Below are 57,671 nucleotides of genomic sequence, written 5' to 3' on the forward strand. Positions count from 1 at the left end.
CGGTCACGTGCCCTCGTCGTTCATGCCCCGGCAGACGCCGCAGCCGGTCGTCGTCGTGGAGGAGGGTCTGCCCGCCGGGACGGCAGCCGCCCTGGAGGGGCGGGGACATCAGCTCCAGCAGGTGGCGGCCTGCTCGCTGGGCAAGGTGTGCGCCACCGGGAACGCCGGCGACGGCCAGGTCTTCGCGGCGGCGAGCCAGCGCGGTCAGCAGGCGTACGGGGTCGTCCGCTGACCGCGGCGGTTCAGGCCGCCCGGGAGACGGGCCGGCCGGCGCCCGCGCTGTCCGCGGCGCCCGTCACCTGCCACGCGGTGAGCGCCGCCTTCAACAGGCAGAGGTCGCCGGCGTTGGCCAGCGACAGCCCGGTGAGCTCGGACACCCGCCGGAGGCGATGGTTGAGCGTGTTCGGGTGGATGTACAGCTGCCGTGCCAGCTCGCGCCGGTCGCCGTCGTTGTCGAGGAAGGCCGCCAGCGTGTCCAGCAGGTACGGCTGGCACCGGGTCACCGGCCGCAGCCGCCCCGCCATCCGGGCGGCCAGCTCGGGCGAGCGGCAGAGCATCGCCTCCAGCAGAACGTCGTCGAGCGGGAACAGGCCCGGTTCGTGCCGGCCGAGCCGGCGCAGCGTCGTGACCGCCTCCCAGGCGTCGGACACCGCCGCCGGGATGCCCTCGACATCGGCGGGCAGGCCGAGGCCGACCGGGTGTGGCGGGCCCAGGGTGTGGAAGGCGTGCCGGGCGCGGGCGCGGCCGTCGGCACGGCGGACGGGCACCAGCACGGTGACGGCCCCGGGCTGCTCGGCGCTGAGCCAGTCGTGCCGCGCCGCGACGCCGGCGATCTCGGCGGGCCGGTGGGTGGGGACGGCCAGCACCGCGTACGTGTCGGCCGGTCCGCCCTCGGTCACCAGGGACGCGGGCAGCCGTTCCCCGTTGAGCAGCCGGTCGGCCATCTCGCGCCGGCGGGCCCGGGACCCGGTCGCGGCGTCCGGCCCGGTGAGCACGTGCTCGGCGAGTTCGGTACCGGCCGCGAGGTAGTGTGCCGATCGTTCCAGCAGCAGCAGGCCCTCCTCCGCCGTCGCCTCCGCCACGAGGGCCTGCCAGGTGCGCCGGCACATGTCGTTGCAGGCCTGGCTCACCACCGCGGCGGTGAGGGCGGGGTGGGCGCGGTTCAGCAGGCCGGCTTCGCCGATGCCCACCGGATGGGTACGGTCGTCGACCGCGCCGAGCACCCAGAGCGCCGCGTCGTGGACGATCCGGTGCAGTGCCCGGTCGGCGGCCGGCGCCGTCGGGGCGGTGTCGTGGTGGCGCATGTCCTGCACCGTGGCGGCGGCCAGTGACGGCAGGCGGCGGCGGATGCGGTCGAGTGCGGCGTGCAGGAGCCCCGGCCGCTGATGGTTCTCACCGGACAACGGTCATCACCCTCGGAATAGTCGAAGCGGCCCGGCCCGGCGGCGGGCTTTTCGGGCGCCTGCCGCCGGGCCGGGTGCCGGCCGGTCAGCCCCGGCGGAAGATGCCCGGGCCGGAGGTGAGCACTCCGGCGGGGTCGTAGCGGCGTTTCGCGGCCTTGAAAGCCGGCCAGGCGCTGCCGTAGTGGTCGCGCCAGTCCTGTTCGGTGAGCGGTACCGAGCCGATCGGGTACAGCACGGCGCCGTAGGAGCGCCGGGCCCGCGCGTACAGCCGCTTGTTGCGCTCCAGCATCTCCGCGCTGAACGCCGGGTCCGGTCCGGGGGCGCTGGAGACCGTGTTGACGTCCACCACGTACACGAACGATCTGCCGTCCGGGGCCGGGCGCCGGGGCGCCGGCCGGGTGGTGAGCTCGCGGCGCTGCGGGTAGATGAGACCCGCGCCGTACGGCCCGATGTCGCGGGGCGCCAGGGACGGCACCAGCTCCGCCAGGTACTGCTCGATGGTGGAGTCGGGAAGCCAGACGTCGTACCAGGGCTTGACCAGCCGGTCCCAGTTCTCGGTCTCCCGCAGGAAGTCGATCAGCCGGTCGATGGTGAGCACGTAGTCGAGGTACGCGGTGTCCTCGACGACGGGATCGGCGCTCACTCCGCCCAGGATCGCCGCGTCGTCCGGCGTCCCCGGCGCGTCGTAGAAGGCCGTGGCGTGGATCTTGTAGACCGGCGCCGGGTCCGGCGCCGTGAACTCGGCGTAGACGTGGTCGACCTGCGGCCGGTCGATGAGCAGGCGCAGATCCCGGAAGAACGCGGCGTTGTCCGCGTACTGCAGCACGAAGTTCCGCGCCCGCTGCCGGGCCGGGACGAGCTGGATCACCGCCTTGGTGATCACCGCGCACTGGCCCAGGCCGCCGAGGACCGCGTCGAACAGGTCCGGCTTGCGCTGCCGGGAGCAGCGCTCGACGACGCCCGCGCCGGTGACCACCTCCAGCTCCTGGACGTGGTCCACCTGCAGACCGGTGCGCAGGCCGCCGACGATGCCGCCGACCCCGCCCACCGACAGCGTGCCGCCCACGCTGAGACCGGTGTACCCGGTGAGCACCGGCGGGGTCAGCGCCGGCGACCGCCCGTACGCGGCGGTCGCCAGGTCCTTCCAGAGGATGCCGGCGCCCACCTCGGCGAACCGGTCGTTGATCCGGTGGATGCGGTTCAGATGCCGCATCTCGATCACCAGACCGGCGGACAGGCCCTGCCCGTACGTGGTGTGTGCCTGACCCCGCGCCGAGACCGGGATGTCGTGGGCCGAGCAGAACCGGATCATCGCGGCGATGTCGTCGGCCGACGCCGGCCGGAGCACCGCGGCCGGGCGGCGGTGGACGATGTTGCCGAGGTCGGTCTCGACGGCCTCCCGCGCCGTCGTGTCGACAAGCAGCTCCCCGCGCAGCGGCGGCGCCTTCGCGAACGAGGGCGCTTCCGCGGCCTCGGCAGCGGTGACCCAGCGGTGCCCGAAGAGGTCGAAGCCCACGACGGCGACGGCGGACGCGCCGAGGAATCCGCGGCGGCTGATCATATGCCCTCCCTGATGAACTGTCGCATAGCCATTCGCATCGAACCTAACGGATTCCCGAACGGGTGGACGTCACAGCTTTTCCAATTCAATGTGAGGGAATCTTCAAGTCCACAGCGAACTCTCAGGAACCTTTGTATCCGCTGTGTGGGACCTCTGATGCGCACGGAAACCGCTCCTATTGACGCTCGTCTGACCCCGAAGATACGTTCTGGCAGTCTCGCCATTTCCGTCTCCGCGCGCGATCGGCGGAGCGTTCGCCGGCTCCTCTCGCCGGCCCTCAGAGGAGGCAGGAACATGTCGACAGTGGCATTGCCGCTCCGCGCCCATCACGTGGGCGTCCAGACAGCGGACCTGGACAACAGCATCCGCTGGTACACCGAGTTCTTCGGCGCCCGGGTCGCCTGGGAGCTCGACCGCTTCTCCGACCTGACGGTCAGCCGCCTTCCCGGCATCCGCAAGCTCGTCGAGATGGCCATGGACGGCCTGTGCGTGCACCTGATCGACCGGGACGGGCACACCGGGCAGCTGCCGCCCGAGGACGGCTTTCAGTTCCAGCACGTCTGCCTGCAGGTGGGCGAGGCGGATCAGCTCCCGGTCCTCCGCGACCACTGGATCGAGCTGTACGAGTCCGGCCGGTTCTCGTTCGCCCGCACCGACCCGCCGACCGACATCGTCGTCGACGCAGACGGCGTGAGCAGCCTCTACCTGTTCGATCCCAACGGCCTGGAGTACGAGCTGACGCACGTGCCGGACGGACCGCGATGACCGGGGCCGCAGTCCTCGACACCCGGGTGCAGGCCTGGGACTTCGGCGACTTCCCGTACGGCCTGGAGCCGCTGACGATGCCGCCGGCGGGCAAGGCACGCGTGCTCGCCGGCGTGGTGGCGCCGGAGGTGCCGCCGTGCGACGTGGACCAGGTCGGCGCCGAGCTGCGCCTGCTCGACGGGGCCGCCCGCGACGCCGGCCGTTTCGACCTGGCCTCCCCCGCCTCGCACGAGCAGCTGTTCTGGTTCCGCTGGATCACCGGCCACCAGGTGACGTTCGCCTTCTGGCGGATGATGGGCGCCCTGCTCGAGGAGCATCCCACCGACGGCGCCGTCCCCGGACCGGAGGTGCTGGAGCGCCTGGAGACCTACGTGCACGGGTACGGCGCGATGCTGCTGTACAGCGGCTCGTGCCCGCGCGACCTGTACGCCGCGCTGATCCGCCCGGCGATGTTCCGGCAGCATCAGGGGTTCAGCGGCACCTGGGCGCCGGACTTCCACCAGGTCCGCTCACTGCTGCGCGGGCGGACCCGGGGCTGGCTCCGGGAGCGGGGCGCGGCCGGGGTCCGGGCGGCGGTGGAGGCCCATTGCGCCATCCATGAGGAGGTGGCCGCCCGGCTGGTTCCCGAGGGCCGTTCCCTGCTGCAGGAGAGCGTCGGCGCGGCCCCGGTACGGCCGTCGCAGCGGACCGCGGTGCTCTACGACAACTTCTTCATGACGCTCCGGGCGCCGATCCCCGACGGGACGGTCGCCGTTCAGTTGCTGCGGCGGCTCCGGGCGGTCGCCCTGGACCTGGCCGCGAACGGGCTCTACCCGCTGGGCCGCGACGAGTGCGCGGCGGACACGCCGGCCGCCGCGGCCATGGTCGCCCACGGCGAGCGGCGGCTGGGGCGGGTGGTGACGGCCACCGCCTCGTACGCCGCGGAGGTGGCCTGGCGGCAGGTGACCTGATGCGGCACGGGGTCCTGATCCTTCCGGAGCACTCCTGGCCCCGGGCCCGGGAGCGGTGGACGCTCGCCGAGCGGCTCGGGTTCGCCCACGCCTGGACCTACGACCACCTGATGTGGCGCTGGTTCGCGGAGAAACCGTGGTTCTCCGCCGTCCCCACGCTCGCCGCCGCCGCCGCGGTGACCGACCGGATCGGGCTGGGAACCCTGGTGGCCAGCCCGCACTTCCGGCACCCGGTCACCTTCGCCAAGGAACTCGTCACCCTCGACGACATCGCACCCGGCCGGATGATCTGCGGCATCGGCGCCGGCGCGCCCGGCTTCGACGAGACGCTGCTGGGCGACCCGGTGTTGCGGCCCCGTGCCCGCGCCGACCGGTTCGACGAGTTCGTGAGCCTGCTCCACCGGCTGCTGCACGAGGAACGGACCACGTACACCGGCCGGTGGCTCTCCGTCCGCGAGGCCGTCGTGCTGCCGCAGCCCCGGTCCCTGCCGCTGGCCGTGGCCGCCGCCGGCCCGCGGGGCATGGCCCTGGCCGCCCGGTACGCCGACATCTGGGTGACCAGCGGCCCGCCCAACGTCTTCGAACAGGACCGCTTCGACCGGGTGGCCCCCCTGCTCAAGGAGCAGATGGCCGCGCTGGACGAGGCGTGCGACGCCCAGGGACGGGACCCGGCGGGCCTGCGCCGGCTGCTGCTCACCGACGGCGCGGTCGGTGGGGTGCTGGAATCCACCGGCAGCTACGCCGACGCGTCCGGCCTCTTCGCCGACCTGGGATTCACCGACCTCGTGGTGCACTGGCCGCGTCCCGCCCCGCCGTTCGAGGGCGACGAGCGGGTGCTCCTCGACTTCGCGTCCACCCACTTGAAGGGGGATCGATGACCGTCCCGTTCGAGATCGTCGGCATCTTCGGGGCCGAGCCCGGCGGCGGAAGCCCGCTGGCGGTGATCCACGACGCCGGCGGCCTGAGCACCGAGCGGATGCGGTGGATCGCCGGCCGGCTGCGCGCCGACGAGACCGTGTTCGTCCTGCCGCCGGCCACCTCCGGCGCCACCTACCGGGTCCGGGTGTTCACCACGGCGGGCGAGTCGCCGTACGGCGGCCATTCCGCGGTGGGCACCGCGGTGTCCCTGCTCCGCCGGGGCGACATCCGGCCCGGCACGGTGGTGCAGGAGTGCGGCGGCAGGCTGCTGACCGTGCACGCCGGGGACGGCCGGGCCGAGTTCGCCGTGACCGGGACACCGCGGACCGAGCCGCTGCCGGCCGCGCCGGTGCTCGAGGCGGCCGGGCTGACCGCGGACGACCTGGCCGGCGAGCCGGTCCTGGCCGGCTTCGGGCCGTTGTTCCGGCTGGTTCCGGTACGTCCGGAGGCACTCGGCCGGGCCCGTCCCGACTTCCTCGCGATGACCCGTCACGAGCTGCCGGAGATCTTCCTGTTCAGCTGGGACGACAGCGCGGCGACCGCCGAGGCCCGCCTGTTCGCTCCGGGCTGGGCCATTCCGGAGGATCCGGCGTGCGCCTCGGTGGCCCTCGCGTTCGGCGCCTGGCTCACCGCACGGCAGGGGCGGCCGGACGTGCCGCTCCCCTTCCGCATCCGGCAGGGCGCCGAGCTGGGGCGCCCGGCGCTGTTGTCCGGCACCCTGCGGGCCGCGAACGACGATCCGGAGATCACCGTGACGGTCGGCGGGCCGGCGCCCGGGGAACTGGCCGGGCAGATCACGGCCGGTCCCCTTCCGGGCGCCGGTCAGCCCAACGAGCGGCGTACGTCGTCGGCCGCATAGTGGGTACGCCCGTCGCGCCGGCGCCGCCGCCACCCGTTCTCGCTGGCCAGGCGGTACACGCTGCCCCGGGAGACGCCCCACAGCGCGGTGATGCCGTTCGCGTCGAGCCAGACGGCCTCCGCCCGCGCGGACGTCCCGGCGCGCATCATCAGCACCTCCGGCCCGGCCCAGCGGTGTGCGGCGTCGGCGTCGCACGTGACCTGTACGTTCTCCGGCCGCGTGCCGCCCGTCAGCTGACCGTCGCAGCCGGGTACGACGCAGTCGCCGAGGTGCCTGCCACGCTCCCGGTACAGGACCCGCTCGGCGTCGGCGACCAGGTCCGCGACCTCCGCCACCAGGTCGCCGGCCGCCGGATGCCGCGCCAGCAGGCCGAACCTGGCCAGTAGGAAGCGCGTCAGGTCCGCCACGACACGCCGGGGCGGCGCCGCGCCGGTCGCCTGGGCGACCATCCCGGCCCAGGACGCCAGCACGGTCTCGATGGCGTGCCGCGCGTCGGTGGCCCCCGCGTGCAGCGGAACGGCCGGGCCGGGCCGGCCGGCGCGCGGCGGCGCCTGCCACGCGGGCGCGGGGCTGCGCAGGTGGCGCTCGCCGCACTGCTGATACAGCGCGGGCAGCCGCCGCAGGTCCCGGCCGAGCCGGGCGGCGCAGGACGGGCAGAGCGGGGAGCCGGCGGTGACGGTGACCGGGCAACCGGGCGCGGCGCATCGGGCCACCATTTCGATTGTCGTCATCGGTTCATTCTCGGCACGGGTCTCCCCGCTGGCCATGCCCCTGCATTCCTCCTGTACGAGTTCAAGGTTCTTTGAATGTCTTTGAAGTGCTCTGAGTTGTGCTCCGAACACCGGCGAAGATATATCTGTTTATCGTGAGCGCTCATTGTGCCTGATCTTGCATCGCGACCCGGGAAAGGGTGGAGTTCTCGTGGAATTGACCCGCGAATGGGCCGAGAAGGAAACCGCGGCGGATCCGCTCGCGGTATTCGCGAAGGACTTCCTCGTCCCGGAGGGAACGCTCGCGCTGAACGGCAACTCGCTCGGCCCACCGGCCGCCGCGGTGCCGATCGCGCTGGCGGACACGGTCCGCCGGTGGAGCGAGCATCTGATCCGCGGATGGTGGGACGACGGCTGGTGGGACGCGCCGGAACGGGTCGGCGACCGCATCGGCCGCCTGATCGGCGCCGGCCCGGGCCAGGTGGTGGTGGGCGAGTCCACCTCGGTGCAACTGTTCAACGCCCTGATCGCCGCGGCCCGGCTGACGCCGGGACGCGGTGTCCTGATCGCCGACGCCGCCAACTTCCCGACCGACCGCTATCTCGCCGCCTCGGTCGCCCGGCTGCTGGGACTGCGGCTGGTCGAGACCCCGATCGCCGGCCTGCCCGCCGCTCTCGATCGGCACGCCGGCGAGGTCGGCGCGGTGCTGTGCGGCGCCGTCGACTTCCGCACCGGCGAGCTGTGGGACATCGCCGGGCTCACCGCTGACGTCCACCGGGCCGGCGGCGTCGTGGTGTGGGACCTCAGCCACGCGGCCGGGGCGGTCCGGGTGGAGGCCGACGCCGCCGCCGTGGACCTGGCCGTCGGCTGCGGCTACAAGTACCTGTCCGGCGGGCCGGGCGCTCCGGCCTTCCTCTACGCGGCCCGCCGCCACCATCCCGCCCTGGATTTCGCGGTCACCGGCTGGCACGGGCACATCGAGCCGTTCGCGATGAGCGCCTCGTTCGTGCCGGCCGACGGCATCACCCGGGCCCGGACCGGCACCCCGCAGATCCTGTCCCTGCTGGCGCTGGAGGCGGCCCTGGAACCGCTGGAGGCCGCCGGCCTGGCCGCCGTCCGGGCCAAGAGCCTCCGGCTCGCGGACTACCTGTTCGCGCTCGTCGACGACCTCGACAGCGTCGAGGTCGTCACCCCCCGTGATCCCGGCCGGCGCGGGAACCACGTCACCCTGCGCCTGCCGGACGCGGTCGCCGTGGCCGAGGGCCTGGCGCGGCGCGGCGTGGTCGTCGACGAGCGGCCCCCGGACCTGCTGCGGATCTGCCTGAACGGGCTCTACGTCTCCTGGACCGATGTGTACGACACGGTGACGCACCTGCGGGAGGTTCTGCGGTGAACGACGCGAACCCGTACGTCGACTACGCCCGCATGGACGCGCTGCACGCCCTGCAACTGCCGGTCACCGACTCGCCGTTCGAGATGCAGTTCATCCTGCTGAGCCAGGTCAAGGAACTGCTGTTCCGGATGGTCCACCTGGAACTCGATCAGGCCCGGGCCCGGATCCGTGAGGACCACCCGGAGGCCGCCTGTCGCGCCCTGTCGCGCGCCGTCCGCCACCAGCGCACCCTGATCGGCTGCTGGGAGAGCATGAACGCGATGCCGGTGGACGAGTTCCTGCCGTTCCGCGACACGCTGGGCGAGGCGTCCGGAACCCAGTCCTACATGTACCGGCTGCTCGAGTTCACCCTCGGCAACCGGGTGACCGCGATGGTCCGGCGTACCGATTTCACGCGTTTCCCGCAGCTGGACGCCGAGCTGCGACGGCCCAGCCTGTACGACGAGGTGCTGCGCCACCTGGCCCGCACCGGGCTGCCCGTGCCGGAGCACGTGCTCACCCGCGACGTCGCCGGCCCGTACGTGGCCGACGAGGGCGTCGAGGACGTGTGGATGACGGTGTACCGCGGCCCCGACAAGTACCGACCCGCCTACGACCTGGCCGAACAGCTGCTCGAGGTGGCGTATCAGTTCTCGCGCTGGCGGGCCACCCATCTGCTGGTGGTCGAGCGCATGATCGGCGCGAAACGCGGCCTCGGCGGCACGGACGGCGCCGCCTGGCTGCGAAAGATCAACGAGCATCGATTCTTCATCGAGCTGTGGACAGCGCGTTCCGCCCTGTGACAGCACATCCCGTTCCTTCGAGAGGGGATCAGCATGAACCGACTCGGCCTCACCATGGGCGAGGAAGCCTACGAGCACGCCCTGCGCAGTGACGACACCCGGGAATTCGAGCTGCTGGACCGGACCTGGACCCAGCTGAGCGGGGTCGTCGGCGGCGAGTACAACTACGCCACCGGACTGTTCGCCTCGTCCCTGCCGTACGACGGCGTCCGTTCGATGCTCGAGATGGGCTGCGGGTGCGGGGTCGCCGCCGTCACCGGCGCGCTCGCCGGCGTGCCCCACGTGACCGCCCTCGACATCAACCCGGCCGCTGTGGAGACCGCCCGGCTCAACGCCGAACGGCACGGCGTCGCGGACCGGGTAACCGCCCTGACCAGTGACCTGTTCGCGGCGGCGCCCGTGGGCGCCACGTACGACCTGATCTTCTGGAACTCGCCGTTCATCCAGGTCCCGGCCGCCGACACGCTCGACTCCGACCTCGCCTACCACTTCTTCGACCCCGGGTACGCGATGCACGAGCGGTTCCTCCGCGAGGCCCGCCACCGGCTGACCCCGTCCGGCCGGCTGTTCCTCGGGTTCAGCTTCGCGATGGGCAGCGGCGACCGGCTCCGCGAGGTCGCGGCCGCCGCCGGGCTCAGCGTCGGCGTCCACGTCCAGGAGTCGTTCGCGGCGGCGCCCGAGGAGCTCGGCTCCTCACCGGTGTACCGCGAGCACGCCGGCGCCGACGCCCGGGTGCACATCGACTTCACGCTGCTGGAGCTGACCCGGTGACCGCCGCGCCCACCGTCCCGTTCCACGTCCCGCACACCGCCCGGCGCCAGGCCGAGTACATGAGCTCGGCGCTGGTCTCCGGTGACCTGGACGGCAACGGCGACTACAGCGCCCGCGCCTCCGAGGTGATCCGGCGGATCACCGGCGCCGGGCAGGTGCTGCTCACCCCGTCGTGCACCGCCGCCCTCGAGATCGCCGCGCTGCTGCTGGACCTCGCGCCCGGCGACGAGGTGGTGATGCCGTCGTTCACCTTCGCGCCGACGGCCAGCGCCTTCGCGCTGCGGGGAGCCGTCCCGGTGTTCGTGGACTGCCACCCCGACACCCTCAACCTGGACGAGAAGGCCCTCGAGGAGGCGATCACCCCACGTACCCGGGCCATCATCGCCGTCCACTACGCCGGCGTGGCCTGCGAGATGGACGAGATCCTGCGGATCGCGGATCGCCACGGCATCCCCGTGATCGAGGACAACGCGCACGGCCTCGGCGCCTCGTACCGGGACCGGCCGCTCGGCAGCCTGGGCCGGCTGGCGGCGCAGAGCTTCCACGCCACCAAGAACGTGCACAGCGCCAAGGGCGGCGCGCTGCTGGTCAACGACGACAGCCTGGCCGACCGGGCGACCATCATCCGCGACCGCGGCACCAACCGGCACCAGTACTTCCTCGGCCAGGTGGACAAGTACCGCTGGGTCGACCTGGGCTCCTCGTACATCCTGCCGGAGCTGCTGGCCGCCCTGCTCGCGGCTCAACTCGAGGAACACGACGCCGTGCAGCGACAGCGCCTGAACGTCTGGTACCGCTATCACGAGGGACTCGCCGGATGGGCCGGCGACCAGCGGGTCCAGCTGCCCGCGGTGCCCGCCGACCGCACCCACTCCGCGCACCTCTACCACCTCGTCCTGCCCGAGCCCGCCGACCGGGCCGCGTTCCTGCAGCACCTGAAGGCCCGCGGCGTGACCGCCACGATCCACTTCGTCCCGCTGCACAGCTCGCCCGCGGGGCAGCGGTACGGCCGTACCGTGCCCGGCGGCTGCCCGATCACCGAACACGTCGCCGACCGGCTGGTCCGGCTGCCGCTGCACACCGGTCTCACCCCCGTGCAGGTGGAGCAGGTCGTGGACGCCGTCGTCTCGTTCCGTACCTCCGAGTCCCGAGGGAGCCAGCCGTGACCACGGAAATCGCCAAGCCCGTCACCACCTGCCGCGTGTGCGGCGCCGACGACTGGCAGGACGTCATCTCGTTCGGCTCGGTGCCGCTGGCCAACGCGTACCTCGACACGCCCGGGCCGGAGGAGGCGTACCCGCTGGAGCTGATCTCCTGCCGGGACTGCCGCCTGCTCAGCCTGACCGCCGTGGTGGACCCGCAGGCCCTGTACCGCGACTACGCGTACGTCACCTCGGAGTCCGAGACGATGACGCAGCACATGCGCGAGGTCGTCCGCCTGTGCGCCCAGCGGATCGACCCGGGCGGCCTCGTGGTCGAGCTCGGCAGCAACACCGGCAACCAGCTCCAGCTGTTCCAGGAGGCCGGGCACCCGGTCGTGGGCGTCGACCCGGCCGAGAACCTCGCCGCCATCGCCGAGCAGCGCGGCGTCCCGACCGTGGCCGACTACTTCAACGAGCAGGTCGCCACCGCGATCAGCGGCGAGCACGGCAGGGCGTCGCTCATCCTCGGCCGGCACGTCTTCGCCCACATCGACGACCTGGCCGACGTCGTCCGGGGTGTGAAGGCGCTGCTCACCGACGACGGCCTGTTCGCCATCGAGGTGCCGTACGCCTGCGACCTGCTCGACCGGGTCGCCTTCGACACCATCTACCACGAGCACCTCTCCTACTTCCTGATCAGCACTCTGGACCGGCTGTTCACCCGGCACGGCCTGCGCACCGTCGACGTACGCCGGCTGCCCGTGCACGGCGGCTCCGTGCTGGTCACCGCCGCCCGGGCGGACAGCCGGTGGGAGACCGGCGCGCAGGTCGGCGAGCTGATCGCGTACGAGAAGAGCGAGGGCCTGCACACCGACGCCCGCTACGAGCAGTTCGCCGACCGCGTCCACACCCTGCGCCGGGACCTCACCGAGCTGGTCCGCAAGGAAGCCGCCAACGGCAAGCGGGTCGCCGGGTACGGCGCCTCCGCGAAAGGCACCACGCTGTTGAACATCTGCGACCTGACCAGCGACGAGGTCCGGTTCTGCACCGACACCACACCGCAGAAGCAGGGCCGGTACGTGCCGGGGACGCGGATCCCGATCGTGGCGCCCGGCGACGTGCCCGAACAACCCGACCTGTACCTGCTCCTGGCCTGGAACTACGCGGCGGAGATCCTGCACCGGGAAGCCGACTACCTGGACGCCGGCGGCGCCTTCATCATCCCGGTGCCGGAACCGGCGGTGTACGCCCGGCAGAAGGTCCAGCAGTGAGCTCGGAACTGTCCGCCCTCGTTCCCGTCCTGTTCGGGCACGCCGCCTTCCAGCAGCTCAACGCGGGCTGCCGGCTGGGCCTGTTCGAGCTGCTGAACGACCGCGGGCCGCTGTCCGCCGACGAGGTGGCCGACGCGCTCGAGCTGCCCCGGCGCTCCGCCGACATCCTGCTGCTGGGCACCACCGCGCTCGGCCTGAGCACCCTGGCCGATGGCCGGTACCGCAACGGGGCGCCGATCGCTGCCGTCTTCCGGGACCGCCTGTGGCCGGTGCTGCGCGACATCGTCCAGTACCAGGACCAGATCGCCTACCAGCCGGCGGCGGACTACGCCGAGTCGCTGCGCACCGGGCAGAACGCCGGCATCCGCCACTTCCCCGGCGCCACCCGTGACCTGTACTCCCGGCTGGCCGCGGTGCCGGGCCTCGAGGAGCTGTTCTACCGGGGGATGCACGCCTGGTCGCAGCTGTCCAACCCGGTGCTGCTCGGGCAGCCCGACTTCACCCGGGTGCGCCGGGTGCTCGACGTCGGCGGCGGTGACGCGGTCAACGCCGTCGCCCTCGCCCGCGCCCACCCGTCGTTGCGGGTCACCGTGCTGGACCGGCCGGGCGCACTGGAGGTGGCGCGCAAGACCATCGCCGACGCGGGGCTCCAGGAGCGGGTGACGACCCACGCGGCGGACATCTTCGCCGACCCGTACCCGGCCGGGCACGACTGCGTCCTGTTCGCCCACCAACTGGTGATCTGGTCGCCGGAGCAGAACCTGACACTGCTGCGCAAGGCGTACGACGCGGTCGAGCCGGGCGGCCGCGTCCTGGTGTTCAACGCCTTCACCGACGACGACCGGACCGGCCCGCTCTACGCCGCCCTCGACAACGTGTACTTCACCACGCTGCCGTTCCGGCACTCCACGATCCACCGGTGGGCGGACTGCGAGTCCTGGCTGCGCGAGGCCGGGTTCACCGAGGTCGGGCGGACCGTGTCGCCCGGCTGGACCCCGCACGGCGTGGTGTCCGGGAGCCGGCCGCGATGACCGCCGTCCGTACCGAGCGGGACCGGCAACTGTCGCCGAGTTCCGTGGCCCGCGACGCGCCGGGCACGCTGACGCGGTACCGCCTGCGCAGCCGGGAGGCGCGCCGCGACCTCGAGCACCACGCCGATCTGCGGTACGGGCCCCACCCCGCCGAGGTGCTGCACCACTTCCCGCCGCGCCGGCCCGGCTCCCCGCTGCTGGTCTTCGTCCACGGCGGCCACTGGCAGGAGTCCAGCAAGGAGGATGCCTGCTTCCCCGCGCCCGGCCTGATCGCCGCCGGGTTCGGGTACGTGGCGCTGGGCTACGGCCTGGCGCCCGAACGGAACCTGCCGGAGATGACCGGGTCGGTCCGGCGGGGCCTCACCTGGGTCCGGGACCACGCCCGGCGGCTCGGCGGCCGGGAGGACGCGGTCTTCGCGGCGGGCAGCTCCGCGGGGGCACATCTGGCGGCGATGGCGGCCGATCTGCCGCTGGCCGGCCTGTTCCTGCTCAGCGGCCTGTACGACCTCACCCCGGTGATCGGCAGCTACGTCAACGAGGCGCTCGGGCTCACCCCGGGCGAGGTGGCGCGGCTGAGCCCGCTGCTGCGCCCGCCGCCCGCCGTGCCGGTCGTGCTGGCGGTCGGCGAACACGAGACGGGCGAGTACCACGGCCAGCAGCGCCGGTACGCCGCCGCCCTGCGCCGTGGCGCGACACCGGTGACCGAGCTCGTGGTCGCCGGCCGGGACCACTTCGATCTGCCGTTCGACCTCGGTGACCCGGCGACCGTGCTGGGCGCCGCCGTGGCTCGTGCCGCACAGCCGGAGGAGGAGAGATGAAGACACGCGAACTCACCGTGGAGGGCGCGCTGGAGCTGACCCTCCAGGTGTTCCCGGACGAGCGGGGGAGGTTCTGCCCGATCTACCAGGACGGCGCGCTGAGCGAGCCGTTCCCGATCCGGCGCAGCGCGCTGAGCGTCAACCGGGCCGGGGCCGCGCGGGGCATCCACTACGGACCGGGCGATCACGGCCCCACCAAGATCGTGCACTGTGTCGCCGGCAGCGCGATCGACTTCGTCGTGGACGTACGGGTGGGGTCGCCGACCTTCGGTCACTGGGACAGCATCCTGCTCGACGCCGAGTTGCCGCGGGCCGTGTACCTGCCCGCCGGCCTGGGCCACGGCTTCGTCGCGCTGACCGGCGGCACGGTGATCAGCTATCTGATGACCACCGCCTACCAGGCCGGCGACGAGCGGCCGGTGTCGCTGTTCGACCCGGCCCTCGGCCTGCCGCTGCCGGCGGCGGCGGAACTGGTCATGTCCCCGGCCGACCGCGACGCCCCCACGCTGGCCGAGGCGCTCGACAGCGGGCTGCTGCCGCCCTACCGGACCGGGTCCACGAAGGAGGACGTGACGTGAAGGGCATCATCATGGCCGGTGGCTCCGGGTCCCGGCTCAAACCGCTGACCGGCGCGCTCTCCAAGCAGCTGCTGCCCGTCTACAACAAGCCGATGATCTACTACCCGCTCTCGGTGCTGATGCTGGCCGGCGTCACCGAGGTGCTGATCATCTCGTCGCCGGAGCATCTGCCGCTGTTCCGCGCGATGCTGGGTGACGGGGCCCGGCTCGGCATGCGGCTCACGTACGCCGAACAGCACCGGCCCGCCGGCATCGCCGAGGCGTTCCTGATCGGGGCCGATCACATCGGTGACGACAGCGTCTCGCTCGTGCTCGGCGACAACATCTTCCACGGCCCCGGCTTCTCCGCGCTGCTGCGCGACCAGGCCCGCCGGGTCGACGGGTGCACGCTGTTCGGGTATCCGGTACGGGATCCGCACCGGTACGGCGTCGCCGTCGTCGACGCCGGCGGCCACCTGACCGACATCGAGGAGAAACCGGCCCGGCCGCGTTCCGAGCTCGCCGTCACCGGCCTGTACATGTACGACAACGACGTCGTCGCCATCGCCCGCGGCCTGCGCCCGTCCGGCCGCGGCGAACTCGAGGTGACCGACATCAACCGCGCCTACCTGGAGCGCGGCAAGGCACGCCTGGTCCAGCTCGGCCGCGGCTTCGTCTGGCTGGACACCGGAACCCACGAGGCGCTGCTGGAGGCCGGGCAGTACGTGCACATCCTGGAGCAACGGCAGAGCGTACGCATCGCCTGCCTCGAGGAGATCGCCTTCCGGATGGGGTTCATCGACCGCGCCGCGCTCCAGCGGCTCGGCCGGGAGCACGCCGACACCGACTACGGCGCCTACCTGACCGAGATCGCGGACCGGCCGCCGGCCACCTGGCGCCTGCCGGACGGCACGCCGGCCTCGCCGCTGGCCGACCCCGCCGGGCTGCCCGCCCCGCTGGTTCCCGCCCCCGCCGGAAGGAGCTGACCATGCGCTATCTGTTCACCGCCATGCCCGTCGCGTCGCACTTCATGCCGCTGGTGCCGCTGGCCCACGCCGCCCTGGCCAGCGGCCACGAGGTGCTCGTGGCGACGTCGGGGCCGGCCACCCGTACCGCGGTCGCCGCCGGCCTGGTCACCGCCGACGCCGGTGGCAGCCGGCAGGCCCGGCAGCCCTACGACGACCTGCTGGACATGCTCGCCCGCGGGGAGGCCGGCACGGCCCCCGACGGCCCGACGTCGCTGGCCGTGCACGGCAGGCAGTTCGGCGAGGTCGGCGCCCGCCAGCTCGACGACATCGTCACCATCGCCCGGGAGTGGCGGGCCGACGCCGTCGTGTACCTCGGGATCCACGCCGCCGCCCTGGTGGCCGCCCGGGCCGCCGGCATCCCGGCCGTGCTGCACGGCTACGGCACGCCGCTGCCCACCTTCGGGCCGTCCCTGGAACACCTCGCCCCGCACGCCGCCCGGTTCGGTGTCGACACGATCACCGAGGCGGAGATCGAGATCGACGTGCTGCCCCCGTCGCTGACCGACTTCACCGACGTGCCGCCCGCCTTCGGCAAACCGGAGCACACGCTGGCCATGCGGTACGGCTGCTTCAACAACGGCGGTACGCTCCCGCACTGGGCGCTGCGCCGCGGCGACGTCCCGCGGGTGGTCGCCACCTGCGGATCCGCCCCCGCGATGACCCTCGACGGGCGCCTCTACCGCGACATCGTCACCGCCACCGAGCGGCTGGGCGCCGAGCTGATCCTGCTCACCGCGGACGCGGACCTGCCCGAGCTGCCGGCCGAGCTGCCGCCGCACGTCCGCGCGGAGCGCTGGCTGCCGCTGCGGGCGCTGCTGAACACCACCGACGCGGTCGTCCACCATGGCGGATCGGGCACCTTCCTCAGCACGCTCGCCGCCGGGGTCCCGCAGGTGACCCTGCCGATGCCGGGCACCGTGAACATGACCAACGCGCAAACGCTGACCGCCCGCGGCACCGGCCCGACGGTGGACCTCGCCGAGGTCAGCCCGGACACGATCACCTCGGCGCTGGAGGCGGTCCTGCGCGATCCGGGGCCGCGCCGGGCGGCGGAGGAGGTGGCCGCCGAGATGGCCGGCATGCCGGCCGCCGCATCGGTGATCGACCGGATCAGCGGGCTGATCCGGGACAGCCGATGAGGATCCTGGTCAACGGTGGCGGACCGGCCGGGACGGCGTTCGCCATGTTCGCCGCCCGGTCCGGCCGGGGCGACGAGATCACCGTCCGGGACTGGACCGGCCCCGAGGACACCTACGGCTTCGGGGTGATCCTGCCGCCGGCGGCGATCGAGGTGTTCCGCGACACCGACCCGGACCTCGCCGACGAGCTGAACGGCCACGTCATGGCCTGGGACCGGCTCAGCGTGCACCGGCACGGGCGGACGGCCGCCATCCCGGCGCCCCGGCTGGGAGCGATGGACCGGCGTACCCTGCTGGGGGTGCTGCGGCGTCGATGCACCGAGCTGGGCGTCCGGTTCGAGCACGCCGCCGTGGATCCCGCCGCCGGCGGCCACGACCTGGTCGTGGCCGCGGACGGGGCCCGGTCGGTGACCCGCCGGCACCGGGCGGCGGCCTTCGGCACCACCACCCGCGAGATCGGCCCGGCGTACATCTGGCTCGGCGCCGACAGGTCGCTCGAGCATCTGCGGTTCCTGGTGGCCGAGACACCGCCCGGCCCGGCTGTCGCGCACGCCTACCCGTACTCCCCCGAACGCAGCACGTTCCTGGTCGAGGCGGACGGCGATCCCTCGCCCGCCGCCCTGGCCGAGTGGTTCGCCGGCCCGCTGGGCGGGGCCCGCCTGCTGGAGAACCGATCCCGGTGGAGCCGGTTCCCGGAGGTCCACAACCGCACCTGGTCGGCCGGCGGCGTGGTCCTGATCGGGGACGCGGCGCACACCGCGCACTACTCGATCGGCTCGGGAACCCGGCTCGCGCTGGACGACGCGCGGGCGCTGGCGGACGCCCTGTGCACCCATTCGCGACTCGCCGACGCCCTGGCGGGGTACGAGGCGGTACGACGCCCCATTGTGGAACACACACAACGTATCGGCAGGCTGAGCGCCGAGTGGTTCACCCGGCTGCCGGATGTGCCGATGGAGAGGCTGCTGGACCAACTGGCCACCCGTGGTGGCCAGATCTCCTGGAAGGACCTGGCCACCGAGGGCAGCGGAGCGGTACCCGCCGCCCGGTGAGCCGATCGAACAGCGACATGATTGGGAGGACCCGGACGCTATGGCAGCGGACAGGCAGCACATCGTGGTGACCGGTGCACGCACCAACAACCTCAAAGGCATCGACCTGCGGATACCGCTGGGGAAGCTGACGGTGGTCACCGGTGTGTCCGGCTCGGGCAAGTCGTCCCTGGTGTTCGGCACCATCGCCGTCGAGTCCCAGCGGCAGCTCAACGAGGTGTTCCCGGCGTTCATCCGGAACCGGCTGCCCCGCTACGAACGGCCCGAGTTCGAGCTGATCGAGAACCTGAGCCCGGCCATCGTGGTCGACCAGAAGGCGGTGGGCGGCGGGAACCGCTCGACCGTGGGCACGATGACCGAGGTCAACCCGATCCTGCGGGTGATGTTCTCCCGCTACGGCGAGCCCAGCGCCGGCCCGTCGAACCTCTACTCGTTCAACGACCCGCAGGGCATGTGCCCCGAGTGCGAGGGCCTCGGCACGACCCTGCAACTGGACGTGGAACGGCTGCTCGACAAGAACCTGTCCCTCAACGAGGGCGCGATCCAGCATCCCAACTTCGCCGTCGGCACCAACTACTGGAAGCGCTACGCCCAGGTCGCCCGGTACGAGGAGGGCAAGGCCCGGGGCGCCGACCTGGAGCCGCTGTTCGACGCGAACAAGCCGCTGGCCCGCTACACCAAGGCCGAGATGGACCTGCTGCTGCACGGCGAGGGCTTCCAGACGACCCGGCCGGACGAGTTCAACAACGTGGCCGTCAACGACTACGAGGGCCTGGTCCCGCGGTTCACCCGCCGGTTCGTCAAGCCGGGTCTCGACGCGCTGAAGGACAAGGAGCGCAAGGCCACCGAGAAGGTCGTCACCGAGCAGGTCTGCCCCGCCTGTGAAGGGGCCCGGCTGGCTCCGGCCGCCGTGGCGTCGCGGATCGACGGGCACAACATCGCCGACTTCTGCGCCATGGAGATCGGCGACCTGGTGAAGGAGCTGGAGCGCCTGGAGAAGCGCTGGCCCGGCCCGGTGGTGCCGGCCGCGCTCGCATCCCTGCGCCGCATCGCGTCGGTCGGCCTGGGGTACCTGACCCTGAGCCGGCCCACCCGGACCCTCTCCGGTGGTGAGGGCCAGCGCCTGAAGACGGTCCGGCATCTCGGCTCCTCGCTGGCCGGGATGACGTACATCTTCGACGAGCCCAGCGTCGGCCTGCACGCCCACGACGTGGACCGGCTCACCCAGCTGCTGACCGCGTTGCGCGACAAGGGCAACACGGTGCTGATCGTCGAGCACAACCGGGACGTCATCGAGATCGCCGACCACGTCATCGACGTCGGCCCCGGCCCGGGCGCCGCCGGTGGCGAGATCGTCTTCACCGGCACCGTCAAGCAGCTCGCCGCCAGCGGCACGCTGACCGGCCGGTCGTTCAAGGCCCTGCCGGGGCTCAAGCCCGAGCCGCGGACGCCGACCGGCAACCTGCCGATCCGCAAGGCCACCCTGCACAACCTGCGCGGCGTCGACGTGGACTTCCCGACCGGGGTGCTGACCGTGGTCACCGGCGTGGCGGGCTCCGGCAAGTCGACGCTGGCCTCCAAGGTCTTCGCCGCCGAGTACCCGTACGCCATCGTGCTGGACCAGTCCGCGGTCGGGATCAACCCGCGGTCCACGCCGGCCACGTACACCGGGGTGTGGGATCTCGTCCGCAAGCAGTTCGCGGCGGCCCACGGCATGGATGTCAGCCTGTTCAGCTTCAACGCCAAGGGCGCCTGCCCGGAGTGCAAGGGCCGCGGCACGATCACCACGGACCTGGCGTTCATGGATCCCGTCACCGTCGTCTGCGAGGTCTGCGGCGGCACCCGCTACCGCCAGGACGTGCTGGAGCACCGCATCGACGGCCGCAACATCGCCGAGGTCCTGGATCTCACGATCGAGGAGGGCCACGACTGGTTCGACGAGCGCGCCATCGTCAAGCGCCTGGAACCGCTGCGTGAGGTCGGGCTCGGCTATCTCACGCTGGGCCGCCCGCTGTCCATGCTGTCCGGCGGCGAGCGCCAGCGGCTCAAACTCGCCGACCGCCTGCACGAGAGCGGCAGCGTGTACCTGTTCGACGAGCCCACCACCGGGCTGCACATGGCCGACGTGCAGAACCTGCTCGCCCTGCTGGACCGCCTGGTCGACGCCGGCAACACGGTCATCGCTATCGAGCACGACCTGGACGTCGTCAAGCACAGCGACTGGGTGATCGACATCGGTCCCGGCGCGGGCGAACACGGCGGCCAGGTCGTCTTCACCGGCACCCCCGCCGAGATGGCCGAGAAGGGCCGCACCCGCACGGCCGAGTACCTGCGGGCAGCGCTGCCCCGCTAGACCACCGCCTCATCACCGACTCCAGGCTGCCGCAGCTCCCGCTGCCGCGGCCATCCGATGCTGCGCAGGAGGAATTCGTGTCCGCCCTTCCCACTCTCCGAGTCCCCACCCTTCCGGTGGCCTTCGAGACGGCCGCCCGTGCCGCCGGCGACCGGATCGCCCTGGAGTACGGCTCGTCGTCGATCACCTATCGCGAGCTGGACGCCGCCGCGAACCGCTTCGCCCGCCAGCTGCAGCGCGAGGGCGTCACCCCGGGCAGCCGGGTCGGCCTGCACATGACCCGGTGCCTGGAGCTCTACATCGCGATGATCGGGCTGCTCAAGGCCGGCGCCGTCGTGGTTCCGCTGAACCCCGCCCACCCGGTGACCGTGCGCCGCTCGGTCGTCCGCGAGGCGGAGCTGCCGTTGACGCTGCGCGACGTGCCGGCCGGCCTCAGCTCGGTGACCGTCGAACGGGACGTGCACGAGCTGCTCGCCGCCGCGGCGGACCTGGACGACACCAGCCCCGGCCTGTGCACCGACCCGGAGAGCACCGCCTTCATCCTGTTCACCTCCGGCTCCACCGGCCGGCCCCGCGGCGTGCGGGTCGCCCACCGCGGCATCGCCCGGGTCGCCTCGTACCACGGCGAGGTGGAGGTCCGGCCGGACGACTGTTTCCTGCAGCTGGCGCCGTACTCGTTCGCCGCGTCGACGACGGACATCTGGCTGAGCCTGCTGCACGGCGCCCGTGTCGTGGCGCTGCCCTCGCAGCTGCCGTCCCTGCCGAAGCTCGCCGACACCATCCAGCGGCACGGCGTCACCTTCCTGAACCTGCCGGGCGGTCTGATGAACCTGCTGGTCGACGCCCACCCGGAGGCGTTCGCCCGGGTCCGTACCGTGATCGTCAGCGGGGACTTCCCGTCCGCCTCGCACCTCGAGCGGCTGATGAAGGCGGTGCCGGGCACCGTCTACAACGCCTTCGGCTGCACCGAGAACTCGGCGCTGACGGCGGTGCACCCGATGGCTCCGGAGGATCTCCGGTTCGGTGTCGTCCCGATCGGCCGGCCGTTGCCCGGGGTGGGCCTGCACGTCCTGCGCGAGGACCTGGCCCCGTGCGCGCCCGGCGAGGTCGGCGAGATGTACATCAGCGGCGCCGGCCTGGCCCAGGGCTATCTGGCGCTGCCGGAGGAGACCGCGGCGAAGTTCCCCACCGTCGCCGGCGTACGGATGCTGCGCACCGGGGACTGGGCCCGCACCACCCCCGCCGGCGAGGTGGTCCTCGTCGGGCGGACCGACCAGATGGTCAAGATCAGAGGCTTCCGGGTGGAGCTGCGCGAGGTGGAGCTGGCCGCCGAGGAGGGCGGACTGATCAAGAAGGCGGTGGTACGGGCCGTCGACGCCACCGACGGCCAGAAGGAGCTCGTCCTGTTCTGCACCACCGCCACCGGCGAGGCGCCCAGCACCGAGGCGCTGCTGGCCGACCTCAAGGGCCGGCTGCCCGACTACATGCTCCCGGCCCGGGTGCACCACCTCGCCGAACTGCCGGTCAACGTCAACGGCAAGCTCGACCGGATGGCCCTGCGGGAGCCTCGTGCGGTCCTGGTCGAGCCGGACGAGGCGGTGCCGCCGCCCGCGGCGCAGGACATCATCGCCACGACGGTGACACGGCTGCTGGCGGTCGTCACCGGCCGCGACCCGATCGGCGTCGCCGACTCCTTCCTGGCGTCCGGCGCGAACTCGCTGCAGGTCATCCAGCTCGCGGCGAGCCTGCACGACGTCATGGGGGTGGACGTCCGCCCGGAGGACATCTTCCGGCTCGACAACGCCGAGAGCCTGGCCGGGCACATCCGTGCCCTGCGCCAGGGCCACCGTGAGGTGCCCGCATGAGCGACATGCTGCGCACCGTGGTCCGCGACCGCTGGCACGTCTCGTCCGGGCGACCCGATGTCCTGGCCGCGGAGCTGGCCGACATCCTCGGGCGGGCCGTGGACCCGGCCGACGTCGCGGCGGCCAGCAGCCCGGAGGATCTGGTCGCCCGGCTCACCACCGGCGCGGCGCCGATCACGGCGGAACCGCCCGGCCCGGAGTCCCTGGCGTGGCCGGCCACGCCGGGGCAGACCGGCATCTGGTACCTCAGCGAGTTCGGCGAGGCGCGGACCGCGTACAACTCCCCGATCCTGCTGCGGGTGCCGGGCGCGCTCGACCACGAGACGCTGCGGGCCGCCCTGGAGCACGTGGTCCGGCGGCACGAGAGCCTGCGCACCACCTTCGCGATGGACGACGGCGCCCTCGCGCAGCGGGTGGCGGCCGAACCGCGGTTCGGGTTCCGCACCGCCGCTGTCGGTTCCGCCGACGAGGCCGGCAAGCTCGCCGCCGAACTCGCCGCCGAACATCTCGACCTCACCGACGGCCCCCTGCTGCGCGCCGTGTGCGTGGACGTCGCCGGGGACGACACCATCCTGCTGGTCAACGTGCACCACGCGGTGTTCGACGGCTTCTCCTGGTCGGTGCTGCTCACCGAGTGGCTCACCGCCTACCGGCGCCTGGCCGCCGGCGAGCAGCCGTCGCACGAGCCGCCGCCGGTCCAGTTCCGGCAGGCGGTGGCGGCCCTCCGCCCGGCCGACGAGGCGGGCCTGGCGTACTGGACCGAACACCTGTCCGGCGTGCCCGTGCTGGACCTGCCGCTCGATCACCCGGCCGGGGTGCGCGGCCGGGTCGCCGCCGCGTCGGTGCACACCCGGCTGACCGAACCGGAGGCGGCCCGGCTGCGGGAGCGGTCGGCCGCGCACGGGGTCACCCCGGCCGTCGCGCTGCTGGCCGCGTACGCCCTGCTGATGCACCGGCACACCGGCCAGACCGACCTCACCGTGGGCCTGCCGGTCTCGCTGCGGGACCGCTCGGCGGACCAGCAGGTGATCGGCCACCTGGTCAACACCGTCGTCCTGCGGCACCGGGTCACCTCCGGCAGCACCGGCACGGACCTGCTCGCCGCGACCCGGGACGAGGTGCGGGCCGCGCTCGCCCACAAGAACGTGCCGTTCGAGCAGATCGTCGAGAAGCTCGCGCCGAACCGCGCCGACAGCCGGCCCCCGCTGTTCCGGACGATGGTGACGATCATGCCGGCCGAACGTCGGGACCTGCGGCATCTCGGTCTCGGCGCGGACGCGTGGCAGCACCTCGGCAGCACCCCGAAGTTCGATCTGGCGCTCGTCGTGGAGGAGGCCGGGGATCATCTCGGCCTGACCTTCGAGTACGACCCGGCCGTGCTGGACCACGACACCGTGGCCCGGATGGCGGCACGGTTCCGGACCGTTCTGGACGCCCTGACGGACGACCCGGACCGGCCGGTGCACGACCTTCCCTGGATCCCGGACGACGAGCTGCGCGAGCTGCGGGCGGCATGGGCCGGGCCGGTGGACGAGCGGCCCGCGCAGCAGTCGCTCCCGCGGCTGTTCGAGGCCCGGGCAGGGAGGCATCCGGACCGGACGGCGGTGGAGTCGACGGCCGGCGCACTGACGTACCGGCAGCTCAACAGCGCCGCGAACCGGTTGGCACGGGCGCTGCGGCAGCACGGCGCCCGGCGCGGTACCCGGGTCGCGCTCCGGCTGGAGCGGGGACCGGACGCGATCATCGGGCTGCTGGCCGTGCTCAAGACCGGGGCGTCGTTCGTCCCGCTGGACCCGGCGTACCCGCCGCAGCGGCTCGCGCTGATGCTGCACGACGCGAACCCGGAGGTCCTGCTCGTGCACGGCGGCGCGCCGGACGGGGTTCCCGGCGGCACCACGGTGGTGGACCTCGCCGGCGCCCAACTGCCCGCCGACGACACGGACCCGGGCGAACCGCGGGCCGCCGGCGACGAGATGTACGTCGTCTACACCTCCGGCTCCACCGGCCGTCCCAAGGGCGTGATCATCGAGGACGTCACCATCACCAACCTCGTCCACCGCCAGGACGACCTGTCCCGGCTCGGCGCGGACGCCCGCACCCTGCAGTACATGTCGATCTCCTTCGACGTGTCCTTCATGGAGATCTTCTGCACGCTGGCCGCGGGCGGCACGGTGGTGGTGCCCGGCGAGCAGATGCGCACCGATCTGCGCCGGCTGGCCGGATTCCTGCGGGACCAGCGCGTGAACCGGGTCTTCCTGCCGTACGTCGCGTTGCAGGAACTGGCCACCGTGCTCACCCGCGAGGACATCGACCTGCCGGACCTCGCCGAGGTCTACACCACCGGGGAGGCGCTCGTCGTCACGGCACAGATCCGTGACATGTTCCGCCGCCGCACCCCGGCGGTGCTGATCAACGCGTACGGGCCGTCGGAAGCGCACCTGGTCAGCGCGCGGCAATTGCCGCCCGATCCGTCGTCCTGGCCGGACCGCCCGGCCATCGGGGAGGTCGCCGGCAACGTCCGGGCGTACGTGCTGGACGAGCAGCGGCGGCCGGTGCCGTTCGGCGTGCGCGGCGAACTGTACGTCGGCGGCCCGGTGGTGGGCCGCGGCTACCTGAACCTGCCCGGCCAGACGCGGGAACGGTTCCTGCCCGACCCGTACGCGGGCTCCTCCGGCGGGCGCATGTACCGCACCGGTGACCTGGTGACGCTCACCGTCCCGGACGGGCTCGTGCACCTGGGCCGCGCCGACGAGCAGATCAAGATCCGCGGCTACCGGATCGAGCCCGGGGAGGTCGAGGGCGCCCTCAACGACCTGCCGGGCATCACCGCGTCCGCGGTGGTGGCCGCCGAGCACGAGACGGGCGGCCGGCACCTGGTCGCCTTCGTGTGCGCCGGCGGCGCGCCGGCCGATCCGGCGCGGGTACGGGACCGGCTGCGCGACGCCCTGCCCGCCTACATGATCCCGTCGCGGATCGTGACCCTGGACCGGTTGCCGATCGCGCCGAGCGGCAAGACCGACCGCGCGGCGCTGGCCGCCGAAGCGAGCCGGTTGTCGGCACGGCCCGCCGACGTCAGCGACGACCGCCCGCTCGGGGAGACCGAGCAGCGTGTCGCCACGCTGTGGGCCGGGTTGCTGCCCGGGGCCGGCATCGGCCCGGACACCGACTTCTACAGCGCCGGCGGGCACTCGCTGCTGGCCGTGCGGCTGCGTCAGGCGGTGGAGGACGAGTTCGGGCTGGAACTGCCGCTCAGCGCCCTGCTCGCGACGCCGACGGTGGCCGGTATGGCGGCCCGCGTCGACGCCGTCCGGGCCGGCCACGACGAGGTCGCCGGACCGGATCTGTGGGCCGACACCCGCCTGCTGGACGGGTTGCGGCCCGGAGCCACCCGCGCCGCCGATCCCCGTGCCGAGCGGGCCGTCCTGCTCACCGGCGTCACCGGTTTCCTGGGCGGCTACCTGCTGCGGACCCTGCTGCGGACCGGCCACGAGGTGCACTGCCTGGTCCGGGCCGCCGACGAGGAGCAGGGCCGGGCCCGGATCGCGGAGGCCTGCCGGCGCTACCGGGTCGACGTGGACCTCACGCACGTGCGGGTGGTCGCCGGCGATCTCGCCCAGGAACGGTTCGGTCTGCACCCGGCCGACTACGCGGATCTGGCCGGCCGGATCGGGGCGGTGTACCACGCCGCGGCGCACATCAACTTCTCCGCGCCGTACGCCTCGGTCCGCTCCTCCAACGTCGACGGCTTCGTGCGGATCGCCGAGTTCTGCGCCGACACCGTCCTCAAGCCGCTGCACCACATGTCGACGCTGGCGGTCTTCTCCCCGGCCGAGCCGCCCCGGACGGTGGACGAGGACAGCGTCCCCACCACCGCCGACGGGCTCGGCATCAGTTACGCGCAGAGCAAATGGGTCGCCGAGCGGCTGGCGCTGGCGGCGCGGGACCACGGCGTACCGGTCACCGTGTACCGCATCGGCCGGATCGGGCCGGACTCGGTCACCGGCGCCTGCCGCACCGACGACTTCTTCTGGCTGCAGATCAAGAGCTTCGTGCAGCTGGGTGTGGTCCCCACCGATCTGGGGCGGCCGGTCGACCTGCTGCCGGTGGACCTGGTCGCCGACGCGGTGGTCCGGCTCGCCGGCTCCGCGCAGGCCCGGAACCGTACCGTGCACCTCTTCCACCCCACCGGCATCGACTGGCGGACCATCCTGGCCGCCCTGGCCGCGGCCGGGCATCGTCCACGGCAGGTGACCACCGCCGAGTGGCTCGCGGCCCTGGAGTCCGCCCCCGCCGGCGCCGACGGCGGCTCGCTGGCGAGCCTGGTCCCGCTGTTCCGCGAGGGCGTCATGAACCTGGGCGAACACCGGTTCGTCAACGACCGCACCGTCCGTGACCTGGCCGCGCTGGGGATCGGGATTCCCGCGGCAGAGCCGGGATGGATCACTTCGATGATCGAGTACTTCACCTCGACCGGTCAGCTCGCCCGCACCTCGGCGTCATGACCTCAGGAAGGGCTCCCGCCATGTCAGCAACGCGACCGAAAGCGGTCATCGTCGGCGCCGGCCCCGTCGGCTGCCTCCTCGCGGTGGAGCTGCGGCGCCGCGACTTCGACGTCGAGATCTACGAGAAATGCGACGCGGGCACCATTCTCCGGCCGGACGCCGGCCGCTCGTTCAACCTCACCCTCACCCTCCGCGGGCTCAGCGTGATGCACCCGCGGTTGCGGGACCGCGTCTACGAGACCGGCCGGGTCCTGCGGCAACGCGTCGTGCACCACCGGGACGGCACGCAGACCCGCCAGCTGTACGGCGTCGACGACGGTCACCACCTGCTGTCCGTGCCGCGCCGTGAACTCCAGCGCATCCTCCTCGCCGAGGCCCGCGCCGCGGGCGCCCGGGTGTACTTCGGCCACTCCTGTGTCGGCGCCGACGCCCACCGCGGCGAGGCGATGTTCGTGGACGCCGGCGGCTCCGTCCGGCACGCCGCCGGCGACATCCTGCTCGGGTGCGACGGCGCGAACAGCGCCCTGCGCTACGAGCTGTCCAAGGGCGGCGCACGGATGCGGGTGCACCAGCGCTACATCGCGCACGGCCACATCGAGCTGACCCTCACCCCGGAGGGGTCCGCCGCGCTGGCCCCGGACGGCATGCACCTGTGGCCACGCGGCGACCACTTCCTCCAGGCCCAGCCCAACCGGGACGGCAGCGCCACCACCACGCTGTTCATGCCGGTCGACACCGAGCAGGGCGAGCTGCGCTTCCGCTCGCTGACCGACGGCAGGCGGGTGCGCGAGCACTTCGAGCGGGAGTATCCCGACATCGCGGCCTGCCTGCCGCTGGCGCCGGACCAGGTGATCCGCGCCCGCCCGGCGCTGCTCAAGGTGGTCGACTGCGCGCCCTACAACTACGGGCGGGCGGTGCTGGTCGGCGACTCCGCGCACACCATCGTCCCGTTCTTCGGCCAGGGCATCAACTGCAGCTTCGAGGACGCCGACGTCCTGTGCCGGCTGCTGGACAAGTACCGGCGGTCGGGCGTGGACCGGCACGAGGCCATCCGGGCGGCGGGCGCCGAGTTCAGCGAGCAGCGGGTGGCCGCAGGCCAGGCGATCTCCCAGCTCTCCATGGACAATCTGCACGAGCTCAGCCAGGCCATCGACGACGAGAAGTTCCATCGGCGCCGGCGCCTGGAACGCCTGCTGCACGAGTACCGCCCGGACGAGTTCGTCCCGCTGTACCAGCTGGTGGCGTTCACCCGGACCCCGTACGACGAGGTGATCCGCCGCAGCCGGATCGACAAGCTGGCCCTGGACACCCTCTGCGAGCTGTACGACCCGGACACCGAGGCGGACACGATCATCGGCTCGTACGCCGAGGTCCGCCGGGGACTGGACGACCATGATCCGCGTGAACCGGCGCTGGCCCTGACCGCCACGCCCGCGAAGGGAGAACTCTGATGTCCGACACCCGGTACGAGGTCACCGTGGACCCCCGTTACAGCCACCCGGACGCGGAGCCGGACGACTGGGAGACGACCCGCGCCCTGCTCGCCGGGGCCCAGCTGTACTGGCTCACCACGGTCCGGCCGGCTGCCGTGCCCCACGTGACACCGGTCGCCGGCGCCTGGCACGACGGCGCCCTGTGGTTCTGCGCCCTGCCGACCGAGCAGAAGATGCGCAACATCCTGGCCAACCCGTACTGCACGATGCTGACCGGCACGAACGTCCTCGGCGAGGGCGTGGACATCACCGTCACCGGCGCGGCGGCCCGGGTCACCGGCGCCGCGGATCTGGAGGCGGCCGCCGAGACCTTCCGGGCGAAGTACGGCGCGGCGTGGGACTACAAGGTCGACGGCGACCTGTACGAGGGCGCCATCGGCCGGGCCTGGGGCATGCGGATCGAGCCCCGGACGGTGTTCGCCTTCCGGAAGGACGTCGTCAAGCAGACTCGATGGCGCCTGCGGCCCTGATCCAGCCGTGCCGTGGCGCCTCGCCCGGGTCCGCGGCCACCAGCCGGGCCGGCATCCGCCGATCGGCGCGCCGCGGGCCCGGCACGTCGAGCCGGAAGCCGACGCCGCGCATGTTGGCGATCCAGTCGCGGTGCCCGAGCTTGCGGCGCAGGCTGCTGACGTGCGTGTCGATGGTGCGGCTGGCCTGGGCGTTGACCGGTTTGCCGGCCGGGTAGTCCCAGATCTTGATCATCAGCTCGGTCCGGTTGAAGATCCGGCCGGGCGCCGACGCCAGCAGGTGCAGCAGTTCGTATTCCTTGCGGGTGAGCGTCAGTGGCCTGCCGTCCAGGCAGGTCTCGCGGAGAGCCGGGTCGATGACCAGCCGGTTGCCCACCCGCAGGAGCTGGCCCTGCTCCTCCCCCGGGATCGGGTCGTCCCACCCGGCGGTCCGGAGCGGCGCCTCCCGCGGCCGGGCGCGGACGACACCGCCGAGATCCGCCACCGGCGGGACGGGGACCGGCGAGGAGGCGACCGGCGCCGCGCGGCGCAGCACGGCCTTGATCCGGGCGACCACGTCGCGGGACCGGTACGGCCGCTCGATGCAGTCGTCACAGCCGGTCTCGAGCAGCAGGACCTGGTCGACCTCGTCGGCCGAGGCGAACGCGATGATGGGGACCATGCTGATCTGCCGGATGGCGCGGGAGACGGAGACGCTGTCGAGGTCGGGCAGGTCGGTGTCGAGCAGGATCAGGTCGTAGGAGGCGAAGACCTCCAGGACCGCACGCCCCGTCGTCTCGATGTCGACGGAGAAGTTGTGCCGCGCCACGTCGTCGCGGAGATCCTCAGCGGCCGGGCAGCTCGACGCGACGAGGATGGACCCGCCCGGAGCCGTCGCGAGCGATGGCATCCGTCGTTCCAGCTCAAACGACATTCAGTACCCCCATGTCAATGGACCTCTTGATCGTTTGGACCGAACCCGCTTCGCGACCAACAATATGCGTAGCGCGATGCTTGTACCACGATGAGATACGCAATCCATCCGCCTTGTCGGCAGATCTCGGCATCATACGAATGATTTGTTAATTCTCACGACGCTGTCGCGGGCCGGACGGCCCGGACCCCGGGTCGCCCACCACCTGCGACATCGGGCGCAGCGATCACCTCACCAGCCAAACGTGTGTGCACTGCCGATGCCGCTGGACCGGGCGAAATGCCGAGAATGCCTTTTCTTGGTTCCGCCCTCGGCGACATCGGGCGTTATTTACCGGTTCCGGCGAAAGGACAAGAATGAGCTCGACCTCGGCTACCCGGGCCGGCCTGCGGGAATGGATCGGTCTCGCGGTCCTGGCACTGCCCGCCATGTTGATCGTGATGGACATGACGGTGCTGCACCTCGCCGTGCCCGCGATCAGCGCCGACCTCAATCCCACGAGTTCGCAGCTGCTCTGGATCACCGACATCTACGGCTTCTTCGTGGCCGGCTTCCTCATCACGATGGGCACGCTCGGCGACCGTACGGGCCGCCGGCGGCTCCTCCTGATCGGGGCCGGCGCCTTCGCCGCGGCGTCGATCGTCGCGGCGTACGCCAGCAGCCCGGAGATGTTGATAGCGGCGCGGGCGCTGCTGGGGCTCGCCGGCTCCACCCTGATGCCGTCGACCCTGTCGCTGCTGCGCGAGATGTTCCACGACGAGCGCCAGCGAACCCTCGCCATCTCGGTCTGGACCCTGAGCTTCACGCTGGGCGCCTCGATCGGCCCGCTCGTCGGCGGCGTGATGCTGGAGCACTTCTGGTGGGGGTCGGTCTTCCTGCTGGCGGTGCCGGTCATGGTGCTGCTGCTGATCGCCGGCCCGATCCTGCTGCCGGAGTACCGCGCCGACCACGCCGGGCCGCTCGACCTGCCCAGCTCCGCGCTGTCGCTGGCGGCCGTCCTCTCCGCCGTGTACGGCATCAAGGAGATCGCCCGGGACGGCGTGAGCCCGCTCGCCCTCGGCGCGATCGCCGCCGGCCTGCTCGCCGGCTGGCTCTTCCTCCGCCGCCAGTGGCGCCTCAGCGATCCGTTCATCGACACCGCCCTGTTCCGTGAGCCCCGCTTCTCCGTCTCGCTCAGCGCCCTCGCCGTCCTGTCCTTCGTGATGTTCGGGATCAACCTGTTCATCGTGCAGTCCCTGCAGCTCGTGCACGGGCTGTCGCCCCTGCAGGCCGGGTTGTGGACGCTGCCGGGCAGCGTGGGCGGCGTCGTCGGCACGATCGCCGCCACCAGCCTCCTGCGGGTGATGCGCAAGGCGTACGTGATGGCGGGCGCGCTGACCCTGGCCGCCGCCGGCCTGGCCCTGGTCGCCACCGTCGGCAGCGCCGACTTCACGCTGCTCGTCACCGGCCTCACCATCATGTCGAGCGGCATCGCGGCCGCCCTCAACCTCGGGACGGCCCTGGTCGTCAGCTCGGTGCCGGCGGAACGGGCCGGCGCGGCCTCCGCCGTGTCGGAGACCAGCAACGAGTTCGGCGGGGCCCTCGGTCTCGCCCTGCTGGGCAGCGTCGGGACCGCCGTCTACAGCGCCCAGGTCCGTGGCGAGCTGCCGCCCGGCGTCCCCCCGGAGACCGCCGGCCGGATCACCGAGACGCTGTCCGAGGCCCTGGCCGTGACCCAGCAGATCCCCGGCGCCGTGGGGGCCCGGATCGCCGACGTGGCCCGGGACGCCTTCAGCAGCGGGCTCGCGGTGATCAGCGGTATCAGCGCGGTGCTGCTGACGCTGGCCGCGATCGGGGTCGCCGTCATGCTGCGCGACGTGCGGGAGGACGAGACCGCGGCCACCGATGTGCCCGAGAGCGAACAGTCCGGCCGGCGCTGACCCGCCGCCACCTTCACCGAAGAGGAGACGCCATGCCCAGCTCTCATCTGTTCACCTCCGAGTCGGTCACGGAAGGCCACCCGGACAAGATCGCTGACCAGATCAGCGACGGGATCCTCGACGCCCTGCTCGCGCAGGACCCGAGCAGCCGCGTCGCGGTGGAGACCCTGATCACCACCGGACAGGTGCACGTCGCCGGCGAGGTCACCACGCAGGCGTACGCCGACATCCCCAGCATCGTCCGCGACACCATCCTGCGCATCGGCTACGACTCGTCGCAGAAAGGCTTCGACGGCACTTCGTGCGGCGTGAGCGTCTCCATCGGCTCGCAGTCGCCCGACATCGCGCAGGGCGTGGACACCGCCATCGAGGAGCGCGAGGGCGAAGCGATCGGCTCCCTGGACGGTCAGGGCGCCGGCGACCAGGGCCTGATGTTCGGTTTCGCCTGCTCGGAGACGCCCGAGCTGATGCCGCTGCCGATCGCGCTCGCGCACCGGCTGGCCCGCCGGCTCGCTGCCACCCGCAAGGACCTGACCATCCCCTACCTGCGCCCGGACGGGAAGACCCAGGTCACCGTCGAGTACGACGGCCTGCGCCCGGTCCGCCTCGACACGGTCGTCGTGTCGTCGCAGCACGCCGCCGACATCTCCCTGGAGTCGCTGCTCACCCCGGACATCCGCGAGCACGTCATCGCGCCCGAGCTGGAACGCCTCGACATCGACACCGAGGGTTACCGGCTGCTGGTGAACCCGACGGGCCGGTTCGAGATCGGCGGCCCGATGGGTGACGCCGGCCTGACCGGCCGCAAGATCATCGTCGACACGTACGGCGGTTACGCCCGGCACGGTGGCGGGGCGTTCTCCGGCAAGGACCCGTCGAAGGTGGACCGCTCCGCGGCGTACGCCACCCGCTGGGTCGCCAAGAACGTCGTCGCCGCCGGCCTGGCCGAACGCTGCGAGATCCAGGTCGCCTACGCGATCGGCAAGGCGCACCCGGTCAGCCTGTTCGTCGAGACCTTCGGCACCGAGAACGTGCCGGTCGAGCGGATCACGAAAGCCATCCGGGAGGTGTTCGACCTGCGGCCCGCCGCGATCATCCGGGACCTGGACCTGCTGCGCCCGATCTACCAGCAGACCGCGGCGTACGGCCACTTCGGCCGGGAACTGCCGGACCTCACGTGGGAACGCACCGACCGGGTCCGCGACCTGCAGAGCTTCGGCTGAGGCCGGCATGGATCAGCGCTCACCGACGATCGTGGTCACCGGATCCATCGCCAGCGATCACCTGATGACCTTCCCCGGCCGGTTCGCCGACTCGCTGCTGGCCGACAGCCTCGCCTCGGTGTCCCTCTCCTTCCTCGTCGACGACCTCGTCATCCGGCGCGGCGGCACCGCCGCCAACATCGCCTACGGCCTGGCGCAGCTCGGCCCGCACGCGATCCTCGTCGGGGCGGCGGGCGCGGACTTCGCCCCGCACCGGGACGCGCTGGAACGGACCGGCGTGGACTGCTCCGGCGTGCTGACGATCCCGGACGACCACACCGCACGCTTCGTCTGCACCACCGACACCCAGTTCTGTCAGCTCGCGTCGTTCTACCCGGGCGCGATGCGCGAATCCCGCCGCATCGACCTGGCCGCCGTCGTCGGCGACCGGGAACCGCCCGACCTGGTGATCATCGCCCCGGACACCCCCGAGGCGATGCTCCGGCACGCGGCGGCCTGCCGGGCCCGCGGCTGGCCGTACGCGGCCGACCCGTCGCAGCAACTGGCCCTGATGACGGTCGAACAGATCCGCGAGTTCATCACCGGAGCCCGGTACCTGTTCACCAACGAGTACGAGCACGCCCTGCTGTGCCGGCGGCTCGGCATCCCGGCCGATCGGCTGACCGCCGCCGTGGACGTCGTCGTCACCACCCGCGGGGCGTCCGGCGTCACCATCGGCACCGGCAGTGGCGACGTGGACGTGCCGGCCGTGCCGCTGGCCCGGGCCGCCGATCCGACCGGCAGCGGCGACGCGTTCCGGGCCGGGTTCTGCGCCGCCGTCACGCGGTTCATGTCGCTGCGGGACGCCGGAGCAGCGGGCTGTCTGCTGGCGAGCCGGGCCCTCGCCGCGCCCGGCGGCCAGGAGTACGCCGTCACCGAGCGCGACTTCGCCGCCGGGCTCGCCGAGCACTACGGCATCAGCTGGGCGGACATCCCGGTCACCGGGTAGGAACACCGGCGTGACCTGCCCGGCGGCGGGCGGGTCACGACCGTACGACGCTGGCCGGGCCCGGCCTCTCGCGCAACCGCGACGGGCTCAGCAGATCGCGGGCGGCCGCCCGGCTGGGCCGTTTGCCGAGGGCCGCCCGGCTGGACTCGCGCAGCAGCAGCGCGGCCCAGAACGCGCCGGCCCGGACCCGCCCGTGCCGCCGCCGGAACAGCCGCACCTTGTTGAGGGTCAGCAGCGCCCACAGCCCCGGCGACACCCGCGAGTCGCCCTCCAGGTGCACGGCGTGCGCGTCCGGCACGTACCGCGTGCCCAGGCCGGCGTCGCGGGCCCGCAACGAGAAGTCGGTCTCCTCGGAGTAGAGGAAGTACGACTCGTCCCACGGCCCGCACCGCTCCCAGCAGGCGGCGCTGATCAGCATGGTGGAGCCCTCGGCCCAGTCGGTGAACCGCTCCGCCGCGTACAGCCGCTCGTCCGCGACCACCTCGCCGAGCAGCGGGAACCGGCCGGCCCGGCGGGCGCCGAGGACCGCGTCGCCGAGGGCCCGCAGCACGCTCGGCTCCCGGCGCTGGGTGTAGATCAGCGCGCCGTCGCCGTCGACGATGTTCGGCACCGCGACCCCGGTGCCGGGCTCCTTCAGCGCCTCCAGCAGCCGGGCGATGCACCCCGGACCGAGCCGCACGTCCGGGTTGAGCACGAGGATCGCGTCGTGGGCCGGCGAGGCGGCGACCGCGGCGTTGATGCCGGCCGCGTACCCCGCGTTGCGTCCCATCTCGACCACCGTCGCCTCCGGCGCGTGCCGGCGCACCGCCGCCACGCTGCCGTCCTTGGAGTCGTTGTCGGCGACCGTCATGTGCCACTTCACCCCGGCCAGGCCCACCCGCAGCCCGTCCACGAGGTCGGCGATCAGCCGTTCGCTGTTGTAGGTGACGACCGCCACCAGAACCGTCATCGGGCGGCCAGCCTCGCCTTCAGTCCGCGGAGCACCCGTCCGGTGCGCCCGCTCTTGAGCTTCTCTCCCAGTGCGCCCTGCTTGACCGATCGGGACACCGCGGATTGGGTACGGCGTACCGCCGTCACCGTCCACGAGCGGCCGACCCGCCCGGCCGCCACCGGCGTCTCGTCGTTCATCAGCCGGGTCTTGTACAGCGCCTCGGACTTGCCGAGGTCGATCGACTCGATGCCGTCGGCCGCGCCGGCCTCGGCCATCCGCAGGCACAGCAGGATGCCGGCGGAGTAGCGGGACAGGTCGGCGTCGTACGACGGGAACCAGTAGGCGAGCACCGACTGGCTGCGCAGTCCCAGGTGCGCGGCGACCGGCCGGTCCCCGGCGTAGACCGTCGACACCACCGCCCGGCAGTCGCCGGACTCCGAGGCCAGCAACTCCTCCAGCACGCCCTCGATCCATGGCGTGGTGAACCTGTCGTACTGCTGGGTGCGCCGGTACTGCGCGCCCTTCCAGGCCCGCAACGCGGCCAGCGCGGCCGGGTCCCGGTCGTCCCAGACGAACCGCTCGTCGCCGACCTCCCGGGCCATCTTGCGCTGCTTGCGCAGCGTCTGCTTGACGACGTCACCGGCGGAGTTGCGATTCTCGACGTACGCGGCATAGCCGTCCCGCAGGTTCATCAGCGGCGACCCGGTGCGCTCGGTGTGGAACCGCTGGAACGGCAGCTGCCCGGCCATCAGATGGTCGAACTCCCACACCGGCAGGCGGCAGGCCCGCAGCAGCCCGATCGCGTCCCATTCCAGGCCGGCCCGGTGGACGAGTCCCTGGCAGTCGCTGATCCCGGCGCCGACCGGCACCCCGACCACCCGGTTGCGCACCTCGAAGGGGAAGAACCCGGCGAGGCCGCCGTCGTCCTCCAGCACGGCGACCCGGGCGGCCGGGCGTTGCCGGGCGACGGCCACGGTGAACTCGGGCGCCAGGAACGGGTTCTGCAGAACCGGCTGGTCCTTCTGGAACTGACGCCAGGCGGCCAGCTCACCGGGGCCCAGCTCGTCCGGGCGGACCACGGATATCTTCACTGTCTCTTACGCTCCTTGCACGGCGGGCCGGCCGAGGGCCCGGTATTCCCAGCCGGCGGCGCGCCAGCTGGACGGGTCGAGGGCGTGCCGGCCGTCGACGATCTTGAGGCGTCCCACCACCGCGGCCATCGCGGACGGCTGGATCTCCCGGAACTCGTTCCACTCGGTCAGCAGCACCACGACGTCGGCGTCGCGGGCGGCGTCCAGGGCGCTGGTCGCGTACGCCAGCTCGGGGTGGGCCCGCCGGGCGTTGTCCATCGCGGCCGGGTCGTAGACGACGACGTCCGCCCCGGCGGCCCGCAACGTGGCGGCCACGTCGAGCGCGGGCGCGTCCCGGATGTCGTCGGAGTTGGGCTTGAACGCCGCGCCGAGCGCGGCGATCCGCTTGCCGGCCACGTCGCCGCCGCAGATCTCCACGACCATGTCGACCGTACGGGCCCGGCGGCGCCGGTTGATCCCGTCGATCTCGCGCAGGAACCCGACGGCCTGCCCGACCCCGAGTTCCTCGGCCCGGTACGCGAAGGCGCGGATGTCCTTGGGCAGGCACCCGCCGCCGAACCCGAGGCCGGGGCGCAGGAACTTCCCGCCGATCCGCTCGTCGTAGGCCAGCGCCTCGGCCAGGTCGTGCACGTCGGCGCCGGTCGCCTCGCAGATCTCGGCCATCGCGTTGATGTAGGAGATCTTGGTGGCCAGGAACGAGTTGGCGGCGACCTTGACCAGCTCGGCGGTCTGCAGGTCGGTGACCTTCACCGGCACGCCCTGGGCCAGCACCGGCTCGAACGCCTCGCGCAGCCGCTGCTCGGCCCACGCCGAGGTGACCCCGAAGACCATCCGGTCGGGTTTCATGGTGTCGTCGACGGCGAAGCCCTCGCGCAGGAACTCCGGGTTCCATGCCAGCTCCACCTGCTCCCCGGCGGGCGCGAGGTCGCGCAGCAGGCCGGCGAGGCGGGCCGCGGTGCCGACCGGGACGGTCGACTTGCCGACCACCAGGACCCGGCGGGTCAGGTACGGCGCGAGCGCGGTGACGGCCGCGTCCACGTACGTCAGGTCGGCGGCTCCGGAGCCCTTCTGCTGCGGCGTGCCCACGCACACGAAGTGCACGTCGCCGAACTCGCCGGCCTCGGCGAACGAGGTGGTGAACCGCAGCCGCCCGGACTCCAGGGCCTTGGTCAGCAGCTCCGGCAGGCCGGGCTCGAAGAACGGCACCTGCCCGGCGTTCAGCTTGTCGACCTTCGACGCGTCGACGTCGACGCCGAGAACGTCGTAGCCCATCACGGCCATGCAGATCGCGTGGGTGGCGCCGAGGTAGCCGGTGCCGATCACGGTGACGCGCATCAGTAAGCCCCCGAACTGCGCACCACCGCGCTGACGGTACGGAACAGAATGGCCAGGTCCATGGCGAGCGACCAGTTCTCCACGTAGCTCAGGTCGAGCCGGATCGACTCCTCCCAGGACAGGTCGGAGCGGCCGGACACCTGCCACAGGCCGGTCAGCCCGGGCTTGACCACGAGCCGGCGGCGCATGTCGGCCGGATAGTCGGCGACCTCGCGGGCCAGCGGCGGGCGCGGCCCGACCAGCGACATGTCACCCTTCACCACGTTCATCAGCTGGGGCAGCTCGTCGACGGAGAACCGGCGCAGCCACTTGCCGACCGGGGTGATCCGCGGATCCTCCCGCATCTTGAACAGCGCCCCGTCGTGGTCGTTGAGGTCGCCGAGCTCGAACAGCTTCGCCTCGGCGTCGACCTGCATGGTCCGGAACTTGTAGAGCGTGAACGGCTTGCCGTCCTTGCCGACCCGCTCCTGCTGGAAGATCACCGGGCCGCGCCCGCCCTTGCCGAACCGGACCAGGGCCGAGACCACCGCGAGGGCCGGCGAGGCGAGCATCAGCAGCATCAGCGCGCCGACCCGGTCGAAGACCTCCTTGACCGCGCGGGCGCTGCCCTTGAGCCGCGGATGCTCGACGTGCAGCATCGGCAGGCCGTCGACCGGCCGGATGGTGGTCCGGTCGCCGGCCACGTCGACCAGGGTGCTGGCCACGATCAGGTCGATGTCGTCGCGTTCCAGCTGCCAGGCGAGACGGCGCAGGGCCGGGCCGTCGATCTCCGGGCAGGAGAGCACGACCACGGTGTCGGCGTCGGAGCGGGCGACAGCGGTGGCCACGTCGTCGAACGAGCCGTACACCGGCGGCAGCCCGGCGACCGCGCTGGTCCGGGGGCCGGGCGGCAGGCAGGCGCCGATCACGCCGAGACCGTGGTAGCGCTCCCGGCTGAGCCGGCGGGTGGTGTCGACGACAGCACGCTCGTGGCCGACCAGGACCACCCGGTTCAGCCGCTGGCCGCGGCCCCAGGCGCGGTGCAGACGCTGCCGGAACACATACCGGGCGCCGAGGTCCACCAGGATCGCCAGCGGCATCGCGATCAGCACGTAACCGCGGGCCAGCCGGAGATCGAAAGCGAACGAGACGATGGCGAGAGCGGCGGTGAGCGCCAATCCGGCACGGAATACCCGGGCGTACTCCTCGGTGCCGACGAAGAGGTGGCGGGACTCGTACGCCCGGTTGAAGATCAGGCAGGCGATCCAGGCGACCGGGAAGACCAGCGTGAGCAGAAGATAGTCGCGCTGATGACTCGAGACGCTGTCCGCGCCGAACCGCAGCAGCAGCGCCCACGAGGCCGCGCTCAGACCGACCACGAAGTCTATGAGATAGAGGGTCAGGGCGTACCGGCTCTGCCATCCGGATCGAGCGCGGCTGGCCCGGGACCGGGCCTTGAGCTGGGAGGCCGTGGCCGCCAGGTCCACGGTCTCCACGGATTCAATTGTCTGCACGCCTCTGCCCCCATCAGCGTTGCAACCGATTCATGACCACTCGTTCCGGCACTGGACGGCACCGGAAACGTCCCACGAGGGAAACCCATGGGACACATGAGACAGACTCTCAATGCGGCACGGCCCGCGCTACAGCTTTCCGTTCGACAGCGATGACGATTCGGAGGATGCCGGGAACCGATACGGCGCAAGCTGTCCAAAGAGGATTTTCGGACATTCTCGACTATCGACTGTCGTCAATCCGACGCAATGATTCGACGAACTCGTTACAAACGTCAAAACGAGGCAGCAGACCGTTCTCCACGGCCTCTGCCAGCGTCGGCGCCTCGGCGTCCTTGGCGGACAGTACGGGGTCCTCCACCGGCCAGGCAATGCCCAGCCGCGGATCCAGCGGATGCACCCCGTGCTCACGTCCCGGCTGATAGCTCGACGAGCAGAGGTACGCCACCGTGGCGCCCTCACTCAGCGCGCAGAACCCGTGACCCAGACCCTCGGCGAGATAGACGGCCCGCCGGTCCTCGTCGTCCAGGCGCACCGCCTCCCACGCCCCGAACGTGGGCGAACCGGTCCGCAGATCCACGATCACGTCGATGATCGCGCCGGCCACACACGTCACGTACTTCGCCTGGCCGGGCGGCACGTCGGCGAAGTGGATGCCGCGGACCACACCGCGGGCCGAGGTCGACAGGTTCGCCTGGGCCAGGTCGAGCGGATGCCCGACCGCCTCGGCGAGGTGATCGAACCGGTACCACTCCATGAACCGGCCGCGGGCGTCGCCGTGCTGCACCGGAGTGATCTCGAAGGCGCCCTCGATCGTCAACGGACGGATCTTCATCGCAGACCACCGTCCAGCAGCCGGAGGAGGTACTGGCCGTACCCGCTCTTCAGCAACGGCTGCGCCAGCTCGCGCAGCTGCTCGTCGGTGATGAAGCCGGCCCGCCAGGCCGCCTCCTCCACACAGCCGATCTTCAAACCCTGCCGCTCCTCGATCACCCGAACGTATTCCGAGGCCTGCACCATCGACTGGAACGTGCCGGTGTCCAGCCAGACCGTGCCCCGGTCCAGCACCGTCACATCGAGCCGGCCCTGGCGCAGATACTCCTCGTTCACCGCGGTGATCTCCAATTCGCCACGCGCGCTGGGCTCCAGCTGATCGGCGATCTTCACCACGTCCGCGTCGTAGAAATAGAGTCCCGGCACCACGTACGTCGACTTCGGGCGGTCGGGTTTCTCCTCGATGGACAGCACGCGGCCGGTGTCGTCGAACTCGACCACGCCGTACCGCTCCGGGTCGGCCACCGGGTAGGCGAAGACCCGCCCGCCGGACGGCTCGGTGAAACTGTTCACACCGTGGAAGATGTTGTCGCCGAGGATCAGGGCCACCGGATCGTCACCGATGAAGTCCGCGCCGATCCGGAACGCCTGGGCGATCCCGTCCGGCTTCGGCTGCGCCGCGTAGGTCAGGTCGAGACCGAACCGGCTGCCGTCCCCCAGCAGGCGCTGGAAGTGCGGCTGGTCCTCCGGCGTGGTGATCACCAGGATCTCCTGGATCCCGGCCGACACCAGAGTGCTCAGTGGGTAGTAGACCATCGGCTTGTCGAAGATGGGCATCAACTGTTTGGACATGGCCATGGTGATCGGCCAGAGCCTGGAACCGGTACCTCCGGCGAGAAGAATTCCGCGCACCGGGCGACCCTAATCGGGGCCGATGAACGTCTACACTCGCCACTCGTGCAGATTTTCGTGACCGGTGGTGCCGGTTTCATCGGATCGGCCTACGTCAGGGCCCTCTTGCAGGACGAGTACGCTGGCGCGACCGGCTCGTCGGTGACCGTTCTGGATCTGTTGTCCTATTCGGGCAATCGCGCCAACCTGCCCCTGTCGGATTCCCGACTGCGATTCGTCCAGGGCGACATCTCCGATTCCGGGCTACTCCGCGAGCTGCTTCCGGGACACGACGCGATCGTGCATTTCGCGGCAGAATCACACGTGGACCGGTCTATTTCGGGCGCATTGCCGTTCGTCACCACGAACGTCCTCGGGACGCAGATCCTGCTCGACGCCGCCCGCGAGGCCGGTGTCGGCCGGTTCGTGCACGTCTCCACCGACGAGGTGTACGGGTCGATCGACGAGGGCTCCTGGACCGAGACGTGGCCACTGGCGCCGAACTCGCCGTACGCCGCCTCCAAAGCCGGATCGGACCTGCTCGCCCTCGCCGCCCACCGCACCCACGGCATGGACGTGGTGGTGACCCGCTGCTCCAACAACTACGGGCACCACCAGTTCCCGGAGAAGGTCATCCCGCTGTTCGTCACCAACCTGCTCGACGGCCGGCCGGTCCCGCTCTACGGCGACGGCGGCAACATCCGCGACTGGCTGCACGTCGAGGACCACTGCCGGGGCATCCAGCTGGTCCTCGAGAAGGGCCGGTCCGGCGAGGTCTACAACATCGGCGGCGGCACCGAGCTGAGCAACCGGCAACTCACCGAACGGCTCCTCGAGGCCTGCGGCGCCGGCTGGGACATGGTGCGCCCGGTCACCGACCGCAAGGGCCACGACCGCCGCTACTCCCTCGACATCACCAAGATCCAGAACGAGCTGGGGTACGCCCCCCAGGTCACCCTGGACGAGGGCCTGGCCGCCACCGTCGCCTGGTACCGCGACAACCGCGCCTGGTGGGAGCCGCTGAAGTCCCGGGCCGGCCTCTGATGGCCACCGCGGTCCCCCCGGCCTCCGCCCGCCTGCGGTGGCTCATCACCGGCGCCGGCGGCATGCTCGGCCGCGACCTGCAACGGGTCCTCGCCGAACACGGTGAGACCGGCGTGGTCGCCGCCACCCGCGCCGACCTGGACATCACCTCGCCCGAGCAGGTCCGCGCGGCCGTCGCCGGCGCCGACATCGTGCTCAACGCGGCCGCCTGGACCGACGTCGACCGTGCCGAGACCGAGGAGGAGGCCGCCGCCGCGGTCAACGGCCACGGCGTCGCCCTGCTCGCCGCCGAGGCCGGGAAGCGCCTCGTCCACGTCTCCTCCGACTACGTCTTCGACGGCTTCGCGACCTCGCCGTACCCCGAGGACGCGCCGCACGCCCCGATCAGCGCCTACGGCAGGGGCAAGGCGATCGGTGAGCGGGCGGTGCTCGACAGCGGGGGCTACCTGGTCCGCACCGCCTGGCTCTACGGCGAGCACGGCCCCAACTTCGTCCGGACCATGCTGCGCCTGGCCGCCGACCGCGACACCCTCGACGTCGTCGACGACCAGACCGGCCAGCCCACCTGGTCGTACGCGCTGGCCGAACTGCTGGTCGACCTGGCCCACGCCGCCGTGGCCGGCCGGGCCGCCCCCGGCGCCTACCACGGCACCGCGTCCGGCTCCACCACCTGGTTCGGGCTGGCCCGCGCCGTCTTCGTCGAGGCCGGCCTCGACCCCGACCGGATCCGCCCCACCACCAGCGACCGTTTCCCCCGCCCGGCCCGCCGCCCCGCCTACAGCGTCCTGAGTCACGCCCGCTGGGCCGGCACCGGCGTCGCCCCGCTGCCCGACTGGCGTCCCATGCTCACCCGCGCCATGCCCCTCTTCCTGCCCTGACACCACCCCCTCGCCGCGGCAGCGCCCCGGCCCTGCTTGTGGCCCGGGCCGGCGGGGTTGCGGTTCTCCGGCTGGTTCCGAGGGCTGTCTCAGCCGGGCTGAGACAGCCCTCGGAACCAGCCGCGAGGTGACCGCGAGGGGCATGCATGAGCCGGTGGCCGGGGACCACAGTCCGGGCACGCCTGCCGGGGCCGCCGCGAGTCACGGGACCTTCGTGGCCCGTACCGGAAAAGGGTCGAAGAAACCGTGCGCCGGGAGCGGCACGTGACGAAGGCGACAGCGTTCCGCCGGCCGGCAACGGGCTGAAACGCTTCAGACTCGGAGGGTGGATCTCGATCATGCGGCGCTGCTCGTCGCCGGTGGTGTCGGGTCCGGGCTGACCGGCTCGATGGCCGGGCTGGCGTCCCTCGTCAGCTACCCGACGCTGCTGGCGGTCGGGCTCCCGCCGATCGCCGCCAACGTGACCAACTCGGTGGGCCTGCTCGCCAGCGGCGCCGGGTCGGCCGCCGGCTCCCGCCTGGAGTTGCGCGGCCAGGGTCGCCGGATCCTGCGCCAGAGCCTGTACGCGCTGCTCGGCGGCACCGCCGGCGCCGTCCTGCTGATGAACACCACCACCGCCGTGTTCGAGCGGGTGGTGCCGCTGCTGATCGCGCTGGCCGCCGTCGTGCTGCTGCTGCGTGATCGGCTGCGCACCTGGTACACCCGGCCGGGAGCCCGCTTCGGGCAGCCGCCGCTGGGTCTCGCGGTGTTCCTGATCGGCATCTACGGCGGCTACTTCGGCGCGGCCGCCGGCGTGCTCATGCTGGCGGTGATGTCGATGTCGGTGGTCGAGCCGCTGGCCGTGACGAACGCGGTCAAGAGCGTCGTCCTCTGCGCCTCGAACTTCGCCGCCGCCGTCCTGTACGCCGTGATCGCCCCGGTCAACTGGGCGGCCGCCCTGCTGCTCGGCGCCGGTTGCCTGATCGGCAGCTGGATCGGGCCCGCGCTGGTACGCCGTACCCCCGAACGCCCGCTGCGCATCGTCATCGCCGTCGCCGCCCTGGCCCTGGCCACCTACCTGTGGCACGACGCCACGGGCTGAGTCAGCGGCGAGCGGCGCGGGATGCGACAGTGGGCCGATGACGACCCGGGTGGCGATGTGGTCCGGTCCGCGCAACATCTCCACCGCGATGATGCGCAGTTTCGGCTCGCGCGCCGACACCGTCGTCGTCGACGAGCCGCTGTACGCGCACTATCTCGCCGTGACCGGGCTCGATCATCCCGGCCGGGACGAGATCCTGGCCGCCCAGCCCACCCGCTGGCAGGACGTGGCCGCCACGCTGACCGGACCGGTCCCCGGCGGTCCCGCCGTCTTCTACCAGAAGCACATGACCCACCACCTGCTCCCCGGGATCGGCCGGGAGTGGCTGGGCGGCCTCACCCACGCGTTCCTGATCCGGGATCCCGGGCACGTCGTCGCCTCGTACGCGAAGGTCCGCGGCGAACCCACCCTCGACGACCTCGGGTACCCGCAGCAGCTGGAGATCTTCCGCACGTTCGGCGGCCCGGTCGTCGACGCCGCCGACGTCCTGCGCGCCCCCGAGGACACGCTCCGGCTGCTCTGCGCCGCGCTCGGCATCCCGTTCGACCCGGCGATGCTGCGCTGGGCGCCCGGCCCGCGACCGGCCGACGGCGTCTGGGCCCCGCACTGGTACGCGGCGGTGCGGACCTCCACCGGCTTCGCCCGGTACGACCCGTCGCCCGCCGAGGTCCCCGCCCACCTGCGTCAGCTCGCCGAGGCCGCCCGCCCCTACTACGAGGAGCTGGCCGCCCATCGTCTCAGCCGGTGAGGACCGGCACGCCGTACGCCGCGGCATGCTCCTGATAGATCTTCGCGATCCGCCGGGTCAGCTCGCCGGGCTCGCCGTCGCCGATCCGCCTGCCGTCGATCGTGGTGACCGCGGCGATCTCGCCCATCGTGCCGGTGCAGAACACCTCGTCCGCCGCGGAGAACTCGGCCAGCGACACGTCCCGCGCCTCCGCCGGCACGCCGTGCTCCGCCGCCAGGTCCAGCACCGTCTGCCGGGTGATCCCTTCCGGGCAGGCCGCCGTCGTCGGGGTGACCAGCCCACCGGACACGACAGCGAACAGGTGGGTCGCGTTGGTCTCGGCGACGAACCCCCGCTGATCGAGCATCAGCGCGTCGTCCGCTCCCGCCGCGTTCGCCTCGATCTTGGCGAGGATCGAGTTCAGCAGATTGTTGTGGTGGATCTTCGGATCGAGCACGTCCGGCGCCGGGCGCCGCACACTCGACGTGATCAGGGTCAGCCCGCCGGTGTCGTACACCGGCGGCTTGTGCTCCGCCAGCACGATCAGCGTCGGTCCCGACCGGTTGAGGCGCGGGTCCATGCCGCTGGTCACCTTGACGCCGCGGGTCAGCGTGAGGCGTACGTGCACCCCGTCGGTCATCTCGTTGGCCCGCAACGTCGCCGTGATCGCCTCGACGATCGCCTCGTCGGCCGGGATCTCGGCGAAACCGAGCGCCAGCGCGGACCGCCGCAGCCGCGCCAGGTGCTCCGTCAGCCCGAAGATCGCGCCCCGGTAGAGCCGCAGCCCCTCCCACACGGCGTCCCCGCCCTGGACCACGGAGTCGAACGGGGACAGGCCCGGGCGGCTGCGGTGCACCAGCTCCCCGTTGACCCAGTAGCGGACATCAGCGTTGCGCTCGTCATACCGCTGCAGCATCGCCCCAGCATAGGCGCGCCGGCGGTCCACCGATCCCACGGTTTCCCGGCGGATGCGGCCCTCACCGCTACCCCCGGTTCGCGAGCCGTCGCCCACACCGGTCACCGCACCCGCGAAACATGTCTCAGCGACGGCTCGCGGTCGCGGCGCCGCCGGACCGTCCGTCAGCCGTCGTTCAGACAGGCATCGCCGACGCCATGACAGCGATCAGCGACGGCTCACGAACGGCTCTCACCGCGACAACCGCCGGGCCTTCAGCGAGCGGCGACAGCGCTCGACCGCCCGGGTGCCGGAGGGGACGGCGTACGCCGGACGATCAGGCGCGACCACCGGAGACCGCAACCTGACGCCGCGCCAGGTCCTGCAGGATCTCACCGGTCGACGACGTGCCGAAACGCGTCACGCCGACCGCGGTCATCGCCATGATCGCGTCCAGGGTGCGGACCCCGCCGGAGGCCTTGACCTGCACCTTCGCCGAGACGGCGGAGCGCATCAGGGCGAGGTCGTCGATGGTGGCGCCCTTGGGCGCGAAACCGGTGGAGGTCTTCACGAACGCCGCGCCGGCCCGCTCGGCGGCCCAGCAGGCGGCGAGTTTCTGCTCGTCGGTGAGGTACGCGGTCTCGAGGATGACCTTCACGTGCGCGGTGCCGGCGGCCTTCACGATCATGCCGATCTCGTGCTCGACGGCGGCGATGTCGCCGGAGCGCAGCCAGCCGATGTTGAGCACCATGTCGATCTCCTTGGCGCCCTGGTGCACCGCGAGCTCGGTCTCGGCGATCTTGATCTCGGTGGCGGTGTCGCCGTGCGGGAAGCCGACCACCGTGCCGACGGCGACGTTGGTGCCGCGGAGCAGGTCGACGGCGACGCTGACGTCGCAGGGGCGGACACAGACCGAGGCGACGTCGTACTTCTTGGCGATCGCGCAGCCTTCGCGCACGTCCTCGAGGGTGAACTCGGGCCGGAGGATGGAGTGGTCGATCATCTTCGCGATCTGCGGCACGGTGAAGTTCATGGCACCGAAGGATAGCTGTCTAGACAGGTAGCTGTCTAGACAGGTTGTTCGGATCGGTAAGGTGAGCGGCATGTCCGGGGACCCCGATTTCGCGCCGCGCTACTTCCGCATCGAACAGTCGCTGCGCGCGCTCATCGCCAAGTCCCGCCCGCACGACCCGCTGCCGTCCGAGCCGGAACTCGCCCGCGAGCACGGCGTCAGCCGGATGACCGCGCGCGCCGCCGTGACGCAGCTGGTCAACGACGGCCTCGTCTACCGGGCGCCGGGCCGCGGCACGTTCGTCGCCGTCCCCAGCGGCCCGCGCCGCGCCGACCATCTGATCCGGCTCAGCGAGGAGATCCGCAAGCAGGGCAGACGGCCGTGGGCCAAGGTGGTGGTGGCGGAGCTGCGGCAGCCGACGGCGTCGGAGGCGACCCGGCTGCGGCTGCGCAAGGGCGACGTGTACGCGATCCACCGCGTCCGTTTCGCCGACGAGGAGCCGATCGCGTTCGAGAAGGCGATGTACCCCGGCACCATCCCCGGCCTGCTCGACTTCGACCTGTCGAAATCGGTCCACGAGGCGCTCGTCACGATCGGGCACACCCCGGTCCGCGGCACCGCCACGATCGGCGCCCAGCCGGCGACCGAGGAGGACGCCCGGGAACTGGGCGTCCTCCTCGGCTCGGCCCTGCTGGTCGAGGAACGGCTCATCCTCGACCAGCACGAACGGCCGCTCGAACTCAGCGAGTCACGGTACGCGGGCAACCGTTACCGCCTCGACGTCGCCTTCGGTGTCGAGCCGCTGGTTCAGTAGGTGCAACGGCGCGGCCCGCACCCCCGCCGCGTCGAGGGCGACCCCGTACGCGACCGCCTGCCCCGCCTCCACCGGCCCGGTGACCAGCGGCAGCCCCGGCACCGCCGCGTGCAGCAGCGACTCCAGCCGGCACGACGCGATCGCCCCCGGCAGCCCCGCCACGACCGGCGGCAGCCCGGCGGCGACGGTGTGCTCGAGAGGTCCGCAGTCGAGCAGGCCGCCCCCGACGATCAGCACGTCACCGCGGTCCCGCATCCGGGCCAGCGCCCGCCCGGTGTCGAAGCAGTGCGGGAACGAGTCGTCGACCACGATCGCTCCCGGGCGTAGCCGCGCCACGTCCAGCGTGGAGGGCCCGCCACTGGTCGCCGCGATGATCAGATCCGCGCGGTAGACGTCGTCCCCGACCGTTCCGCCGGCCTCCGCCGCGAGCGTCTCCAGGCGGGCCGCCGCCGACGGCAGATCGCACAGGATCAGCCCGGCCGGCCTCTCCCCCGCCCCGGCCAGCAGCAGCCGCATCGCCGACGTCCCGATCGAACCGACCCCCAGGAACGCCACCACACAGTCCCGCAGCCGCCGCCCTCTCGCGGCCAGCGCGGCGTGCGCGGTCCGCACCACGGCTGCCGCGGTCACGGCATGGCCGGTGGTCAGATCAACCCCGTTGCGGAGGTACGGCGTAACGGCCGCCCCGAACCCCGTCCGCGCCGGAATCATCCCGGCCAGCGACACCGTCCGCGCCCCCAGCCCCGCCGCGAGATCGACCGCCGCCGCCGTCTCCTCCGCCAGCCCGGCCCGCCCGAGCTCATCCGCGAACCGCGGCAACGCCACGAACCCCGACCGCCCCAGCGACGTTCCCACGCTCTCCAGGAGCCGCGCCCGCCCGTCCGGGAACAGCAGCGCGCGCATCGCCTCCCGGCCGAGTCCCGGAAGCATCCGCCGGACCGGCTCGGGCAGTCCCGCCGCGAGCCCTTTCCACTGCTCAGGCCCCGGCAGATATCCGACCAGCGCGGCATCGAGCCGGGCTTCCGCTCCGGCGAGCGCCTCCCCGCCGCTCCCACCACGGCTGTCGGCACCACGCCCACCCCGCACCCGGCCGCCACCACTGCCGTCACGGACCCGGGCGCCGTCGTGGATCTCACCACGCATCCCGCCGCCGCCATCACTCCCGCCACGGACCCGGGCGCCGTCGTGGGTTTCACCACGCATCTCGCCGCCGTCATGGGTCTCACCACGCAGCACCCCGCCGACATCACTCCCGCCACGCACCCCGCCGTCGCCGCTGTCGGCCCCCTCCCCCTTGGGGATCTTGGGCGATTCGCCGCCGGGAACGGTGGTGAAGTGTTCGAGGTCCGCGGCGATCGTGACGAGGTCGGCGGCCGGGATCCGGGCGCGCAGCGTCAGGCGCAGGCCGCCGTCGACCGGGCGGGCCGCCAGCAGGACGTCGGTGCCGGGCGGGACGGCCAGCTCGGCATCGGCGTCGTCCCAGGTCAGCCGCAGATTCTCGCCGCGCATCGCGCCGAGGGCGGCGAAGTCCAGGTAGGTGAAGAAGTACCGCCAGCCGTGCGGCGCCGTGAACGTCCGCCCTCGCGCCTCGGTGACGGCCGCCGCCACCTCGGTGAGGGCGGCGCCGGCCGGAACCCGTACCGCGACCGCTGTCGCGCACGGCCCGAAAAGCCGGCCGACGTCCGGCAGCGCGTGATCACGTCCGGTCACGGCGACACCGATCACCGGGTCGGGGCGGTACGCGGCGAGCGCCCGGTGGTACGCGGCGAGCACCGGCACGAACGCCGTGGTCCCCGCCGCCGCGGCCCGTTCCCGGAGCGCCGTCACGTCCGCCGGCCCGATCGTGAACCCGGCCGTGACGATCTCTCCTCCGGCGGTCAGCGACCCACCGTCGTCCGGCGCGGGTTCCGGGGTGATCGTGTCGAGCAGGGCCACGTACTCCCGGAACGTCGACCGCAGCACCGGCAGCGCCGTCCCGTCGTAGGCGGCGAGGAGTTCCCGCATCAGCAGCGCGACGCTGTACCCGTCGCCGACCAGATGGTGCGCGTGGGTGAGCAGGACATGTTCGTCCGGGCCGTACCGGAGCAGCCGCAACCTGACCAGCGGCCACTCCGCCGGGTCGAAGCGGTGCTCCCGTTCGTCCGCGAGTTCCCGGTCCAGCGGCCGCGGTTCGGCCTGATAGCCGACGATCAGCCGCGCCGACGGCATCTCCCGCTGCACGGGCGGCCGGGCGCCTCGCGGGAACACGGTCCGCAGCATCGGATGCCGCTCGACGAGCAGGTCCACCGCCCGCTGGAAGCGTTCCCGATCGAGCGGCCCGTGCAACCGTGGCGCCGCCAGCCAGGTCGACGCGACACCGACCGCGTCCGCCAGCAGGAACCCGCGCTGCGTGAGGCTGACCCCGAAATCCGGCTGGCTCTCATGGCTGTCTCCGGACGGTTGAGACAGCCGTGAGGACCGGCCGGGGGCTGGCGGCGGGGCGCCGGGGCTGTCGGTGGGCGGTGGGGACGGCAGGCCCGCTGCGGGGGACGATGCTGAGGAGTCGAGGGCTTCGGCGAGCGCGGCGACCGTACGCAACCGGAAAAGGACAGTGGGCCGCGGCAAGGCCGTGAGGTGCTCGCTCAGCCGGGAGAAGAGTTCCAGCACCGCGATGGAATCGCCGCCCAGGGCGAAGAAGTCGTCGTCCCGCCCGACCGAGGCGACGCCGAGTTGCTGTTGCCAGAGTTCGGCGAGGAGGCGCTCGGTGGCGGTGACCGGCGCGGACGGTGAACCGGTGACCGGCGCGGCGCGGAGAGACGCGCGGTCGATCTTGCCGGTGGCGGTGAGCGGGAGTTCCGCCACGACGGTGATCCGCGACGGCACCAGATAGTCCGGCAGCAGCGCCGCCAGGTGGGCACGCAGCGCGGAACCGTCCACCGAGGACTGCGCCCAGGCCACGAGCCGCCCGCCGTCGGCCAGGACCACGGCCCGTTCGACCGCCGGGTGCCCGCGCAGGACTGCTTCGGCTTCGCCGGGTTCGACCCGGTACCCGCGGATTTTCACCTGGTCGTCGGCCCGCCCGCGGAACCACAGCACCCCGTCGGCGTCCCGGAACCCGAGGTCGCCGCTGCGGTACCAGCGGCGACCGCCGAGTTCCACGAACGCCGCCGCCGTCTGTTCCGGATCGTCGAGGTAGCCGCCGGCCAGCCCGGCGCCACCGATGTAGATCTCGCCCTCGGCGGACGGCAGCCCGTCCGCCCCGATCACCTCGACGACCGCGCCGCCGACGGGCCGCCCGATCGGCAGCCGGTCCACGTCGTCGCCGGGCCGGGCGGTGATCAGGTGCCAGGTGGCGTTGATGGTGGTCTCGGTGGGCCCGTACAGGTTGGTGATCCGCTGGCCCGGCCCGAACAGGTCGAACCAGCGCCGCACATGCGCCGGGGACAGTTCCTCGCCGCCGACGTGGACCCACCGCAAATTCAGGGTGGGCCGGCTGTTCTCGGCGGCGGTCAGCACCCGCTCCCACAGTGCCGGAACCGAACTCCACACGGTGACCCGGTCCCGTTGCAGGCGTTCGAGGAGGAGTTCGGGATCGCGTACGGTGTCCCGCTCCCACGCCACCACTGTCGCCCCGGTGAGTAGGGGTGCGAGGAGCTGGCGTACCGAGGCGTCGAAGCAGATCGACGCGGTCTGCGCCAGCCGGTCGCCCGCGTGGTATCCGAACGTGCCGATCGCCCAGTCCAAGTAGTTGATCATCGACTGGTGACTGACGGCGACACCCTTGGGGCGGCCGGTGGAGCCGGAGGTGAAGATGACGTACGCCGTGTCGTCCGGCGGCGCGGGCTCCCCCGTACCCTCCTCGTCGAACCCGACCACGGTGAACCCGGACCCGAGCGCCTCCGCAGCGTCCCGCGTCCCCGGATCGCAGACGACCACGCCCGCGCCCGCCCGGTTCAGCTGACTCGCCAGCCGGGCCGGTGGATGCGCCGCGTCGGCCGGAACCCACGCCGCGCCCGCCTTGAGAATCCCGACCAGCCCGATCACGGTCGCCGCCCCTGGCGAGGTGAGCAGCCCGATCCGCCGCGCCCCGGTCTCCGCCAGCCGCCCGGCGAGCCGATCCGAGGCGACGTCCATCGCACGATAGGTGAGCGGGTCGCCGTCACTGAGCACGGCAACGGCGTGCGGCGTACGCGCGACCTGCGCCCGGATCCGCGCCACCACCCCGATGTCACCGCCGGCCAGCTCGGTCATCTCCGCGAGGTGCTCGTCGGCGAACCGGGCCACCGCGGTCGCGCCTGACGGATGGTTCCAGGAGAAGTGCAGCGCGCCGTGCGCCTCGAAGCAGACCAGCCCCAGCCGGGTCGCCGCCGACGCCGTACCCGCCGTGGTGGCCAGAACGTTCGTTCCGGTCCGGCCCGCTCCCGGGAACCGCGCGAAGCTGAAACTCGCCGGGCTGACCGTCCGCGGCCCGTCCCCGTCCGCCGCGAGCATCCGCGCCAGATCGACTGTCGAGACGCTGCCGTGCTGCTCCGCCACGAGCCAGAGGTCCCGCAGCCGGGCGGCCAGGCCGGTCGCGCTCTCGCCGGCCCGGACGTCGGCCAGCACCGGCAGCGTGTCCGCGAACGGCCCGACCATCCGCTCGATCCCGGGCAGCCGCGCCTCCCGCCCGGCCCGCGCCACCGCGACCGGCACGACGTCCTGCCCGCTCCAGCGCGCCAGACACCGGACGTACCCGGCCAGCAGCAGATGAAAGACCGAGACTCCCGCCTGCCGGGCCTTCGCCGTCAGCGCACGGCTTGCCGCGGCGGTCAAGACCCTTTGCTGTACGCCGTAAGCCCCGCTCGCCTCCACCCCGCCGATCGGCAGTGCCAGTCGTGGCCACTCGGCCAGCGCCGCCCGCCAGTGATCCAGATCGGTCGTCACCGGGCTCCGCCGTGCCGCCTCGTGGTCCGCGAACGTCTGCTGCGGGGCGGCCTCCAGGGTCTCCCCGCGATAGTGCGCCCAGACCTCGTCCCCGAGAACGGCGAGGCTGAAGCCGTCGGCCGCCGCGTGATGCACGACCACCAGGAGGTCCGCTCCCGCCAGGACCGCTCTGATCGGCGCTTCCCGCTCGAGGTCGAACGGCCGGTTCCGCAGCTCCGCGTCCAGCTCCACCAGCGAGTCACGCTCGGTGAGTTCGGCGACCGTGAACCAGCTCGGCCGGCCGTCCTCCGGCGCCTCGAACCACTGACCGGCCAGGCCGATCCGCGCCCGCAGCATCGGATGCCGCCGCGCCACCTCGGCGAACGCCAGTGCCAGCCGCTGCGCGTCGACCGGACCGGCCAGGGTCTGCCGAACGTACGCATAGGCCGGCGCCTCCGGATAGAGCCGCCCGTTCGTGACGAACGCCCGCTGCACCGGGCTCAACGGGAACACCGTCCGCTCGGGTCCCGCCAGATGCGCGGTCAGCTCAGCGATCGTGCGGTGCTCGAAGAACAACGTCGTCGACAGCGTCCGCCCGAGCCGTTTCTCCAGTTCCTTGACCAGGTCGACGGCAGTGAGCGAGTCCAGGCCCAGCGTCAGGAACGGCTCCTCGACGCCGATGCTCTCCGGTTCCCGCCGCAGCGGCCCGGCCAGCAGCTCCCGAACCACCGTCACCAGCTCAGCCGCCGCTCCGTCGGCCCTGGGCCCGTTCTGTCGCTCGGCCGCTTTGCTACGTGTTGCGACGAGGCTGGACATGGTAGCCGCGGCGGCCGTTGAGGGCTGTGGCACCGGGGTGACCAGCACGTGTGGGGCTCCGGTGGCGACCGCCGCCCACAGGGCGTCCGGCATCTGCTCGATCGGCAGGCCGTCGCGTACCGCCGCGTGCGCGGAGGCCAAACCGCCGCCGACGAGGGCCGGAAGCCCGACGGCCACGAACCGCCGCCCGGCTGGCTGCTCAGCGGCCGCGAACGCGTCGAGGAAGACGTTCCCGGCGACGTAGTCACCGACCGCACCGGCCAGGCCCGGCAGCACCGACGAGACCGACGACAGCGCGACGAACAGCGGACACCGGTCGCCGAGCGCCCGGGTGAGCAGGATCGTCCCGCGTACCTTGGCGGCCAGCACCGCCTCGGCCTCCTCCGGTGTCTTCGCCCGCAGGCTGCCCGGCCGCACGATCCCGGCCGCTTGCACCACCACGTCGAAGGTCCAGCCGTCGACGAGTCCCGCGACGTCCTCGGGGACGGTCACGTCCGCCACCCGGTACTCGGCGACCGCACCCGATCCCCGCAGCTCGTCGAGGAGCGCGACCGGTTCCGCGGAACGGCCGGCCAGCAGCAGCCGCGGCCGTCCCCGGCGAGCCAGGTGCCGCGCGATCTCCGCGCCCGCCGCCCCGGCCCCTCCGACGATCAGGTAGCTGCCGTCCGGCAGATCCTCACCGCCGGCCGGTGGTGCCACCGGCTCGAACACCCTGGTCAGCCGCCGCCCGGACCGCCAAGCGACGATCTCGGCCGGCCCGGCACCCGGTGGACGGGCGGTCTCCCGTTCGACAGCCGCCCGCCGGTCCTCCTCGGCGTCGTCCGAACAGAGGTCGACGACCCGTACCCCCGCACCCGGATTCTCATCGGCGAACGCCATCGCGAGCCCGGCCCAGACCGCGTGCGCAGGGTCCGGCCGTTCCGCGCCGGTGGCCCAGAGATCCCGCGTGACGACCAGCAGGGCACCCTCGGCAGGCGCCGCCGCGATCGCCGCGAGCGCGCCCGCCACGTCCCCGGCATCCGCCCGAATCACGGTCACCGCCCCGGCTCCCGCCTGCGTCACCGTCATCCCGCCGGCCACCATCTCCTCGGTGCCCGCCCGGCTCATGGTCAGCCCACCAACCGGCGCCCCGGCCACCGCCACCTCGATGGCTGCCGCCGCGCCGACTCCCTCCCCGGCCGCCGTCAAGGGCGCGTCGTGCCAGGAAGGGACGGAGAGGACCGGCGGGGGTGGGTCGGTGATCCAGAAGCGGCGGCGCTGGAACGGGTAGGTGGGCAGGTCGACGCGACGGGTGCCGCGGTCGAGGCCGGTACGGTCCAGCGGCGCTCCCCGTGACCACAGCGTGCCCGCGGTCGCCAGGAGCGCGGAGGCGTTCGCGCCGGCGGTCACGACGGTGGTGGGGGCGGGCGATCGGCGTACCAGAGAAGCAAGCGTGACCGAACCGCCCACCTCGACCATCGCGTCGAACCCGTCGGCACGGAGCCGGGCCACGGCAGCCGCGAACCGGACCGGGCGCACGGCGTGCGCTGCCAGGTAGGACGCGTCCAAAGCCGGGTTCCAGTCGCCGGTGACCGTGCTGAGCAGCGGAACCGTCTGCGGCCGGTGCGGGGGCGCGGGAGTGGCGAGCCGTTCGGTGATCGGCAGCATGGCGGGGCTGTGGAAGGCGTGCGAGACCGCGAGCCGCCGGTTGGGCACGCCACGGTCCGCGAGAACGCGTTCAGCATGGTCGATCGCCTCGACGGAACCGGCCAGCACGATGCGGTCCGGCGCGTTCTCGGCCGCGACCACCACATCGAAGTGCCGCCTGCCAGTGGCGCCGACGGCGATCCCGGCCGCGGGAAGCAGACCGGCGATGTCGTCGGGGGAGGCGGCGACGGCCAGCATCGCGCCGGGGGCGGCCAGTTCGGCGGTGAGGCGGCCGCGTTCGGCGGCCAGGAGGACCGCTTCGATCGGGGTCAGCCGGCTGGCGGAGACCGCCGCGGCGAACTCACCGATGCTGTGGCCGGCGACCGCGTCCGGGCGGATCCCGTAGGCCGTCAGCTGCGCGGCCTGCGCCACCCCGAACGCGACGACCAGCGGCTGGGTCACCTCGGTCCGCGCCAACGCGGCGGCGGGGGCGGTGGGGTCGGTGCACCACTGGACGAGGGTACGGCCGGAGATCGGACCGGCAGCATCGGACATCTCGTCGAGGACGGCCCGGAACACGGGTGCGGTGGCGTACAGCTCCGCACCCTGACCGGGACGCTGCGTGCCCTGCCCGCCGAAGAGGAACACCACCCGGGCGGTCCGGTCGGCCGGAGGGCCGGGCCGAACCGCGGCCAATCGCTCCGGGAGATCGTTTCCGGTCAGGAGCGCGGTCCGGTACGGGCCTTCGTCCCGAGCCGCCGCCACCCCGGCACAGACATCCGCTACCAGGAGGCCGGGTTGTGCCCGAAGGTGGGCCGCGAGTTCACCGGCAGCCACCCGAAGCGCGCCTGCCGACCGCGCCGAGAGCGTCAACAGGTGCGCCCCGGCAGCACCCGGCAGTGGAGCGGCCCCATCAGGCGTCGAACTATGCGAGGCCGAACTATTCGCCGCCGAATCATGCAGAGTCGAACTGTTCGCCGCCAAACTGTTCGGCGGCGAACTGTTGGCCGTCGAACTGTTCGGTGGGGCGGAGATGATCACGTGGGCGTTCGTGCCGCCGAACCCGAAGCCGTTGACGCCTGCCACGTACGGTCCAGCCCAGCCCCGCCGTTCGGTGACCACCTCGAACCCGGCAGCGGCCAAATCGAAGCGTGACGACGGCCGGTCGTAGTGCAGGGACGGCGGCAACTCCTTGTGCTGCATCGCCAGGATCACCTTGACCAGGGCGGGCATCCCGGCCACGTTCAGCAGATGGCCGATGTTGGTCTTGACCGATCCGAGCAGACGCGGCCCGCCTCCGGCCCGGGGCGGGAACGCGTGGGCCAGGGACCGCACCTCGATCGGGTCCCCGACGGCGGTCCCGGTGCCGTGGGCTTCCACGTACGTGACGTCCGCGGGATCGACCCCGCTGTCCCGATAGGCGGCCGCGATCACCTCGCGCTGCCGCAGCGGATTGGGGGCCATCAGGCTCAGCGACCGCCCGTCGTTGTTGACTGCCGTTCCCCGTACCACCGCCAGCACCCGATCGTCACCGGCTTCCGCGAGCCGGGTCAGGACCAGAACGGCTCCCCCCTCCCCCGGCACGAACCCGTCGGCGGCCGCGTCGAACGCCCGGCAGCGTCCGGTCGGTGACAGCGCCTGAGCGTCCCGGAGCAGCGTCTCGCCGGTCGCGGTCAGGTTCAGGTTGACGCCGCCGACGAGGGCGACATCGCAGTCCCCGGCGGCCAGGCTGCGGCGGGCCAGGTGCAACGCGACCAGCGCCGACGAGCAGGCGGTGTCGACGGCCAGCGCCGGGCCGCCGAGGTCGAGCAGGTGGGCCACGCGTGCGGCGATGAGGTTCCGCAGCGTCCCGGTGAGCGCGTGTGCGCCCGTGGCCGGGGTTCCGGCGGCGAGTTCCGGGTAGCCGCTCTCCCCGACGGCCGCGAACACTCCGATCCGGCGGCCCCGGCGGCGCGGACCGGCGTACCCGGCCCGCTCCAGAGCCTCGTGCGCCAGCTCCAGGAAGATCCGTGCGTGCGGGTCCATCAGCCGGGCCTCGTCCTCCGCGATCCCGAAATATCCGGCATCGAACCGGCCCGGATCGTCGAGGAACGCCCCGAATCCCCCACCCGGCCAGCGCGTGACCGCCGTGACGCTGTCCCGCCCCGCCACCAGGTTCGCCCAGAACCGCTCCGGCGTGTCCGCGTCCGGAAACCGGCACGCCATCCCGACGACCGCCACCTGCCCGCCACCCACCGAGTCCGCCGCGACGGCGTGCTGAGCCGCCCCGCCCCAGCGACCTGCCACAGCGGACTCCGGCGACGGGTTCCCGGGCACGCCGGAACCAAAGGTTGAAGTGGAACACGAGGTGACACCGAGGGAGAGCAGCCGGTCGGCGATGGCCGGAACGGTGGCGCAGTCCCGCAACAAGGACGGATCGAGGGTACGCCCGAACGCGTCCTCCAACCCCGCCAGCACCTCCATCGCCGCCAGCGACGATCCACCGATCGCCAGGAACCGGTCGTCCGGCCCGATCGTCTCGGCGGGAACCCGCAGCACCCGCCCCCACAGTCCCCGAACGACCCGCTCCACCTCCGTGCGCCCGGCCGGAATCCCACCCTCAGCGGCCGCACCGTTTCCCCGCACGCCCCTCGAAGGCGGCTCAACCAACCTGCCGGTAGCACGAACGGTGTCGGCGGTAGTGGGAGTGCCGACGGCGGGAAGGTCGTCAGCGGGAGCAGCGCTAGTGGGAGCGGGAGGAATGGTAGCCGCGCTGGTAAGGCCAGCGGCAGCAGGAACGGCGGTAGCGGGAACGGCGGCAGCAGGAACGGCGGCAGCAGGAACGGCGGCAGCAGGAACGGCGGCAGGAACAACCCGCGGCGGGGGCGGGCTTGCTGTCAGGCGGTCGCGGAGGGGTTGGCGGCGGATCTTGCCACTGGTGGTACGGGTGAACGCGCCGCTCGGAACCACCTCGGCCGCCACATCGTCGTACGCCAGCGTCTCGGCGACCCGGGAGCGGACCAGCTCGGTGAGCCCGGCGGGGTTCGCCCGGACGGCGGTGGCCGACAGGTACACGGCGATCCGTTCCCTGCCGGTTCCCGGATCGGTCGCGCCGACCACCGCGAGCGGCCCGGGAGCCAGCCCGGGTGTCGCCGCGGCCACCTCCTCCAGGTCGGCGGCGTGGAAGTTGCGGCCGTTCACGAACAGCACGTCCTTGTGCCGCCCGGTCACGCACAACCGGCCCGCCCGCAGAAACCCCAGGTCCCCGGTGCGCAGCCACTCCCCGTCCCGCGCCTCCGCGGTGGTCTCCGGGTCGCGGTGGTAGCCGCGGGTGACGTTCGGGCCGCGCACGTGGAGGTGGCCGACGAGGCCGTCCTCGAGCACCACGCCGAACTCGTCCACTATGCGCAGCTCACAGCCCGGAACCGGATAGCCGACGTCCATGAACTCCACAAAAGAAAGAACGTTCGGTCCGGAGGGTGCGAGGGCGGTGGCAGGGGGTGCGAGGGCGGTGCCGGGAGGTGCGAGGG

At 72.5% G+C, this 57,671-nt stretch carries 42 protein-coding genes (2 of these 42 only partly in view); 29 read left to right on the forward strand and 13 right to left on the reverse strand.

What is annotated here, in order from left to right:
• On the forward strand, positions 1 to 232 hold the final stretch of the coding sequence (locus tag ACZ3II_RS32025; RefSeq protein ID WP_465522300.1) for a gamma-glutamyltransferase family protein. Its footprint begins 1,562 nt before the window's first position; only the last 232 of its 1,794 coding nucleotides appear in the window; its start codon lies off the left edge, out of view; it ends in the stop codon at positions 230 to 232.
• A 10-nt stretch (positions 233 to 242) separates the two neighbouring features.
• Here the strand turns inward: ACZ3II_RS32025 and ACZ3II_RS32030 are convergent, their stop codons facing one another.
• Together ACZ3II_RS32030 and ACZ3II_RS32035 are read right to left on the reverse strand one after the other, a co-directional pair.
• Positions 243 to 1,403: a PucR family transcriptional regulator gene (locus ACZ3II_RS32030; RefSeq protein WP_465522302.1), complete on the reverse strand. Its 1,161-nt coding sequence runs from the start codon at positions 1,401 to 1,403 to the stop codon at positions 243 to 245.
• A gap of 85 nt (positions 1,404 to 1,488) precedes the next feature.
• Positions 1,489 to 2,964: an FAD-binding protein gene (locus ACZ3II_RS32035; protein ID WP_465522304.1), complete on the reverse strand. Its 1,476-nt coding sequence runs from the start codon at positions 2,962 to 2,964 to the stop codon at positions 1,489 to 1,491.
• A gap of 294 nt (positions 2,965 to 3,258) precedes the next feature.
• Between ACZ3II_RS32035 and ACZ3II_RS32040 the strand changes: the two genes are divergently transcribed.
• Genes ACZ3II_RS32040 through ACZ3II_RS32055 form a run of 4 tightly spaced genes read left to right on the forward strand, consistent with a single transcriptional unit; the run spans position 3,259 to position 6,456 of the window.
• Positions 3,259 to 3,729 carry a VOC family protein gene (locus tag ACZ3II_RS32040; RefSeq protein ID WP_465522306.1) on the forward strand — a complete coding sequence of 157 codons (471 nt, stop codon included), beginning with the start codon at positions 3,259 to 3,261 and terminating at the stop codon, positions 3,727 to 3,729.
• Positions 3,726 to 4,679, forward strand: coding sequence for a hypothetical protein (locus ACZ3II_RS32045; RefSeq protein ID WP_465522308.1), 954 nt, complete (start codon positions 3,726 to 3,728; stop codon positions 4,677 to 4,679). The genes ACZ3II_RS32040 and ACZ3II_RS32045 overlap by 4 nt, the downstream gene beginning before the upstream one ends.
• Positions 4,679 to 5,557, forward strand: a complete 879-nt coding sequence (locus tag ACZ3II_RS32050; protein ID WP_465522310.1) for an LLM class flavin-dependent oxidoreductase — start codon at positions 4,679 to 4,681, stop codon at positions 5,555 to 5,557. The genes ACZ3II_RS32045 and ACZ3II_RS32050 overlap by 1 nt, the downstream gene beginning before the upstream one ends.
• The gene (locus tag ACZ3II_RS32055; protein ID WP_465522312.1) at positions 5,554 to 6,456 is read left to right on the forward strand and encodes a PhzF family phenazine biosynthesis protein; all 903 of its coding nucleotides are present in this window, start codon (positions 5,554 to 5,556) and stop codon (positions 6,454 to 6,456) included. Before ACZ3II_RS32050 ends, ACZ3II_RS32055 begins: the two co-directional genes overlap by 4 nt.
• Here ACZ3II_RS32055 and ACZ3II_RS32060 read toward each other — a convergent pair.
• Complete coding sequence (locus ACZ3II_RS32060; protein ID WP_465522314.1) at positions 6,420 to 7,187, reverse strand: hypothetical protein; 768 nt, start codon at positions 7,185 to 7,187, stop codon at positions 6,420 to 6,422. The genes ACZ3II_RS32055 and ACZ3II_RS32060 overlap by 37 nt on opposite strands.
• Positions 7,188 to 7,377: 190 nt before the next feature.
• On the opposite strand from ACZ3II_RS32060, the gene ACZ3II_RS32065 reads away from it, so the two are divergent.
• From ACZ3II_RS32065 to ACZ3II_RS32140, 16 genes are all read left to right on the forward strand, one after another.
• Complete coding sequence (locus tag ACZ3II_RS32065) at positions 7,378 to 8,559, forward strand: aminotransferase class V-fold PLP-dependent enzyme (RefSeq protein ID WP_465522316.1); 1,182 nt, start codon at positions 7,378 to 7,380, stop codon at positions 8,557 to 8,559.
• Positions 8,556 to 9,341 (forward strand): tryptophan 2,3-dioxygenase, encoded by a 786-nt coding sequence (locus tag ACZ3II_RS32070; protein ID WP_465522318.1) that lies wholly within the window; start codon positions 8,556 to 8,558, stop codon positions 9,339 to 9,341. Before ACZ3II_RS32065 ends, ACZ3II_RS32070 begins: the two co-directional genes overlap by 4 nt.
• A gap of 33 nt (positions 9,342 to 9,374) precedes the next feature.
• Positions 9,375 to 10,112 (forward strand): methyltransferase, encoded by a 738-nt coding sequence (locus ACZ3II_RS32075; RefSeq protein WP_465522320.1) that lies wholly within the window; start codon positions 9,375 to 9,377, stop codon positions 10,110 to 10,112.
• Positions 10,109 to 11,278 (forward strand): dTDP-4-amino-4,6-dideoxygalactose transaminase, encoded by a 1,170-nt coding sequence (gene rffA / locus ACZ3II_RS32080; protein ID WP_465522322.1) that lies wholly within the window; start codon positions 10,109 to 10,111, stop codon positions 11,276 to 11,278. Before ACZ3II_RS32075 ends, rffA begins: the two co-directional genes overlap by 4 nt.
• Positions 11,275 to 12,525: a methyltransferase domain-containing protein gene (locus ACZ3II_RS32085; protein WP_465522324.1), complete on the forward strand. Its 1,251-nt coding sequence runs from the start codon at positions 11,275 to 11,277 to the stop codon at positions 12,523 to 12,525. Before rffA ends, ACZ3II_RS32085 begins: the two co-directional genes overlap by 4 nt.
• Positions 12,522 to 13,556, forward strand: a complete 1,035-nt coding sequence (locus tag ACZ3II_RS32090; protein WP_465522326.1) for a methyltransferase — start codon at positions 12,522 to 12,524, stop codon at positions 13,554 to 13,556. Before ACZ3II_RS32085 ends, ACZ3II_RS32090 begins: the two co-directional genes overlap by 4 nt.
• On the forward strand, positions 13,553 to 14,374 hold the full coding sequence (locus ACZ3II_RS32095; RefSeq protein WP_465522328.1) for an alpha/beta hydrolase: 822 nt from the start codon (positions 13,553 to 13,555) through the stop codon (positions 14,372 to 14,374). The genes ACZ3II_RS32090 and ACZ3II_RS32095 overlap by 4 nt, the downstream gene beginning before the upstream one ends.
• On the forward strand, positions 14,371 to 14,952 hold the full coding sequence (locus ACZ3II_RS32100; protein WP_465522330.1) for a dTDP-4-dehydrorhamnose 3,5-epimerase family protein: 582 nt from the start codon (positions 14,371 to 14,373) through the stop codon (positions 14,950 to 14,952). Before ACZ3II_RS32095 ends, ACZ3II_RS32100 begins: the two co-directional genes overlap by 4 nt.
• Positions 14,949 to 15,917, forward strand: coding sequence for a glucose-1-phosphate thymidylyltransferase RfbA (rfbA, locus tag ACZ3II_RS32105; protein WP_465522332.1), 969 nt, complete (start codon positions 14,949 to 14,951; stop codon positions 15,915 to 15,917). The genes ACZ3II_RS32100 and rfbA (ACZ3II_RS32105) overlap by 4 nt, the downstream gene beginning before the upstream one ends.
• A gap of 2 nt (positions 15,918 to 15,919) precedes the next feature.
• Positions 15,920 to 17,098, forward strand: a complete 1,179-nt coding sequence (locus tag ACZ3II_RS32110) for a glycosyltransferase (RefSeq protein ID WP_465522334.1) — start codon at positions 15,920 to 15,922, stop codon at positions 17,096 to 17,098.
• Entirely contained in the window at positions 17,095 to 18,150 is a 1,056-nt protein-coding gene (locus ACZ3II_RS32115) for an FAD-dependent monooxygenase (protein WP_465522336.1), read from the forward strand. The genes ACZ3II_RS32110 and ACZ3II_RS32115 overlap by 4 nt, the downstream gene beginning before the upstream one ends.
• A gap of 40 nt (positions 18,151 to 18,190) precedes the next feature.
• Entirely contained in the window at positions 18,191 to 20,503 is a 2,313-nt protein-coding gene (locus ACZ3II_RS32120) for an excinuclease ABC subunit UvrA (protein ID WP_465522338.1), read from the forward strand.
• A gap of 116 nt (positions 20,504 to 20,619) precedes the next feature.
• Entirely contained in the window at positions 20,620 to 22,368 is a 1,749-nt protein-coding gene (locus tag ACZ3II_RS32125; protein WP_465522340.1) for a non-ribosomal peptide synthetase, read from the forward strand.
• Positions 22,365 to 26,870 carry a non-ribosomal peptide synthetase gene (locus tag ACZ3II_RS32130; RefSeq protein ID WP_465522342.1) on the forward strand — a complete coding sequence of 1,502 codons (4,506 nt, stop codon included), beginning with the start codon at positions 22,365 to 22,367 and terminating at the stop codon, positions 26,868 to 26,870. Before ACZ3II_RS32125 ends, ACZ3II_RS32130 begins: the two co-directional genes overlap by 4 nt.
• Positions 26,871 to 26,890: 20 nt before the next feature.
• A complete protein-coding gene (locus ACZ3II_RS32135; protein WP_465522344.1) occupies positions 26,891 to 28,321 on the forward strand; it encodes an FAD-dependent oxidoreductase in 1,431 nt (476 codons plus the stop codon).
• A complete protein-coding gene (locus ACZ3II_RS32140; RefSeq protein ID WP_465522346.1) occupies positions 28,321 to 28,833 on the forward strand; it encodes a pyridoxamine 5'-phosphate oxidase family protein in 513 nt (170 codons plus the stop codon). Before ACZ3II_RS32135 ends, ACZ3II_RS32140 begins: the two co-directional genes overlap by 1 nt.
• Here ACZ3II_RS32140 and ACZ3II_RS32145 read toward each other — a convergent pair.
• Complete coding sequence (locus ACZ3II_RS32145) at positions 28,802 to 29,719, reverse strand: response regulator transcription factor (RefSeq protein ID WP_465522348.1); 918 nt, start codon at positions 29,717 to 29,719, stop codon at positions 28,802 to 28,804. The two genes, ACZ3II_RS32140 and ACZ3II_RS32145, sit on opposite strands and share 32 nt — an antisense overlap.
• A gap of 380 nt (positions 29,720 to 30,099) precedes the next feature.
• On the opposite strand from ACZ3II_RS32145, the gene ACZ3II_RS32150 reads away from it, so the two are divergent.
• Genes ACZ3II_RS32150 through ACZ3II_RS32160 form a run of 3 tightly spaced genes read left to right on the forward strand, consistent with a single transcriptional unit; the run spans position 30,100 to position 33,873 of the window.
• Positions 30,100 to 31,662, forward strand: coding sequence for an MFS transporter (locus ACZ3II_RS32150; RefSeq protein WP_465522350.1), 1,563 nt, complete (start codon positions 30,100 to 30,102; stop codon positions 31,660 to 31,662).
• 32 nt (positions 31,663 to 31,694) lie between these two features.
• Positions 31,695 to 32,885 (forward strand): methionine adenosyltransferase, encoded by a 1,191-nt coding sequence (gene metK, locus ACZ3II_RS32155; RefSeq protein WP_465522352.1) that lies wholly within the window; start codon positions 31,695 to 31,697, stop codon positions 32,883 to 32,885.
• 7 nt (positions 32,886 to 32,892) lie between these two features.
• Positions 32,893 to 33,873, forward strand: a complete 981-nt coding sequence (locus ACZ3II_RS32160) for a carbohydrate kinase family protein (RefSeq protein WP_465522354.1) — start codon at positions 32,893 to 32,895, stop codon at positions 33,871 to 33,873.
• Positions 33,874 to 33,907: 34 nt separating this feature from the next.
• On the opposite strand, the gene ACZ3II_RS32165 is transcribed toward ACZ3II_RS32160, so the two are convergent.
• The 6 genes from ACZ3II_RS32165 to rfbA (ACZ3II_RS32190) form a co-directional block, all read right to left on the reverse strand.
• Positions 33,908 to 34,822: a glycosyltransferase gene (locus tag ACZ3II_RS32165; RefSeq protein WP_465522356.1), complete on the reverse strand. Its 915-nt coding sequence runs from the start codon at positions 34,820 to 34,822 to the stop codon at positions 33,908 to 33,910.
• The gene (locus ACZ3II_RS32170; RefSeq protein WP_465522358.1) at positions 34,819 to 35,895 is read right to left on the reverse strand and encodes a GNAT family N-acetyltransferase; all 1,077 of its coding nucleotides are present in this window, start codon (positions 35,893 to 35,895) and stop codon (positions 34,819 to 34,821) included. Before ACZ3II_RS32170 ends, ACZ3II_RS32165 begins: the two co-directional genes overlap by 4 nt.
• 6 nt (positions 35,896 to 35,901) lie before the next feature.
• Positions 35,902 to 37,230, reverse strand: coding sequence for a UDP-glucose dehydrogenase family protein (locus tag ACZ3II_RS32175; protein WP_465522360.1), 1,329 nt, complete (start codon positions 37,228 to 37,230; stop codon positions 35,902 to 35,904).
• Positions 37,230 to 38,705: a sugar transferase gene (locus ACZ3II_RS32180; RefSeq protein WP_465522362.1), complete on the reverse strand. Its 1,476-nt coding sequence runs from the start codon at positions 38,703 to 38,705 to the stop codon at positions 37,230 to 37,232. Before ACZ3II_RS32180 ends, ACZ3II_RS32175 begins: the two co-directional genes overlap by 1 nt.
• Before the next feature lie 241 nt (positions 38,706 to 38,946).
• Entirely contained in the window at positions 38,947 to 39,558 is a 612-nt protein-coding gene (gene rfbC / locus ACZ3II_RS32185) for a dTDP-4-dehydrorhamnose 3,5-epimerase (protein WP_465522364.1), read from the reverse strand.
• Positions 39,555 to 40,409 carry a glucose-1-phosphate thymidylyltransferase RfbA gene (gene rfbA / locus ACZ3II_RS32190; RefSeq protein ID WP_465522366.1) on the reverse strand — a complete coding sequence of 285 codons (855 nt, stop codon included), beginning with the start codon at positions 40,407 to 40,409 and terminating at the stop codon, positions 39,555 to 39,557. The genes rfbC and rfbA (ACZ3II_RS32190) overlap by 4 nt, the downstream gene beginning before the upstream one ends.
• A 45-nt stretch (positions 40,410 to 40,454) precedes the next feature.
• On the opposite strand from rfbA (ACZ3II_RS32190), the gene rfbB reads away from it, so the two are divergent.
• From rfbB to ACZ3II_RS32210, 4 genes are all read left to right on the forward strand, one after another.
• The gene (gene rfbB / locus ACZ3II_RS32195; protein ID WP_465522368.1) at positions 40,455 to 41,432 is read left to right on the forward strand and encodes a dTDP-glucose 4,6-dehydratase; all 978 of its coding nucleotides are present in this window, start codon (positions 40,455 to 40,457) and stop codon (positions 41,430 to 41,432) included.
• The gene (rfbD, locus tag ACZ3II_RS32200) at positions 41,432 to 42,310 is read left to right on the forward strand and encodes a dTDP-4-dehydrorhamnose reductase (RefSeq protein WP_465522370.1); all 879 of its coding nucleotides are present in this window, start codon (positions 41,432 to 41,434) and stop codon (positions 42,308 to 42,310) included. Before rfbB ends, rfbD begins: the two co-directional genes overlap by 1 nt.
• Positions 42,311 to 42,635: 325 nt before the next feature.
• On the forward strand, positions 42,636 to 43,391 hold the full coding sequence (locus ACZ3II_RS32205) for a sulfite exporter TauE/SafE family protein (protein ID WP_465522372.1): 756 nt from the start codon (positions 42,636 to 42,638) through the stop codon (positions 43,389 to 43,391).
• Between the two features lie 37 nt (positions 43,392 to 43,428).
• Positions 43,429 to 44,139, forward strand: coding sequence for a sulfotransferase-like domain-containing protein (locus ACZ3II_RS32210; RefSeq protein WP_465522374.1), 711 nt, complete (start codon positions 43,429 to 43,431; stop codon positions 44,137 to 44,139).
• On the opposite strand, the gene ACZ3II_RS32215 is transcribed toward ACZ3II_RS32210, so the two are convergent.
• Both ACZ3II_RS32215 and deoC read right to left on the reverse strand, forming a co-directional pair.
• The gene (locus tag ACZ3II_RS32215) at positions 44,129 to 45,034 is read right to left on the reverse strand and encodes an aminotransferase class IV (RefSeq protein ID WP_465522376.1); all 906 of its coding nucleotides are present in this window, start codon (positions 45,032 to 45,034) and stop codon (positions 44,129 to 44,131) included. The genes ACZ3II_RS32210 and ACZ3II_RS32215 overlap by 11 nt on opposite strands.
• Positions 45,035 to 45,350: 316 nt before the next feature.
• Positions 45,351 to 46,046 (reverse strand): deoxyribose-phosphate aldolase, encoded by a 696-nt coding sequence (deoC, locus tag ACZ3II_RS32220; protein WP_465522378.1) that lies wholly within the window; start codon positions 46,044 to 46,046, stop codon positions 45,351 to 45,353.
• 70 nt (positions 46,047 to 46,116) lie between these two features.
• Between deoC and ACZ3II_RS32225 the strand changes: the two genes are divergently transcribed.
• Positions 46,117 to 46,839, forward strand: coding sequence for a GntR family transcriptional regulator (locus ACZ3II_RS32225; RefSeq protein ID WP_465522380.1), 723 nt, complete (start codon positions 46,117 to 46,119; stop codon positions 46,837 to 46,839).
• Here ACZ3II_RS32225 and ACZ3II_RS32230 read toward each other — a convergent pair.
• Positions 46,774 to 57,671: the 3' portion of an amino acid adenylation domain-containing protein gene (locus ACZ3II_RS32230; RefSeq protein WP_465522382.1), read on the reverse strand. 1,168 nt of this gene lie beyond the right edge of the window; 10,898 of the gene's 12,066 nt are visible here — the last part of the coding sequence; its start codon lies beyond the right edge, outside the window; the stop codon is at positions 46,774 to 46,776. The genes ACZ3II_RS32225 and ACZ3II_RS32230 overlap by 66 nt on opposite strands.

It is taken from the genome of Actinoplanes sp. NPDC019969, from assembly GCF_055562375.1.

Excerpts from the sequence above, each read along its gene's own strand:
- ACZ3II_RS32160 (WP_465522354.1), top strand. The coding sequence starts at position 32,893 with ATGGATCAGCGCTCACCGACGATCGTGGTCACCGGATCCATCGCCAGC.
- rfbC (WP_465522364.1), bottom strand. The coding sequence starts at position 39,558 with ATGAAGATCCGTCCGTTGACGATCGAGGGCGCCTTCGAGATCACTCCG.
- ACZ3II_RS32040 (WP_465522306.1), top strand. The coding sequence starts at position 3,259 with ATGTCGACAGTGGCATTGCCGCTCCGCGCCCATCACGTGGGCGTCCAG.
- ACZ3II_RS32150 (WP_465522350.1), top strand. The coding sequence starts at position 30,100 with ATGAGCTCGACCTCGGCTACCCGGGCCGGCCTGCGGGAATGGATCGGT.
- ACZ3II_RS32060 (WP_465522314.1), bottom strand. The coding sequence starts at position 7,187 with ATGACGACAATCGAAATGGTGGCCCGATGCGCCGCGCCCGGTTGCCCG.
- ACZ3II_RS32035 (WP_465522304.1), bottom strand. The coding sequence starts at position 2,964 with ATGATCAGCCGCCGCGGATTCCTCGGCGCGTCCGCCGTCGCCGTCGTG.
- ACZ3II_RS32140 (WP_465522346.1), top strand. The coding sequence starts at position 28,321 with ATGTCCGACACCCGGTACGAGGTCACCGTGGACCCCCGTTACAGCCAC.
- ACZ3II_RS32095 (WP_465522328.1), top strand. The coding sequence starts at position 13,553 with ATGACCGCCGTCCGTACCGAGCGGGACCGGCAACTGTCGCCGAGTTCC.
- ACZ3II_RS32145 (WP_465522348.1), bottom strand. The coding sequence starts at position 29,719 with ATGCCATCGCTCGCGACGGCTCCGGGCGGGTCCATCCTCGTCGCGTCG.
- ACZ3II_RS32100 (WP_465522330.1), top strand. The coding sequence starts at position 14,371 with ATGAAGACACGCGAACTCACCGTGGAGGGCGCGCTGGAGCTGACCCTC.
- ACZ3II_RS32210 (WP_465522374.1), top strand. The coding sequence starts at position 43,429 with ATGACGACCCGGGTGGCGATGTGGTCCGGTCCGCGCAACATCTCCACC.
- ACZ3II_RS32120 (WP_465522338.1), top strand. The coding sequence starts at position 18,191 with ATGGCAGCGGACAGGCAGCACATCGTGGTGACCGGTGCACGCACCAAC.
- deoC (WP_465522378.1), bottom strand. The coding sequence starts at position 46,046 with ATGAACTTCACCGTGCCGCAGATCGCGAAGATGATCGACCACTCCATC.
- ACZ3II_RS32135 (WP_465522344.1), top strand. The coding sequence starts at position 26,891 with ATGTCAGCAACGCGACCGAAAGCGGTCATCGTCGGCGCCGGCCCCGTC.
- rfbD (WP_465522370.1), top strand. The coding sequence starts at position 41,432 with ATGGCCACCGCGGTCCCCCCGGCCTCCGCCCGCCTGCGGTGGCTCATC.
- ACZ3II_RS32110 (WP_465522334.1), top strand. The coding sequence starts at position 15,920 with ATGCGCTATCTGTTCACCGCCATGCCCGTCGCGTCGCACTTCATGCCG.
- metK (WP_465522352.1), top strand. The coding sequence starts at position 31,695 with ATGCCCAGCTCTCATCTGTTCACCTCCGAGTCGGTCACGGAAGGCCAC.
- ACZ3II_RS32225 (WP_465522380.1), top strand. The coding sequence starts at position 46,117 with ATGTCCGGGGACCCCGATTTCGCGCCGCGCTACTTCCGCATCGAACAG.
- ACZ3II_RS32050 (WP_465522310.1), top strand. The coding sequence starts at position 4,679 with ATGCGGCACGGGGTCCTGATCCTTCCGGAGCACTCCTGGCCCCGGGCC.
- ACZ3II_RS32115 (WP_465522336.1), top strand. The coding sequence starts at position 17,095 with ATGAGGATCCTGGTCAACGGTGGCGGACCGGCCGGGACGGCGTTCGCC.
- ACZ3II_RS32055 (WP_465522312.1), top strand. The coding sequence starts at position 5,554 with ATGACCGTCCCGTTCGAGATCGTCGGCATCTTCGGGGCCGAGCCCGGC.
- ACZ3II_RS32130 (WP_465522342.1), top strand. The coding sequence starts at position 22,365 with ATGAGCGACATGCTGCGCACCGTGGTCCGCGACCGCTGGCACGTCTCG.
- ACZ3II_RS32045 (WP_465522308.1), top strand. The coding sequence starts at position 3,726 with ATGACCGGGGCCGCAGTCCTCGACACCCGGGTGCAGGCCTGGGACTTC.
- ACZ3II_RS32175 (WP_465522360.1), bottom strand. The coding sequence starts at position 37,230 with ATGCGCGTCACCGTGATCGGCACCGGCTACCTCGGCGCCACCCACGCG.
- ACZ3II_RS32075 (WP_465522320.1), top strand. The coding sequence starts at position 9,375 with ATGAACCGACTCGGCCTCACCATGGGCGAGGAAGCCTACGAGCACGCC.
- ACZ3II_RS32165 (WP_465522356.1), bottom strand. The coding sequence starts at position 34,822 with ATGACGGTTCTGGTGGCGGTCGTCACCTACAACAGCGAACGGCTGATC.
- ACZ3II_RS32215 (WP_465522376.1), bottom strand. The coding sequence starts at position 45,034 with ATGCTGCAGCGGTATGACGAGCGCAACGCTGATGTCCGCTACTGGGTC.